At 70.3% G+C, this 53717-nt stretch carries 61 protein-coding genes (2 of these 61 cut by a window edge); 39 read left to right on the top strand and 22 right to left on the bottom strand.

What is annotated here, in order from left to right; translation table 11 throughout:
* The 4 genes in view from CRP56_RS19840 to CRP56_RS19825 are tightly spaced (at most 37 nt apart) and all read left to right on the top strand, a layout consistent with a single transcriptional unit that may run on beyond the window.
* Positions 1 to 397, top strand: partial view of a hypothetical protein gene (locus CRP56_RS19840; RefSeq protein ID WP_097265855.1) — the end only. The gene continues 422 nt to the left of window position 1, outside the view; 397 of the gene's 819 nt are visible here — the last part of the coding sequence; its start codon lies off the left edge, out of view; it ends in the stop codon at positions 395 to 397.
* Positions 394 to 1257: an ABC transporter ATP-binding protein gene (locus CRP56_RS19835; RefSeq protein WP_097265853.1), complete on the top strand. Its 864-nt coding sequence runs from the start codon at positions 394 to 396 to the stop codon at positions 1255 to 1257. The genes CRP56_RS19840 and CRP56_RS19835 overlap by 4 nt, the downstream gene beginning before the upstream one ends.
* The gene (locus CRP56_RS19830) at positions 1254 to 2774 is read left to right on the top strand and encodes an ABC transporter permease (RefSeq protein ID WP_097265851.1); all 1521 of its coding nucleotides are present in this window, start codon (positions 1254 to 1256) and stop codon (positions 2772 to 2774) included. Before CRP56_RS19835 ends, CRP56_RS19830 begins: the two co-directional genes overlap by 4 nt.
* Before the next feature lie 37 nt (positions 2775 to 2811).
* A complete protein-coding gene (locus CRP56_RS19825) occupies positions 2812 to 3456 on the top strand; it encodes an ABC transporter (RefSeq protein WP_097265849.1) in 645 nt (214 codons plus the stop codon).
* A gap of 139 nt (positions 3457 to 3595) precedes the next feature.
* Here the strand turns inward: CRP56_RS19825 and mshD are convergent, their stop codons facing one another.
* Positions 3596 to 4522: a mycothiol synthase gene (mshD, locus tag CRP56_RS19820; RefSeq protein ID WP_097265847.1), complete on the bottom strand. Its 927-nt coding sequence runs from the start codon at positions 4520 to 4522 to the stop codon at positions 3596 to 3598.
* 182 nt (positions 4523 to 4704) lie between these two features.
* Between mshD and CRP56_RS19815 the strand changes: the two genes are divergently transcribed.
* The gene (locus tag CRP56_RS19815; RefSeq protein WP_097265845.1) at positions 4705 to 6507 is read left to right on the top strand and encodes a bifunctional metallophosphatase/5'-nucleotidase; all 1803 of its coding nucleotides are present in this window, start codon (positions 4705 to 4707) and stop codon (positions 6505 to 6507) included.
* Positions 6508 to 6694: 187 nt separating this feature from the next.
* Here CRP56_RS19815 and CRP56_RS19810 read toward each other — a convergent pair whose 3' ends face one another.
* The 7 genes from CRP56_RS19810 to CRP56_RS19785 all read right to left on the bottom strand — a co-directional run bounded on the left by CRP56_RS19810 (position 6695) and on the right by CRP56_RS19785 (position 13376).
* Entirely contained in the window at positions 6695 to 7678 is a 984-nt protein-coding gene (locus CRP56_RS19810) for an immunity 49 family protein (RefSeq protein WP_097265843.1), read from the bottom strand.
* Between the two features lie 45 nt (positions 7679 to 7723).
* A complete protein-coding gene (locus tag CRP56_RS19805; RefSeq protein ID WP_097265841.1) occupies positions 7724 to 9160 on the bottom strand; it encodes a HAMP domain-containing sensor histidine kinase in 1437 nt (478 codons plus the stop codon).
* Positions 9157 to 9894 (bottom strand): response regulator transcription factor, encoded by a 738-nt coding sequence (locus CRP56_RS19800; protein WP_097265839.1) that lies wholly within the window; start codon positions 9892 to 9894, stop codon positions 9157 to 9159. The genes CRP56_RS19805 and CRP56_RS19800 overlap by 4 nt, the downstream gene beginning before the upstream one ends.
* A gap of 88 nt (positions 9895 to 9982) precedes the next feature.
* Complete coding sequence (locus CRP56_RS47610; protein WP_179851067.1) at positions 9983 to 10153, bottom strand: hypothetical protein; 171 nt, start codon at positions 10151 to 10153, stop codon at positions 9983 to 9985.
* Between the two features lie 62 nt (positions 10154 to 10215).
* Positions 10216 to 11337, bottom strand: coding sequence for a S1C family serine protease (locus tag CRP56_RS19795; RefSeq protein WP_097265837.1), 1122 nt, complete (start codon positions 11335 to 11337; stop codon positions 10216 to 10218).
* Between the two features lie 142 nt (positions 11338 to 11479).
* Positions 11480 to 12502, bottom strand: a complete 1023-nt coding sequence (locus tag CRP56_RS19790; protein WP_097265835.1) for a LacI family DNA-binding transcriptional regulator — start codon at positions 12500 to 12502, stop codon at positions 11480 to 11482.
* Positions 12503 to 12596: 94 nt separating this feature from the next.
* Positions 12597 to 13376 carry a response regulator transcription factor gene (locus CRP56_RS19785; protein ID WP_097265833.1) on the bottom strand — a complete coding sequence of 260 codons (780 nt, stop codon included), beginning with the start codon at positions 13374 to 13376 and terminating at the stop codon, positions 12597 to 12599.
* A gap of 126 nt (positions 13377 to 13502) precedes the next feature.
* Here CRP56_RS19785 and CRP56_RS19780 point away from each other — a divergent pair, with 126 nt between their 5' ends.
* The 9 genes from CRP56_RS19780 (at position 13503) to CRP56_RS19745 (ending at position 18954) form a co-directional block, all read left to right on the top strand.
* Positions 13503 to 14375: an alpha/beta hydrolase gene (locus CRP56_RS19780; protein ID WP_097265831.1), complete on the top strand. Its 873-nt coding sequence runs from the start codon at positions 13503 to 13505 to the stop codon at positions 14373 to 14375.
* Positions 14376 to 14420: 45 nt separating this feature from the next.
* Complete coding sequence (locus CRP56_RS19775) at positions 14421 to 14675, top strand: MoaD/ThiS family protein (RefSeq protein WP_059196243.1); 255 nt, start codon at positions 14421 to 14423, stop codon at positions 14673 to 14675.
* Positions 14676 to 14678: 3 nt separating this feature from the next.
* The gene (locus CRP56_RS19770; protein WP_097265829.1) at positions 14679 to 15791 is read left to right on the top strand and encodes a hypothetical protein; all 1113 of its coding nucleotides are present in this window, start codon (positions 14679 to 14681) and stop codon (positions 15789 to 15791) included.
* A gap of 109 nt (positions 15792 to 15900) precedes the next feature.
* Positions 15901 to 16629: an LmeA family phospholipid-binding protein gene (locus tag CRP56_RS19765; RefSeq protein ID WP_097265827.1), complete on the top strand. Its 729-nt coding sequence runs from the start codon at positions 15901 to 15903 to the stop codon at positions 16627 to 16629.
* Between the two features lie 197 nt (positions 16630 to 16826).
* On the top strand, positions 16827 to 16907 hold the full coding sequence (locus CRP56_RS49295) for a putative leader peptide (protein WP_350310325.1): 81 nt from the start codon (positions 16827 to 16829) through the stop codon (positions 16905 to 16907).
* Positions 16908 to 17035: 128 nt separating this feature from the next.
* A complete protein-coding gene (locus tag CRP56_RS19760) occupies positions 17036 to 17875 on the top strand; it encodes a sulfurtransferase (RefSeq protein WP_097265825.1) in 840 nt (279 codons plus the stop codon).
* 65 nt (positions 17876 to 17940) lie between these two features.
* Complete coding sequence (locus CRP56_RS19755) at positions 17941 to 18228, top strand: DUF1416 domain-containing protein (protein ID WP_007382995.1); 288 nt, start codon at positions 17941 to 17943, stop codon at positions 18226 to 18228.
* Positions 18229 to 18302: 74 nt separating this feature from the next.
* Positions 18303 to 18563 (top strand): DUF3099 domain-containing protein, encoded by a 261-nt coding sequence (locus CRP56_RS19750; RefSeq protein ID WP_059195775.1) that lies wholly within the window; start codon positions 18303 to 18305, stop codon positions 18561 to 18563.
* A gap of 19 nt (positions 18564 to 18582) precedes the next feature.
* Entirely contained in the window at positions 18583 to 18954 is a 372-nt protein-coding gene (locus tag CRP56_RS19745; RefSeq protein WP_257040841.1) for a VOC family protein, read from the top strand.
* Between the two features lie 12 nt (positions 18955 to 18966).
* On the opposite strand, the gene CRP56_RS19740 is transcribed toward CRP56_RS19745, so the two are convergent.
* The gene (locus tag CRP56_RS19740; protein WP_079309019.1) at positions 18967 to 19329 is read right to left on the bottom strand and encodes a DsrE family protein; all 363 of its coding nucleotides are present in this window, start codon (positions 19327 to 19329) and stop codon (positions 18967 to 18969) included.
* Between the two features lie 142 nt (positions 19330 to 19471).
* On the opposite strand from CRP56_RS19740, the gene CRP56_RS19735 reads away from it, so the two are divergent.
* The 6 genes from CRP56_RS19735 (at position 19472) to ygfZ (ending at position 24199) form a co-directional block, all read left to right on the top strand.
* Positions 19472 to 20233 carry a hypothetical protein gene (locus CRP56_RS19735; RefSeq protein ID WP_257040840.1) on the top strand — a complete coding sequence of 254 codons (762 nt, stop codon included), beginning with the start codon at positions 19472 to 19474 and terminating at the stop codon, positions 20231 to 20233.
* Positions 20230 to 21060: a hypothetical protein gene (locus CRP56_RS19730; protein ID WP_257040839.1), complete on the top strand. Its 831-nt coding sequence runs from the start codon at positions 20230 to 20232 to the stop codon at positions 21058 to 21060. Before CRP56_RS19735 ends, CRP56_RS19730 begins: the two co-directional genes overlap by 4 nt.
* The gene (locus tag CRP56_RS19725) at positions 21057 to 21947 is read left to right on the top strand and encodes a hypothetical protein (RefSeq protein ID WP_257040838.1); all 891 of its coding nucleotides are present in this window, start codon (positions 21057 to 21059) and stop codon (positions 21945 to 21947) included. Before CRP56_RS19730 ends, CRP56_RS19725 begins: the two co-directional genes overlap by 4 nt.
* 218 nt (positions 21948 to 22165) lie before the next feature.
* A complete protein-coding gene (locus CRP56_RS19715) occupies positions 22166 to 22741 on the top strand; it encodes an FABP family protein (protein WP_097265821.1) in 576 nt (191 codons plus the stop codon).
* A gap of 32 nt (positions 22742 to 22773) precedes the next feature.
* Positions 22774 to 23220: a Fur family transcriptional regulator gene (locus CRP56_RS19710; protein WP_097265819.1), complete on the top strand. Its 447-nt coding sequence runs from the start codon at positions 22774 to 22776 to the stop codon at positions 23218 to 23220.
* A gap of 10 nt (positions 23221 to 23230) precedes the next feature.
* Entirely contained in the window at positions 23231 to 24199 is a 969-nt protein-coding gene (gene ygfZ, locus CRP56_RS19705) for a CAF17-like 4Fe-4S cluster assembly/insertion protein YgfZ (protein WP_097265817.1), read from the top strand.
* 30 nt (positions 24200 to 24229) lie between these two features.
* Here the strand turns inward: ygfZ and CRP56_RS19700 are convergent, their stop codons facing one another.
* A complete protein-coding gene (locus CRP56_RS19700) occupies positions 24230 to 24457 on the bottom strand; it encodes a hypothetical protein (protein ID WP_097265814.1) in 228 nt (75 codons plus the stop codon).
* Between the two features lie 477 nt (positions 24458 to 24934).
* On the bottom strand, positions 24935 to 25360 hold the full coding sequence (dtd, locus tag CRP56_RS19695; RefSeq protein ID WP_097265812.1) for a D-aminoacyl-tRNA deacylase: 426 nt from the start codon (positions 25358 to 25360) through the stop codon (positions 24935 to 24937).
* A gap of 169 nt (positions 25361 to 25529) precedes the next feature.
* Here dtd and CRP56_RS19690 point away from each other — a divergent pair, with 169 nt between their 5' ends.
* Together CRP56_RS19690 and CRP56_RS19685 are read left to right on the top strand one after the other, a co-directional pair.
* The gene (locus tag CRP56_RS19690; protein ID WP_097265810.1) at positions 25530 to 26135 is read left to right on the top strand and encodes an RsiG family protein; all 606 of its coding nucleotides are present in this window, start codon (positions 25530 to 25532) and stop codon (positions 26133 to 26135) included.
* Positions 26136 to 26212: 77 nt separating this feature from the next.
* Entirely contained in the window at positions 26213 to 27469 is a 1257-nt protein-coding gene (locus CRP56_RS19685) for a GNAT family N-acetyltransferase (RefSeq protein ID WP_097265808.1), read from the top strand.
* A 192-nt stretch (positions 27470 to 27661) separates the two neighbouring features.
* Here the strand turns inward: CRP56_RS19685 and CRP56_RS19680 are convergent, their stop codons facing one another.
* Positions 27662 to 27844 (bottom strand): hypothetical protein, encoded by a 183-nt coding sequence (locus CRP56_RS19680; RefSeq protein WP_079309009.1) that lies wholly within the window; start codon positions 27842 to 27844, stop codon positions 27662 to 27664.
* 176 nt (positions 27845 to 28020) lie between these two features.
* Between CRP56_RS19680 and CRP56_RS19675 the strand changes: the two genes are divergently transcribed.
* Entirely contained in the window at positions 28021 to 28929 is a 909-nt protein-coding gene (locus CRP56_RS19675) for a winged helix-turn-helix domain-containing protein (protein ID WP_097265806.1), read from the top strand.
* Positions 28930 to 28964: 35 nt separating this feature from the next.
* Here the strand turns inward: CRP56_RS19675 and CRP56_RS19670 are convergent, their stop codons facing one another.
* Positions 28965 to 29153: a hypothetical protein gene (locus tag CRP56_RS19670; protein ID WP_097265804.1), complete on the bottom strand. Its 189-nt coding sequence runs from the start codon at positions 29151 to 29153 to the stop codon at positions 28965 to 28967.
* Between the two features lie 203 nt (positions 29154 to 29356).
* On the opposite strand from CRP56_RS19670, the gene CRP56_RS19665 reads away from it, so the two are divergent.
* From CRP56_RS19665 to CRP56_RS19640, 6 genes are all read left to right on the top strand, one after another.
* On the top strand, positions 29357 to 30235 hold the full coding sequence (locus CRP56_RS19665) for a GntR family transcriptional regulator (protein ID WP_097265802.1): 879 nt from the start codon (positions 29357 to 29359) through the stop codon (positions 30233 to 30235).
* Between the two features lie 29 nt (positions 30236 to 30264).
* Positions 30265 to 30993, top strand: a complete 729-nt coding sequence (locus CRP56_RS19660) for an HAD family hydrolase (protein ID WP_257040837.1) — start codon at positions 30265 to 30267, stop codon at positions 30991 to 30993.
* Between the two features lie 202 nt (positions 30994 to 31195).
* Positions 31196 to 32068: a GntR family transcriptional regulator gene (locus CRP56_RS19655; protein WP_097274265.1), complete on the top strand. Its 873-nt coding sequence runs from the start codon at positions 31196 to 31198 to the stop codon at positions 32066 to 32068.
* A gap of 297 nt (positions 32069 to 32365) precedes the next feature.
* Positions 32366 to 34498: a phosphotransferase family protein gene (locus CRP56_RS19650; RefSeq protein WP_306459446.1), complete on the top strand. Its 2133-nt coding sequence runs from the start codon at positions 32366 to 32368 to the stop codon at positions 34496 to 34498.
* Positions 34495 to 35103 carry a TetR/AcrR family transcriptional regulator gene (locus CRP56_RS19645; RefSeq protein ID WP_097265796.1) on the top strand — a complete coding sequence of 203 codons (609 nt, stop codon included), beginning with the start codon at positions 34495 to 34497 and terminating at the stop codon, positions 35101 to 35103. The genes CRP56_RS19650 and CRP56_RS19645 overlap by 4 nt, the downstream gene beginning before the upstream one ends.
* A 57-nt stretch (positions 35104 to 35160) precedes the next feature.
* On the top strand, positions 35161 to 37191 hold the full coding sequence (locus CRP56_RS19640; protein ID WP_097265794.1) for a HelD family protein: 2031 nt from the start codon (positions 35161 to 35163) through the stop codon (positions 37189 to 37191).
* Positions 37192 to 37215: 24 nt separating this feature from the next.
* Here the strand turns inward: CRP56_RS19640 and CRP56_RS19635 are convergent, their stop codons facing one another.
* Positions 37216 to 38058 carry a nitroreductase/quinone reductase family protein gene (locus CRP56_RS19635; protein WP_097265792.1) on the bottom strand — a complete coding sequence of 281 codons (843 nt, stop codon included), beginning with the start codon at positions 38056 to 38058 and terminating at the stop codon, positions 37216 to 37218.
* A 282-nt stretch (positions 38059 to 38340) separates the two neighbouring features.
* On the opposite strand from CRP56_RS19635, the gene CRP56_RS19630 reads away from it, so the two are divergent.
* The 4 genes from CRP56_RS19630 to CRP56_RS19615 all read left to right on the top strand — a co-directional run bounded on the left by CRP56_RS19630 (position 38341) and on the right by CRP56_RS19615 (position 40892).
* Positions 38341 to 39069 carry a class I SAM-dependent methyltransferase gene (locus CRP56_RS19630; RefSeq protein WP_097265790.1) on the top strand — a complete coding sequence of 243 codons (729 nt, stop codon included), beginning with the start codon at positions 38341 to 38343 and terminating at the stop codon, positions 39067 to 39069.
* Between the two features lie 91 nt (positions 39070 to 39160).
* Complete coding sequence (locus CRP56_RS19625) at positions 39161 to 39706, top strand: helix-turn-helix domain-containing protein (RefSeq protein WP_097265788.1); 546 nt, start codon at positions 39161 to 39163, stop codon at positions 39704 to 39706.
* Between the two features lie 83 nt (positions 39707 to 39789).
* Positions 39790 to 40437, top strand: a complete 648-nt coding sequence (locus CRP56_RS19620) for a hypothetical protein (protein ID WP_097265786.1) — start codon at positions 39790 to 39792, stop codon at positions 40435 to 40437.
* Positions 40438 to 40556: 119 nt separating this feature from the next.
* On the top strand, positions 40557 to 40892 hold the full coding sequence (locus CRP56_RS19615; protein WP_373559653.1) for a DUF2516 family protein: 336 nt from the start codon (positions 40557 to 40559) through the stop codon (positions 40890 to 40892).
* Between the two features lie 114 nt (positions 40893 to 41006).
* Here CRP56_RS19615 and CRP56_RS19610 read toward each other — a convergent pair whose 3' ends face one another.
* The 3 genes from CRP56_RS19610 to CRP56_RS19600 all read right to left on the bottom strand — a co-directional run bounded on the left by CRP56_RS19610 (position 41007) and on the right by CRP56_RS19600 (position 44661).
* Complete coding sequence (locus CRP56_RS19610; RefSeq protein ID WP_179851066.1) at positions 41007 to 42323, bottom strand: PP2C family protein-serine/threonine phosphatase; 1317 nt, start codon at positions 42321 to 42323, stop codon at positions 41007 to 41009.
* Positions 42324 to 42593: 270 nt separating this feature from the next.
* Positions 42594 to 43673, bottom strand: coding sequence for a C40 family peptidase (locus CRP56_RS19605; protein ID WP_097265782.1), 1080 nt, complete (start codon positions 43671 to 43673; stop codon positions 42594 to 42596).
* Positions 43674 to 43863: 190 nt separating this feature from the next.
* Positions 43864 to 44661, bottom strand: coding sequence for a class I SAM-dependent methyltransferase (locus tag CRP56_RS19600; RefSeq protein ID WP_097265781.1), 798 nt, complete (start codon positions 44659 to 44661; stop codon positions 43864 to 43866).
* Positions 44662 to 44861: 200 nt separating this feature from the next.
* Between CRP56_RS19600 and mshA the strand changes: the two genes are divergently transcribed.
* Together mshA and CRP56_RS19590 are read left to right on the top strand one after the other, a co-directional pair.
* Positions 44862 to 46199, top strand: coding sequence for a D-inositol-3-phosphate glycosyltransferase (gene mshA, locus CRP56_RS19595; protein ID WP_097265779.1), 1338 nt, complete (start codon positions 44862 to 44864; stop codon positions 46197 to 46199).
* Entirely contained in the window at positions 46192 to 46695 is a 504-nt protein-coding gene (locus CRP56_RS19590) for a YbjN domain-containing protein (RefSeq protein WP_097265777.1), read from the top strand. The genes mshA and CRP56_RS19590 overlap by 8 nt, the downstream gene beginning before the upstream one ends.
* Here CRP56_RS19590 and CRP56_RS19585 read toward each other — a convergent pair.
* The gene (locus CRP56_RS19585) at positions 46687 to 47481 is read right to left on the bottom strand and encodes an AraC family transcriptional regulator (RefSeq protein ID WP_097265776.1); all 795 of its coding nucleotides are present in this window, start codon (positions 47479 to 47481) and stop codon (positions 46687 to 46689) included. The genes CRP56_RS19590 and CRP56_RS19585 overlap by 9 nt on opposite strands.
* 49 nt (positions 47482 to 47530) lie before the next feature.
* Between CRP56_RS19585 and CRP56_RS19580 the strand changes: the two genes are divergently transcribed.
* Together CRP56_RS19580 and CRP56_RS19575 are read left to right on the top strand one after the other, a co-directional pair.
* Positions 47531 to 47956 carry a DUF2000 domain-containing protein gene (locus CRP56_RS19580; protein WP_097265774.1) on the top strand — a complete coding sequence of 142 codons (426 nt, stop codon included), beginning with the start codon at positions 47531 to 47533 and terminating at the stop codon, positions 47954 to 47956.
* 307 nt (positions 47957 to 48263) lie between these two features.
* Complete coding sequence (locus CRP56_RS19575; RefSeq protein WP_097265772.1) at positions 48264 to 48488, top strand: hypothetical protein; 225 nt, start codon at positions 48264 to 48266, stop codon at positions 48486 to 48488.
* 87 nt (positions 48489 to 48575) lie between these two features.
* On the opposite strand, the gene CRP56_RS19570 is transcribed toward CRP56_RS19575, so the two are convergent.
* Positions 48576 to 49835 carry an MDR family MFS transporter gene (locus CRP56_RS19570; protein ID WP_097265771.1) on the bottom strand — a complete coding sequence of 420 codons (1260 nt, stop codon included), beginning with the start codon at positions 49833 to 49835 and terminating at the stop codon, positions 48576 to 48578.
* A gap of 152 nt (positions 49836 to 49987) precedes the next feature.
* Here CRP56_RS19570 and CRP56_RS19565 point away from each other — a divergent pair, with 152 nt between their 5' ends.
* Entirely contained in the window at positions 49988 to 50749 is a 762-nt protein-coding gene (locus CRP56_RS19565) for a phosphoglyceromutase (RefSeq protein WP_097265769.1), read from the top strand.
* 67 nt (positions 50750 to 50816) lie between these two features.
* Here CRP56_RS19565 and CRP56_RS19560 read toward each other — a convergent pair whose 3' ends face one another.
* From CRP56_RS19560 to phoU, 3 genes are all read right to left on the bottom strand, one after another.
* A complete protein-coding gene (locus tag CRP56_RS19560; RefSeq protein ID WP_097265768.1) occupies positions 50817 to 51065 on the bottom strand; it encodes an SCO4226 family nickel-binding protein in 249 nt (82 codons plus the stop codon).
* Positions 51066 to 51202: 137 nt separating this feature from the next.
* Positions 51203 to 51358: a hypothetical protein gene (locus CRP56_RS47605; RefSeq protein ID WP_179851065.1), complete on the bottom strand. Its 156-nt coding sequence runs from the start codon at positions 51356 to 51358 to the stop codon at positions 51203 to 51205.
* Positions 51359 to 51580: 222 nt separating this feature from the next.
* Positions 51581 to 52270, bottom strand: a complete 690-nt coding sequence (gene phoU / locus CRP56_RS19555) for a phosphate signaling complex protein PhoU (protein ID WP_097265766.1) — start codon at positions 52268 to 52270, stop codon at positions 51581 to 51583.
* Positions 52271 to 52516: 246 nt separating this feature from the next.
* On the opposite strand from phoU, the gene CRP56_RS19550 reads away from it, so the two are divergent.
* Positions 52517 to 53717, top strand: partial view of a sensor histidine kinase gene (locus CRP56_RS19550; protein ID WP_097265765.1) — the 5' portion only. It continues 53 nt past the right edge of the window; the window shows 1201 of its 1254 coding nt (coding positions 1-1201); it begins with the start codon at positions 52517 to 52519; the stop codon falls past the right edge of the window.

The raw sequence follows: 53717 nt of genomic DNA, 5'->3' as shown, positions 1-53717 counted from the left end.
GACCTACGAGATGGCGGTCGTCAGCCCGGTGCACGGCTTCCGGCTGCTGATGATCCGCACGGTGGCGGTGCTCGCCGCGGGCCTGGGCCTCAACGGCCTGGCGACCCTCGCGCTGCCCTCGTACGGCCTGCGGGCGCTGGCCTGGCTGCTGCCCGCGCTGGCCCTGACCGCGACCGGGCTCGCGCTCACCCCCCGGCTGGGGCCGGTGCTCGCTCCGTCGCTGGTCGGCGGGGCGTGGGTCGCGCTGCTCGTCGCCGCCGAACGGGCCGGGGACGGCCCGCTCTCGCCGTTCACCGCGGCCGGCCAGGGCGCCGCCGCGGTGGTCGCCGCCCTCGCGGTCGGCCTGCTCTTCCTCGTACGTGACCGATTCGACGTCTTCCACAGGAGTGCCGTATGACACCCACCGTCTCCGCCGAGGGGCTCAGCCTCCATTACGGCGGCACCCGCGCCCTCGACGACGTGTCGCTGCGGCTGACCCGAGGCGTCACCGGGCTGCTCGGCCCCAACGGGGCCGGAAAGACCACCCTGTTGCGAGTGCTGGCCACGGCCGTCCCCGCCGACCGCGGCGCCTTCACGGTCCTCGGGAACGACCCGGGCACCGCGCGCGGACGTCAGGAGGTGCGGCGCCGGCTCGGCTATCTGCCGCAGACCCCCGGCTTCCACCCGGACTTCACGGCCTTCGAGTTCGTCGACTACGTGGCGATCCTGAAGGAGCTCACCGACCGCGGCGCCCGCCATCGCGAAGTCCGGCGGGTGCTGGACGAGGTCGACCTGGGCGACGTCCGCGGCAAGCGCATCAAGAAGCTGTCCGGCGGCATGCGCCAGCGAGTGGCGCTCGCGGCGGCGCTCGTCGGCGACCCCGGCTTCCTCGTCCTCGACGAGCCGACGGTCGGCCTCGACCCCGAACAGCGCATGCGCTTCAGGGAGTTGATCGCCCGGGCGGGCGAGGGCCGGACCGTGCTCCTGTCCACCCACCAGACCGAGGACGTGGCGATGCTCTGCCACCGGGTCGTGGTGATGGCCGGCGGCCGGATCCGCTTCGACGGCACCCCGGCCGAGCTGACCGCGGTGGCCGCGGGACGCGTGTGGAACAGCGCGGACCGCGACCCGGGCGCGAAGGCGGGCTGGCGCACCGGCACCGGCACCTTCCGCAACGTGGGCAACCCGCCCGCCGGCGCGGACCTCACCGACCCCACCCTGGAGGACGGCTACCTGCTCACCCTGGACGACGCGGGCGTGGAGGTGGCGGCGGCATGAGCACGCTCATTCAGGCGGCCCCGACCGCCACGCAGACACCGTCACAGAACTCCTGGGCGGCCGTGTTCGCCCTGGCCCGCTTCGAGGCGCGCAGGCTCCTCACGACCATCCCGGTGCTGCTCGGCTTCCTGGTCTACGCGGCCTGGATCGTATGGCAGGCCCAGGACTACGCGGACGGCTACCCCGCCCTCCAGGACGCCGACCGCGCCACCCAGGGCGGTCCGCTCCTCATCGGCCTCGCGGTCCTGCTGGCCGTGAACCAGGCCGTGCTGAGATCCCTCCGCCGCGACACCGAACGGCACTTCACGGTGCTGGTGATGAGCAGGGCACACCGGACGGCCGCGCATCTGCTGTCCGTGGTCCCGGCCGCCCTGCTCACCGCGGTGTGCGTGGCCGGGCAGTTCGGATGGCAGGCGCTCAGGCCGGGCGCGCTCGGGCACGGTTCGCCGGGCGAGCTGCTGGTCGGACCGCTGACGGTGCTGGCGTTCGGGGCGGCCGGCGTGCTGATCGCCCGCGTGATCAGGACGGCCTTCACGGCACCGCTGGTCGTGGTCTTCTTCCTGTTCCTCTTCCTGCTCGGCACCGGCGCCGGCGTCGACGAGGGCTGGACCCGCTGGCTGACCCCGGTCATAGGCGTCAGCAGCAGCAACACTCTGCCCTCCGACCTGATCGGCCGCCCCGCCGCCTGGCACGCGCTCTATCTCGCCGCGCTCGGTCTGACGGTGGCGCTGCTCGCGGTGCTGGTCGGCGGTGGGCTGCGCGCGCGGTCCGTGCAGGCCGGGTTCGTCGGGGCGCTGGCGCTGACGGTCCTCGGCGCGGTCGCGCAGGGCCAGGGAGTCTCCTCCGAGGTGACGGCGGCGCGGGAGCGGGCCACGCTCCACCCCGAGCAGGTGCAGACGTGCGTGGAGCGGGACGGGTCGCGCTACTGCGCCTTCCCCGAGTGGCGGGGCCGGACCGCGGACTGGGCGCGGACCGTGGCCGAGGTCCAGTCCCTCGCCGGCGGCACCGCCCACGACCAGAGCCTCCTCGTCCGCCAGCGGCTCGACGCGCGCTACGGCCTCGACGGCGACGCCGCCCTCGACCCCGCGACGACCCCGCACCAGGTGACGGTGGGCACGGCCTGGGGCGGCAACCGCGTCCCGGAGTTCTCGGCCGCCGTCGCGGGAGTGCTGGTCACCGGCGACGAGAAGACGACCGGTGAGCTGTGCGACGGCCGCATGGTCACGGTCATGTGGCTGGCCCTGGCCGGGCGGTCCGACCCGATCGGCAGCCTCAAGAACGTCCGCCTCGACGACAGCGCGAGCGGCTCGGCGATCGTGCTGTCCCAGACCAACCCGCTGTCGATGACGGCCGGTCAGACGACGGTCGTCCGCACGCTGCTGGAGCAGCCGCGGGACGAGGTGGCGGCGAAGGTGAAGCAGCACTGGGTCGAGCTGGTGTCCCCGAAGGTGACGACGGCTCGGGTGGCGGAGCTGCTGGGGGTCAAGGCGAAGGTGGGGGCGGACAAGTGCGACTGAGGGGCGGGCCGATGTCGCTGGCTCTGGGGGTGGGCAAGTGCGGCTGATCGGAGCGTTGTTGGTCCCCGTTCTGCGCACCCTGCCCTGGCGGGCGCTCGGTGCCTCGGGTGCCGTGGGGCTGCTGATCGTCTCGATGGCGCGGCTGTCGGACACGGCCGACGAGCCGCTGGCGCTGAACCTGCTGCGGGCCGCCGTCCTCGCCTTCGCCCTGGGCCTGGCGTTCGTGCTGGACGACCCGGCCCGGCACACCACGACCCCGGTGCCGACCCGTCGGCCTGTCCGTCACGCCCTGCGGGTGGCGCTCGTCGCGCCGGTCGCCGCGGCGTGGTGGACGGCGACGGTGCTGCTCGTGCCGGACGGGATACGTCCGCCCGTGGGCGACGTGACCCTGGAGGCGGGCGCGGCGTTCACGCTGGCGCTCGCGGCGTCGGCGGCGGCGATCCGCTTCACCCAGGCGGCGGAGCCGGGGCAGGCGGTGGCCGGCGCGGTGCTGACGACGGCCGTGCTGGGGCTGCTGCTGTGGCCGGGGCGGTGGGCGCTGTTCGTGGGGCCGCAGGACCCGAGGTGGGCGCAGGCGCATGACCGGTGGGGGTTGGTGCTGGTCGGCGCGGTGGTGGTGTGGGGGGTGTGCGGGCCGGAGCCGTTGAGACGGCGGGTGGTCTTGAAGGCGACCAGGGCCTGACGTCCCGGGACCCTCAGGGCCGGGTGGTTTTTGAGCCCGTCAGGGCCTGAGGGCCCCGGACTCTCAGGGCCGGGTGGTCTTGAAGCCCGCCAGGGCCTGAGGTCCCCGGACCCCGAGGCGCTGAGGCCCCGGTGTCACCTCACGTCTCCGTGCGGTACATCAGGTCCGTCTCATAGGTGACGAACCCGAGGCGCTCGTACACCGACACCGCCGCCTTGTTGTCCGCGTCGACATAGAGCATCGCGGTCGGCAGCCTCTGCGCGGCGAGGTGCCGCAGCCCGATGGTCGTGAGGGACTTGCCGAGCCCCCCGCCCTGGACGCCCGGCTTCACGCCGAGGACGTACACCTCGCCCAGCCCCTCCGCCGCATGGACCTTGGTCCAGTGGAAGCCGACGAGTTCGTCGCCGCGGAAGGCGAGGAAGAACCCGGCGGGGTCGAACCAGGGCTCGGCCATCCGGTCGTCGAGGTCGCGCTGGACGAGGGAGCCCTGCTCGGGATGGTGGGCGAACGCGGCGGCGTTCACGGCGAGCCAGGCGGCGTCGTCGGTGCCGGGGACGAAGGACCGTACGGTCACACCGTCCGGCAGGACCGGGTCGGGCAGGTCGAGGTCGGTCAACGGCCGCCGCATCTGCCGTAGCTCACGGAACAGGGTCAGGCCGAGGACCTGGGCGAGATGGCGGGCGGCGGCGTGCCCGCCGTGGGCCCACACCCGCAGCCGTTTGCCGGAGGCGGCGAGGAGGGCCGAGCCGAGGGCCCGGCCGTGGCCGCGACCGCGGTGCGCGGGGTGGACGACCAGCTCGGCGGCCGGGGCCTCCACGGGGTCGGTGTCCTCCAGCTGGGCGTAGCCGACGAGTTCGTCGTCGACGGTCAGCAGCAGATGGGCCACTCCCTCGCGGGTGCCGCCGCGCAGTTGCAACCGGCCCTGTTCCGAGACGGCTTGCTGGCCGTCGCTGCGGGCGGCCGCCGCGAGGAGCGCGAGGACGGCGTCCGTCTGGTCCGGGGAGAGTGCCGAGCAGGTCTGGATGGAGCGAGTGCTGCCGGGCCGCACGGTGTCGTCGCTGGTCATGCGTACGAGGGTACGGGGGAGAACCCGCAAACCGGCGGCACTGTAAACCCTGCAAAGCGTCAGCAAAGGTGAGGGCAAAGGGAAACCAGGATGTAACCAAGAAACCCCTGTCGCGCTACGCGCGTTGACTTTAGGCTGCGCCGGACGGGGCCCACTTGCTCAGACGACCCACAGGGGGGCGTATGCCAGCCATATCCCAGCCGCACCGCCGCAGACGGACCGTCCGGCTGCTCGCCGCAGCCGCCGGTCTCGCGACCGCCGGCGCCCTCGCCGCCGCGCTGCCCTCGTCGGCCGCCCCGGTCGAGTCAGGCAAACCGGGCAAGCTGCCCAGCCGTTACCAGGACGTGCAGCTGCTGTCCTTCAACGACCTGCACGGCAATCTGGAGCCCCCGTCCGGTTCCTCCGGGCGCGTCACCGAGCTCCAGGCGGACGGCACCAGCAAGACGATCGACGCCGGTGGTGTCGAGTACCTCGCCACGCATCTGCGCGACGCGCGCGCGGGCCACAAGTACTCCATCACCGCGGCCGGTGGCGACATGGTCGGCGCCTCGCCCCTGATCTCGGGTCTCTTCCACGACGAGCCCACCATCGAGGCGCTCAACAAGCTGGACCTGGACGTCACCTCCGTCGGCAACCACGAGTTCGACGAGGGAGCCAGGGAACTGGCCCGCCTCCAGCACGGCGGCTGCCACCCGACGGCCGGCTGCTACACGGACGAGGGGTTCGAGGGCGCGAACTTCCCGTACCTGGCCGCCAACGTCCTGAACGAGAAGACCGGCAAGCCGATCCTCAAGCCCTACTGGGTGTGGAAGAAGGACGGCATCAAGGTCGGCTTCATCGGCGTCACCCTGGAGGACACCCCCGGTGTCGTCTCCGCCGAGGGCGTCAAGGGCCTGAAGTTCAAGGACGAGGTCGAGACGATCAACAAGTACGCGCGGGTGCTCCAGGCCCAGGGCGTGAAGTCGATCGTGGCCCTCATCCACGAGGGCGGCGCCCCGGCGTCGGGCGCGTACAACTACAACTGCGACTCCCCGGGCGCGGGCGACGGCATCTCCGGCCCGATCGTGGACATCGCCAAGAACATCACCCCGCAGGTCGACGCGCTGGTGACGGGTCACACCCACGCCGCCTACGCCTGCACCATCAACGACCCGGCGGGCAACCCGCGCACGGTCACCTCGGCGGCCTCCTTCGGCCGCCTCTACACGGACACGACGCTGACGTACGACCGGTGGACGGGTGACATCGCCCGTACGTCGGTGAAGTCGGCGAACCACGTGGTCACCCGGACCGTCGCGAAGGCGCCGGACATGACCGAGCTGATCGGCAAGTGGAACACCCTCGCGGCGCCCGTCGGCAACCGCGCGATCGGCTACATCTCCGCCGACATCGCGAACACCGGCACCGAGTCCCCGATGGGCGACCTGATCGCGGACGCGCAACTGGCGTACGGCAAGCAGCTCGACCCGGAGACCGACCTCGCGCTGATGAACCCGGGCGGTGTGCGGGCGGGTCTGACGTACGCGCAGAAGGGCACGGAAGGCGACGGAGTCGTCACCTACGCCGAGGGCTTCACGGTCCAGCCGTTCTCCAACACCGTGAACCTCCAGGACTACACCGGCGCCCAGCTGATCCAGGTCCTCAAGGAGCAGGTCAGCGGCGGCAACGCGGCCTCCCCGAAGATCCTCCAGCCGTCCTCGGGCCTCACCTACACCCTGGACCTGACGAAGACCGGCGCCGACCGGATCGTCGTCGACTCGATCAAGCTCAACGGCACGACCCTCGACCCGACGGCCACCTACCGCGTCGCCACCAACAGCTTCCTCGCGGGCGGCGGCGACGGCTTCACCACGCTCGGCCAGGGCACCAACGACCTCGTCGGCACGGACGACCTGGCCGCGCTGGAGCAGTACCTCACGGCCAACTCCTCGGCCACCAACCCGATCGCGCCCCCGGCGACGAACCGGATCACGATCGTGAAGTAACCCTGCGTGAAGTAACCCTGCGGGGCAGGCAGAAAGAGGCGGCCGCGTCATCGACGCGGCCGCCTCCTGGCGTATCGCTCAGGAAGGCCGCAGGGCGAGGTCCCACCCCGGTACGTCATTGATGACGACCTCCAGCACCCCGCACGCCACCCGCAAGGTCACGTTCCTGCCGCCCACTCCTTGACGGCTACTTGGCAGCCCACAGGCCCAAGGTGTTCCGGTTGCCCTCGGCCGCCCGGCGCAGCGCGTCCGTCGATCCCAGCAGTCCGTACGGCAGATACCCGGACCGGACGCCGAGCTCCCACCCGTGCACCTGCACCGCGAGGCAGGCCAGGGTGAGGGCGCCGAGGGGGAGGAGGGTGCGCGGTGCGGGATCATCCTCGACGACACTCTCCCGGTACCCGACGAGGTGGGCGACGAGGGCGTCCTCGAAGGCTTCTTGGTCGTCGTCCAGGAGTACGCGCAGCAGCCGCTGGTCCGCGGTCAGGGCACCGGCCCCATCGAGCCCCCTCGCGGCCCCGGCCAGCTCCCCGGCGTCGGGCTTGCGCAGCGGAACGGTCGGCCAGTCGCGCGGGAGATGCCCGGCCGCCTCGGTGAGATAGAGGCACAGCGCGTCCATGGCGGCGAGGTCGGCGGGGGCGGAGACGGAGGTGTACGAGTTGTACGGCACGCCGTCGCGGATGGCGGGCGCGTAGTCGCCCCGCAGCAGCAGCCCGGTGACCCGCTCCCAGTCCCACACGTGCCCGCTGACGACGCATACCTCGAACATGTCGAGCCAGGTCCGCGCGGTGGGCGCCTCCCGGACGACGTCCCGGAAGGTGATCGGCCCGTCCCCGAACTCGTCGTCGTCGGGGTCCGTGCTGATCACCTCCCCGACCAGCGGGAACCGGATTTCCTGGTCGCCGCCCGGGAAGCACATGACGCTCAGCACTCCGTGCACACACTCCGCGGCGGTGACGGCGACCGTGGCGGCCGCGGCGTCGAGCCCCGGCTCGGCGACCGCACGCGCGGCGACATGGTCGAGGAGCTCGTCCGCCATCGCCCGTATCAGGGCCGGCGAGATGCTGCCGTACCGCAGCGAGTGCCAGCGTGCGTAGGCCCGCCCATGGATGTCGTCGAGCGCCTCGGCCAACCGCTGCTCACCGACCTGATGGCATGTCACTTCCCGCACGCGCCCCGTCCCTTCATGCAGGTGATCACTGGACGAGGCACGTTATCAACGAGCACCGACAGTGTCGGGGGGAGGCGTAGGCGCCCCCGGCAGCCGTACGGTCGCGATCGTGCCGCCGCCGTCCGCGTGGCCGAGGGTGACCTCGCCGCCGGCCTGTTCCACGGTGCGGGCGACGATGGACAGGCCGAGGCCGGAGCCGGGGAGGGCGCGGGCGCTGGGGGAGCGCCAGAAGCGGTCGAAGACGTGCGGGAGTTCGTCGGCGGGGATGCCGGGGCCGTGGTCGCGGACGGTGATGACGCCGCGCTCCAGCCGTACGTCGATCGTGCCGCCGTCGGGGCTGAACTTCACCGCGTTGTCGAGGATGTTGACGACGGCACGCTCCAGCGCGGCGGGCTCCGCGCGCGAGAACCACGGCTCCAGGTGCGCGTTGATCGTCAACTCCGGCCCGCGGAGCCGGGCCCGGCGGAGCGCCGACTCGACGGTGTCCTCCAGGGACACGACCTGCACGCGCTCGCCTCGCTGCCCCTCGGACCGGGACAGCTCCTGCAAGTCGCCGATGAGCGCCGCCAGTTCGGTCATCTGCGCCTTCACCGAGGCGAGCAGCGCCTTGCGGTCGGCCTCGGGGATGGGCCGGCCTGTCTCCTCACTCCGGGTGAGGAGCTCGATGTTGGTCCGCAATGAGGTCAGGGGAGTGCGGAGCTCGTGACCGGCGTCCGCGATCAACTGCTGCTGGAGGTCGCGGGAGCTGGCGAGGGAGGACGTCATCGAGTTGAAGGAACGGGAGAGCCGGGCCACTTCGTCCTCGGCGTCGTCCTCGACCGGGATGCGGACGCTCAGGTCCTCGGTACGGGCCACGTGTTCGACGGCCTCGGTGAGCTTGTCGACGGGACGAAGCCCTGCGCGGGCCACGGCGAGCCCGGCGGCACCGGCGCCGAGGACACCGATGCCGGAGACGAGGAGGAGGATGAGGGAAAGTTCGTTGAGGGTGGACTGCGTGCCCTTGAGCGAGGTCGCGACCATAAGGGCAGCCGGTTGCGAGGTGACCTGGTCAATGCCCTTGTAGACGGTCAGCACACGGACTGCGCTGCCGTCCTCGTCGGTGCCGTTGCGATAGATGCCCTTGTTCAGCTCGGCCTTCTTGATCACGTTCTTGTCGGAGTCGGTGACCTTGACCGTGCCTTCGGAGTACCGGGGAACGCAGGTCGTGCCGTCTTCCCTGACGAGCTGCACATAGCCGTTCTTGGGCTGGAACTCGTCCTTGTCATCCTGCGAGGTGGCGCACACGATCACACCGTCAGGGCCCACTCCACGCCCCAGCATCTTGTCAAGATCCTTGTTCACCTGGTCGTACAACTTCCCCTGCACGATGAACCAGCACGTCACCGAAACCGCCGCCACCGCAAACGCCACCGCCGCAGCCACCAGCAACGACAGCCGTGCCCGAATGGGCAGCGTCTGGAAGCGGCGCAGAAGCTTCCTCACTCCGCGCCGCCCTGTCGCAGCACATACCCCACGCCCCGCACGGTGTGCACGAGCCGAGGCTCACCACCGGCCTCCGTCTTGCGGCGCAGGTACATCACGTACACGTCCAGCGAATTCGACGACGGCTCGAAGTCGAAGCCCCACACCGCCTTCAGGATCTGTTCCCGCGTCAGCACCTGCCGCGGATGCGCCATGAACATCTCCAGCAGCGTGAACTCGGTGCGCGTCAGCTCCACCGGCCGCCCGGCCCGGGTGACTTCCCGCGTCGCCAGGTCCATGCGGAGGTCGGCGAAGGTCAGCGCCTCGTCCTCCACCACGCCCGCATCGGCCGCGGCCGCCGCGTAGGAGCTGCGCCGCAGCAGCGCGCGGACGCGCGCGAACAGCTCGTCCAGTTCGAACGGCTTGACCAGGTAGTCGTCGGCGCCCGCGTCGAGGCCGGTCACCCGGTCGCCCACGGTGTCCCGGGCCGTCAGCATCAGGATCGGCGTCGTCGTGCCCGCGCCCCGCATCCGGCGGGCGGCGGTGAGGCCGTCCATGCGGGGCATCTGGATGTCGAGAACCACCAGGTCGGGCCGGTACGCGGTCGCCTTCTCCAGCGCGTCCGCGCCGTCGACCGCGACCTCCGTGTCGTAGCCCTCGAACGCGAGGCTGCGCTGGAGCGCTTCGCGCACCGCCGGCTCGTCGTCGACGATCAGGATGCGCTGGGGGTCACGGTCGCCATCGGCGGGGCTCATCGCTCGCGGTTCCTCGGGGTGCGGTGGGACGTGGGCGCCTTCAGCCTCGCATGTTCGCGGGCTTCGGGGTCAAGCACAGGGAGGACGGTCAGGCACGCACCTTGCGGCGCCGGGCGGTGCGGCGGGCGGCCACCGTGGAGATCTCCGGGGCCCGGACGGCCACCGCCGTCGGCGCGTGCAGCTCGTACGCCACCTCAAGGACCAGCGCGAGGCCGGCCGGGTCGGTGCCGGCCACGGTGTGGGAAACCTGCTTGATCACGACGCACTCCTTACGCACAGAACAGGACACGGAACAGGACAGAACAGGCACGGTTCCGAGGGTCAGTTGTCGCTGCCGCCGGCCCGCAGCGTCGCGAGGTCGGCCTTGACGGTGTTGATCGGGATGGCGAAGCCGAGGCCGACGCTGCCGGCGCTGGAGGAGGACGTGGAGTCCGCCGCCGAGTACATCGCCGAGTTGATGCCGATGATGTTGCCGTTCATGTCGATCAGCGCGCCGCCGGAGTTGCCGGGGTTCAGCGAGGCGTCCGTCTGGAGCGCCTTGTACGTCGTCGTCGACGACCCCGTGTCGCCGTTGAACTGCTGGCCGCCGAACTCGAACGGCCACCCGCCGCCCTGCTGTTGCTGCTGGCCCTGGCTCTCGTCCGTCGAGACGGTCACGTCACGGTTCAGGGCGGAGACGATGCCGCTGGTCACCGTGCCGGTCAGGCCCTCGGGGGAGCCGATCGCCACGACCTGGTCGCCGACCTGGACGCCGTCGGAGTTGCCGAGGGTCGCGGGGGTGAGGCCGGAGGCGTTCTCCAGCTTGATCAGGGCGAGGTCCTTCTTGCTGTCGGTCCCGACGACCTTCGCCGTGTACTCCTTGCCGTCGCTCGTCGAGACCTTGATCGAGGAGGCGCCGGCGATGACGTGGTTGTTGGTGATGATCTCGCCGTCGCTGGTGATGATCACGCCGGAGCCGGTGGAGGAGCCGTTGCTGAGCGTCGCGTTGATCTCGACGATGCTCGGGCTGACCGCCTTGGCGACCCCGGAGACCGTGCCCCTGGCGGAGGACGGCACCACATTGGTGCTGGTGCTGCTGGAGGCGACGGTGTCGTTGCCGGTCAGCTCCTGGATGCCGTACGCCGTGCCGCCACCGATCGCCGCGGCGACGATCGCGACGGCGGCGAGAAGGGCGAAGGGACCGCGGGCGCGCTTCTTCGGAGCGGGCGCGGGGCCGGCCGGGACCGCCGTCATCACGGCCGTACCGCCGTCACTGCCGCCGTTGCCGTCTCCGCCGGCGACCTGAGTCTGCGCCGGCCACACCGTGGTCCCCGGCTCCACCGGCACCGGCTGCGGCGCGGGCGGCTGCGCCGGCGGGGGCGGCCACTCCGGGTTCACCGGGGCGCCCTGATACGGGTTCGTGTACTGCTCGTACTCGCCGTCGCGGCGGAAGCTCTCGGTCATGGAACTGAGCTTGTCGCCCGACCATGAGAGCTTCCTGAGTGCTCCCTGAGAACGCCGCCAAAACCTCGTTTGCCCGATATAAAGCCGGTACTGGGGCCGGGCCGGGCTCTCTCAGACAAGCCTCATAAAGGCCCGCGGAGCCTCATGCACAGCCGCAGGACCGGCGTACGACCAGCTTCGATGGGAACACCTTCAACCGCTCGCGACGCGACCCGGCCACCCGCAGCCCGTCGTCGAGCACGAGGTCCACCGCGGCCCGCGCCATCGCCGAGCGGTCCGATGCGATCGTTGTCATCGGCGGATCGGCGAGCGCCGCTTCCTTGATGTCGTCGAAGCCGATGACGGCCAGCTCGCCCGGCACGTCGATGCGCAGCTCGCGAGCCGCCCGCAGCAGGCCGATGGCCTGGTCGTCGGTGGAACAGAAGATCGCCGGGGGCCGGTCCGGGCCCGACAGCAGCTGGAGCGCCACCTGGTAGGCGTCGTAGCGGTTGTACGGCGCCTCGAAGAGCCGTCCCTCGGTGGGGATGCCGGCCTCCTCCATCGCACGCCGCCAGCCCTCGACGTGGTCGGAGACCGGGTCGCCGACGGCGGGGGTGTCCGCCGTACCGCCCATACAGGCGACGTAGGGGTGGCCGTGGCCCAGCAGGTGTTCCACGGCGGTCTTCGCGCCGGCGAGGTCGTCGAGGACGACGGCGACGTCGTCGATCGCCTCCGGACGCTCGTGCAGCAGCACCACGCGCGCGTCCCAGGCCTCGATCTCGGCGGCGGCCAGGTCGCTCAGCGCGTGGCTGACGAGGATCAGGCCGGAGACCCGCATCCCGAGGAAGGCGCGCAGATAGTGGGTCTCGCGCTCGGCGACGTAGTCGGTGTTGCCGACCAGGACCATTTTTCCGCGCTCGGCCGCGGCCTGTTCCACCGCGTGCGCCATCTCGCCGAAGAAGGGCTGACGGGCGTCCGGGATGATCAGGCCTATGAGGTCCGTGCGCCGGGACGCCATCGCCTGGGCGACCCGGTCGGGCCGGTACCCCAGCTCCTTGATCGCGGCGAGAACGCGCTCGCGCGTGGCCGGGGCGACCGGCCGGGGTCCGTTGTTGATGACGTAGCTGACGACGGCAGTGGACGTCCCTGCCAGCCGCGCCACGTCATCTCGAGTCACCTTGGCCACGCGCGGAGTCTACGCGGATGGACCCGCTCTGGGCAGGGCGTAAGCCGTCTTCGCTGTGCTCCGCCCGAGCGACCCCCGCGCCCGCCGGACTCCGTCAGACCTCGGCGTTGACCTCGGCGGCGTCCAGAGCGACCGTCTCGTCCGTCTCCTCCGCCTTTGGCAGGTCGCTCCTGCCCTTGGCGTCGTCCGTCGCGCGCTCGCCCTTCTCCGGAGTAACGAATCGATAACCGACGTTCCGGACGGTTCCGATCAGCGACTCGTGCTCGGGGCCGAGCTTGGCGCGCAGCCGTCGTACGTGCACGTCCACGGTCCGGGTGCCACCGAAGTAGTCGTAGCCCCAGACCTCCTGGAGCAGCTGGGCGCGCGTGAAGACGCGGCCCGGGTGCTGGGCCAGGTATTTGAGGAGCTCGAACTCCTTGAAGGTCAGGTCCAGGACCCGGCCCTTGAGCTTGGCGGAGTACGTCGCCTCGTCGACCGACAGGTCGCCGTTGCGGATCTCCATCGGGGAGTCGTCGTTGACGATCTGCTGGCGGCCCATCGCGAGCCGGAGGCGGGCCTCGACCTCGGCCGGTCCCGCGGTGTCCAGAAGGACGTCGTCGATGCCCCAGTCGGCGGTGACGGCGGCGAGGCCGCCCTCGGTGACGACGAGGATGAGCGGACAGCCCGGCCCCGTGGAGCGCAGGAGCTGGCACAGGCTGCGGACCTGCGGCAGGTCGCGGCGCCCGTCGATCAGGATGATGTCGGCACCCGGGGTGTCGACGAGGGCGGGGCCCTCCGCCGGAGCCACTCGCACGTTGTGCAGGAGCAGGCCGAGAGCGGGGAGCACCTCCGTCGACGGCTGGAGGGCGTTGGTCAGGAGCAGCAGAGAACTCATACGGCTGGTTCCTCCTCGGTCCCGCGAGGTCATAGCTCTCGGATCTTTCGTATACAGACGATCCGAAAGCACAAAAGGACCCGGGGGCTGCATTGCCCGAGTCCTCTGTTCAGGAGAATAGCCCACATGCACATTGATCCGGCAGGTCGTGTGGTGCGATCCACGGCTATTCCGCACTCTGAGACGAACAGAGGCACACCTATACGGACGTTTCTGCACACTGTCGACGGGGTGACGATCGATTCCGTATACGATCCGCCGACCTTCGTATACGACGCCTCCCCGTCACCTTCCCGTGTTCCCGTGTTCGTCATCGCGCACGGCTTCACCGGCGACGCGGATCGTCCTCATGTTCGCCGGGTGGCGGAGACGTTCGCGCAGTACGGCGGCGTGGTCACGTTCTCCTTCCGCGGCCACGGGGCCTCCGGCGGGGCCTCGACCGTGGGGGACCGCGAGGTGCTCGATCTGGCCGCCGCGGTGGAGTGGGCGCGCTCGCTCGGGCATACGCGCGTGGTGACGGTGGGGTTCTCGATGGGCGGTTCCGTCGTGCTGCGGCACGCGGCGCTGTACCGGGAGGACGAGCCGGGGCGTGAGGGGCGCACGGATGCGCACTCGGACGCGGTGGTTTCGGTGAGTGCACCGGCTCGGTGGTACTACCGGGGTACGGCGCCTATGCGGAAGCTCCACTGGCTGGTAACGCGCCCCGAGGGGCGGCTGGTGGGCCGCTACGGATTCCGTACCCGCATCCACCACGAGGAGTGGGACCCGGTCCCGCTGTCCCCGGTGGAGGCCGTCCCGAGGATCGCCCCCACCCCCCTCCTCATCGTGCACGGCGACCGCGACGGCTACTTCCCCCTCGACCACCCCCGCATGCTCGCCGACGCCGCTCCCGGCCACGCCGAACTCTGGCTGGAGCACGGCATGGGCCATGCCGAGAACGCGGCCCCGGACGAGCTCCTGCGGCGCATCGGGGACTGGGCCGTCTCCCAGGAGAGCTAGCCTGACGGTGTTCAACACGGTCGAGTGAGGAAGCAGCGGAAGCAGATGCCAAAGGTCACGGTGCGCTACTGGGCCGCCGCGAAGGCCGCGGCCGGGGTCGCCGAGGAGGCGTACGACGCCGACACCCTCGCCGAGGCGCTGGACGCGGTGCGCGAGCGACACCCCGGTGAACTCACGCGCGTGCTGCAGCGATGCTCGTTCCTCATCGACGGTGACCCCGTGGGCACCCGCGGACATGAGACGGTACGGCTGGCCGACGGCGGCACGGTCGAGGTGCTCCCGCCGTTCGCAGGAGGGTGAGCGATGACGAACCAGCCGTATGAGCCGTACGAGCCGTACGAGGGCCGGCAAGGGCAGCAGGGCCGGCACGCGCAGCAGGGGCAGCAGGGCCAGCAGGGGTACGACCCCTACTGGCAGCAGGCTTACGACGATCCGCACGCCGCTCAGCAGTACACCCAGCAGTGGCAGGGGCAGACCTGGGAGACGCAGATGCAGGCGCCGGTCGCCCCCGCGGCGCCGGCCGCCGCGGACACGGCGTATCTGCCGCCGCAGGGGTATGAGCCGCCGGTGTATCAGCAGCCCGTGTATCAGGAGCCTGCTCCGGCTCCCGAACCGGTCGCCGCTTCTTCCGACTACGGGCCCGCCACCCTCGGCGGCAACGCCCGTGTCACCGACGCCCAGCGGGCCCGGCTCGAAGGGCGTTCGCCCATCATCGAGCCCGGGATGCAGCCCGCCGCCCTCACGGCGGTGCTGGGACTGCTGCTGGCGGGTGCGGCGGCCGTCGGGTCGTACGCGTTGCTCGTGCCGCTCGTTCTTCTCCAGGCCGTCACCGCCGCCGGCTGGTTCCGGCTGAACGGCATGTGGCCCGCCCGGCAGGGCATCGCGCTGGCGTTCCTCGGGGCGGTCGTCGCGGACGTGGCGCTGCTGGCCGCGGACCGGTCGCCCTCGGCGATCCTCGGCACGCTGGGGGTGTGGGTCCTGCTGTGCCTGGTGCTGCAGCTGCGCTCGCACGCCGACCCCGACGAGCGGATGTACGGCCTGATGGCGACCGTCACCTCGTCGGCGCTGGCGATCGTCGCGGCGGGGTACCTCGCGGCGTCGGCGGACGCGGTGTCGGTGGGCGCGGCGTCGGTCGCGGTGGCGGTGCTGGCGCGGGCGTTGCCGTTGCCGACGCCCGCGTCGGTGGTCGTGTCGCTGCTGGCCGCCGCGGGTGCCGGTATCGCGGTGGGCGGGATGACCGGGCTGGGTGCGGAGGGTGCGCTGCTCGGGGCTGGTGCGGGGGTGTGCGCCCTCATCGGTCATCGGGTGGCCGGCTACGACTATCCCTCGCGGTTCGTGCACTTCACGGCGGGCGTCGCGCTGCCGCTGGCCGCCGCTGCACCGGCTGTCTATGTGCTGGGGCGGGCGATCGGGTAGTCCGCCGAGGGGCCCGCTGTCACAGGTGATCAACAATTCCTCGGGGTGCCTTCGCCGCGGCGCTACGGTGGCGGAGACGTAGACCGCCTAGGTGGGGGAACACCAAAGAATGCGCGCACTGCGAATACTGCTGATTGTTGTTGTCGTGCTGGGCGGGCTCTTCGTCATCGCCGACCGGATTGCCGTGCACTTCGCCGAGGGCGAGGTCGCCGACAAGCTGAAGAGCAGCGAGAACCTCGCCAGCACTCCCGATGTGTCGATCAAGGGCTTTCCGTTCCTGACCCAGGTCGCGTCCGGGGAGCTGGACGACGCCGAGGTGGGGATCAAGGACTACGAGGCCGCCGCGGGGACCGCGGGCGAGAAGATCCGTATCGACGACATCACGGCCAACTTCAAGGGCGTCTCGTTCTCCGGGGACTACAGCTCCGCCACCGCCGCCACGGCCAGTGGTACGGCGTCCATCTCCTACGACGAGCTGCTCAAGGCCGCCCGGTCGGAGCCCACGGAGATCTTCCCCGGCGTGACCGCCGAGGTCGTCGGACTGTCCGACGGGGGCAACGGGAAGATCAAGGTGAACGTCAAGGTCACCGCCCTGGGCCGGTCGCAGACCTACCCCGTGCTCAGCACGGTCACCGTCGACGGCGACACCGTGAAGGTGCACGCCGACAACCTGCCGAACCTGGTCGTCGAGGTCGCCGAGGGCAAGGTGCGGTCGATCACCGACTTCGAGCAGAAGATCGACGATCTGCCCGGCGGCATCAAGCTCGACAAGGTCGAGGCCGCGCAGGACGGTGTGGAGGTCACGGTGAAGGGTTCGAACGTCGAGCTGGCCGGGTAGGACCGCGTTCGGCGGGCCGGAAGTGTCCGAGGGGCGAGACAGGCTGTCCGTGGATATGGTGCGATGACGGCCGCCGGCGTCCGGAACCCGTGCGAACACGGCCCGGACGCTGATCCGATCCCACATCGCGGACGATCGCGTCTCAAAATACGACACACCGGTGACATGGCCGGTAGTCCGTCCCTACGATCGACGGCATGAAGCGACAGGCGGATCTCACAAAGCGGCGGGCAGTCGACCTGTGCCGCGTTGCCGCCATGCTCTGTCGCACTTTCTGAGCGGAAGCGCCGAGCGCCGTCCGCATCCCCCGCGCCCTGACCTTGGGCACCCGTGCGCCGCGGCCCCGTCGGCCCGCGCACCCTCACAGTCGTATGCCCCGCCGTAACTGCCCCGGAGGAGAAAGAGCATGAGCCGCAGCGACGTCCTGGTCGACGCCGACTGGGTCGAGGCCAACCTCGACAACCCGAACATCGCGATCGTGGAGGTGGACGAAGACACGTCCGCCTACGAGAAGAACCACATCCGCAACGCGATCCGCATCGACTGGACGAAGGACCTGCAGGACCCGGTCCGCCGTGACTTCGTCGACCAGGAGGGCTTCGAGAAGCTCCTCTCGGCGAAGGGCATCGCCAACGACACGCTGGTGATCCTCTACGGCGGCAACAACAACTGGTTCGCCTCCTACGCCTACTGGTACTTCAAGCTCTACGGCCACGAGAACGTCAAGCTCCTCGACGGTGGCCGCAAGAAGTGGGAGCTCGACGCCCGCGAGCTGGTCGAAGAGGTGCCCGAGCGCCCGACGACCGAGTACAAGGCCAAGGCCCAGGACACCTCCATCCGCGCCTTCCGCGACGACGTGGTGGCGGCCATCGGTTCGCAGAACCTGGTCGACGTGCGCTCGCCCGACGAGTTCTCCGGCAAGCTGCTCGCCCCGGCCCACCTGCCGCAGGAGCAGTCGCAGCGTCCGGGCCACGTCCCGTCCGCCCGCAACATCCCGTGGTCCAAGAACGCCAACGACGACGGCACCTTCAAGTCGGACGAGGAGCTCAAGGAGCTCTACGCCGAGGAGCAGGTCGACCTCGCCAAGGACACCATCGCCTACTGCCGTATCGGTGAGCGCTCCGCGCTGACCTGGTTCGTCCTGCACGAGCTGCTCGGTGTCGAGAACGTCAAGAACTACGACGGCTCCTGGACCGAGTACGGCAGCCTCGTCGGCGTCCCGATCGAGCTCGGCGCCAACAAGTAAGCAGACCCCAGTCCCACCCCGACCGGCCTTCCTTCCGGTCAGACCCTCTGAATCTGGAGAAAGACATGTGTGGAGCGAAGGCCGGCGGCCCGGACGCCTCGACGATCAAGCCCGGTGAGACCACCATCCAGGGCCAGGTGACGCGTGACGGCGAGCCTGTGGTGGGCTACGTCCGCCTCCTGGACTCGACCGGCGAGTTCACCGCCGAGGTCCCGACCTCCGCGACGGGCCAGTTCCGCTTCTACGCGGCCGAGGGCACCTGGACCGTTCGCGCGCTGGTGCCGGGCGGCACCGCCGACCGCACCGTCGTCGCCCAGCAGGGCGGCCTCGCCGAGGTCGCGATCGCCGTCTGACGGACCTGTGTCCGACGAAGGGCCGTACCCCTCCGGGTACGGCCCTTCGCCGTGTCCGGGCCTACCCTGGACACATGCTGGCGCGTCGACGGCACGTCTATTTCGCCATGATGGGGACCTGCGTCGGGCTCTTCGTCCTGGCGTGGGGTGTCGTGCGGCTGTGGTCGATCCCGGTCGCGGTCGGGATGTGCGTGGTCGCCATGCTGATCCCGCCCGTCGCCGCCATGGTGGCCAACCGGCGCGGGCCCGACGACCGGTGGTGGGACGACCCCTCCGGCGACCCCAAGTCCGACGAGTGGTGGGACGAGCTGGACGGGAAGAAGCGGCGGCAGTAGGAAGGGGCCCATGTCGCCCATGAGGTTGTCGACCGTCGTACTCGACGCACCGGACGCCCGTCAGCTCGCCGACTTCTATCAGCGCCTGCTCGGATTCGTGGTGCGCGAGGAGGAACCCGACTGGGTGCTCATCGGGCCGCCCGGGGGAGGCGTGGGGCTCGCCTTCCAGACCGAGCCCGCGTACGTGCCGCCGCTCTGGCCCGACCGCGTGCCCGGCGAGCAGCAGATGATGCTGCACCTCGACATCGAGGTCGACGACCTGGGCGCTGAGACGGCGAGGGCGGTGGCCGAGGGGGCGACGCTCGCCGAGTACCAGCCCCAGGACGACGTACGGGTGCTCTTCGACCCGGCGGGGCATCCGTTCTGCCTGTGGATGCCCGACGGCCAGTAGAACGCCCGAGGGTCAGTAGACGAGCGCCTGCGTCCCGTCCGCGAGCGCCTCCTGCACGAACACCTGCGCGCCGGCGATCCGTACGCCCTCGATGACGTCCTTCTCCGTGATCTCCCGGCGGGCCGCGCACTGTGTGCACAGGGTCAGCGTGCCGCCGGCCAGGATCGACTCGATCAGGTCGGGGAGAGGGGCCGCGTGCGGCAGCTCGAACTCGGCGGCCCGGCCCGGCAGCGCGAACCACGCCGACTCGCCGGTCAGCCACAGGGAGACCTCGACACCACTGGCCACGGCCACCGCCGCCACCGTGAACGCCTGCGAGCAGCGTTCGGGGGCATCGGCCCCCGCCGTCACCTTGATCACGAGCTTCTTCGCCATGGCTGAATCGTAATCAACGCGGCTACAACCCAGGTCGTAGGCCATGAGTCTCCTGTGCGCGCATATGGAATGTGCACTTCACGTTCTGTGGGGGGACGTCTTGGAAGTACCCGAAGTTCAGGAAAACCCGGTACCTGACGAGGTGCCGGAAGCGCCAGAAGCGCCGGAAGCGCGAGAAACGCCGGAACTGGCCCGTCCGGCGCGGCGGCGTGGCCGGACCACGCTGCTCGTCGCCGTGGCCGCCGTGCTCGGTGTCGTCGCCGGCACCTGCACCGGGTTCGTCGTACAGGCGAACCGCGAGCCCACCGCGCTGCCGCCGCTGTCGCAGCCGGTCGTCAAGCAGGCCAAGGGCGAGGTCGCGCCGCTGTCGGCCGCGCAGGACCGGCACGTCAAGGTGAACGGCGACCTGCGCAAGCTGCTGCTGAAGCGGCCCAAGGGGGCGCGGGACGCGGAGATCCCGGTCGGCGACGACGGCTGGCTCGACATGGCCGAGTACGCCGACCTCTACAAGAAGCCGGCGGGGGCCTTCAGCGACCTCGCCACGGACCACTTCCGCCGCGCCGCCGTCACCAACTGGCGGCAGGGCAGCACGTACTTCGTCGAGATCCACCTCGTGCAGTTCCGCCAGGACGGGTCGCTGTCGGCCGCCGACTGGACCTCGGACGCGCAGTACTACGCGAGCGACGAGCCCGACACCGACAGGTGGGAGATCGCGGGGACCGGCGACGGCTGGGCCTACGTCCACAACGCACCCGACCGCAAGCCGGGCTACCTGCCGCTGTACGAGGCCGAGGCGCATGCCACGCGCGGCGACATCGCGATGACGATCTGGGTCTACGACAGCAGCCCCATCGGCAAGAAGAAGATCATGGACCTGGCCAACCGGCAGATGGGGCGGCTGTGAACGACACGGAGAACCCCGAGGTGCTGGAGAGCCCTGTCCCGGACGAGGCTGCTCCGGAACCCGCGCCCGCCAAGAAGCGCCTGCCCCGTCGCCGTATCGCCGCCGTGGCGGGTTCGGTCCTGCTGCTCGGTGCCGTCGTCGCCGGCTCCGGCTACACCGTGATGACCGTGCAGGACGCCGACCGCGATCCGGGCCGGCCGACCTGGCAGTTCCCGAAGGCCGCGAAGGCCGAGGACACGGGCACCGCAGAGGACGCGAAGGGGCTGCGCGGGCTGCTCATGCCCTACGAGGCGCATGGCTTCGACCGCGGTCCCGACCTCGCCGAGTTCGGCGCGGACGCCGAGCTCAGCGGCAAGCAGGCCACCGCGCTGCGCAAGGAGTCGATCAAGGGTCTGCCGCCCGCCCAGCGGCGGCAGCTGGAGAAGCAGATCGACCGGCAGCGCATCAAGGGCGTCGTCATGCGCAGCTACGTCAACGCCAACGGCTACGCGATCTACGACGACAAGGCCTCCGTGGTCGGCGTCGTCCTCACCCAGATGGAGAGCCGCGCCGCCGTGCGGGGCATCGCGACGGCGCAGAGCGAGTTCTTCTCCTCCGTCGACCTCTTCCGCAAGGGGCCGAAGATCGAGGGCTACAAGGACGCCAAGTGCTTCCTGACGCCCAAGGACAAGGACATCAAGCTCGACCGGATGTTCTGCTCCGCCTCCGTGGGCGAGGTGCTGGTCGAGGTCACCGCGTCCGGGCCCGCCCCCATGGACAAGCGTGCCGTCGCCACGTTCCTCGCCGCCCAGCTCGACCGCATCGACGACCCGGGGAAGGCCGTATGACCACCGAACAGCAGCCGCAGCCGATCGGGGAGATCACGGAGATCACGGAGGTCACCGAGGTCACCGAGGTCACGGAAGGCGCCCCGCCCGTACCGCCCGCCCCGCCCGCCCCGCCCGTCAAGAAGGACCGCCGCGTGCTGCGCGCCGTCCTGCGCTGGACCGCCGCCGTCGTGGTGTTCGCCGCGGCCGGGGCCGGGACGGCGTACGGGATCACGCGGATGGAGCGGACGGACGTACCGGGACTCGCGAGCGAGTCGGACGGGCGCTGGGAGTACCCGGCGATCGTCAAGCCGCCGCTGCCCTCCGGCAGCCCGGCACCCTTCGACAAGGCGAACGCGGCCAACTCCCACTACGCCGACCTGCGCGAGCTGCTCCTGCCCGCGCCCAAGGGCGCCAAGGCCGACCAGGCGCTGGAGGGCAAGGCCGGCTGGCTGGCGAAGAAGGACTTCCTCGCGGTCTACGAGGACAAGGACGACCGGGACGCCATCGACCAGCTCCTGACCGACCAGGGGCTGCGGCACGTCGCCGCCCGTGGCTGGACCGCGGCGGACGGCACGCACACCCGGATCTACCTGCTGCAGTTCGAGACGGCCCGGGTCGTCGACTCCCTCCAGGAGAACACCTTCACCGGCTACGACGCCCCGCAGTACGCCCTGAAGGGCGCCTCCGAGGTGCACATCGACGAGAAGTTCCCGGAGAAGGCCGAGGTGGAGAACGTACGGCACTACGTGTACGGCGAGGCCGAGCCGTACGGGGCGGAGCATGTGCGGGAGGCGTATCTGGTCTCCGGCGACGTCCTCGGGCTGGTCGTGCAGTCGAAGAAGGGCGGGGCGGCGGCGGTCCCCTTCCAGCAGACGGTCGTGCTCCAGAGCCAGCTGCTCGGCTGAGGCGGACCTCGCAGAGAAGGGCGGGCCCCGGCCGACTAAGCTGGGGCCCGGCTCTAGTACCGCCCATAACCGCTCAGCAAGGAGCACCCCGTGCTTGAGGCATTCTTCGAAGCCCTGCTCGTCCTGGTCTGCGTCGGCGTCCTCGCCTTCGCCGGGCTGACGGTGAAGAAGCTGTACCAGGGCCAGCGCTGACCCGACGCTAGGAACTGAAGAAGCTCATGATCGAGATTCCGTCCGACCTGCACAAGGACCTCGTCCCCCTCGTCTTCCTGCTCGGCAACTGGGCGGGCGCGGGTGTGCACGACTTCCCCGGCTCCGAGAAGTGCAACTTCGGGCAGGAGGTCACTTTCAGCCACGACGGCCGTGACTTCCTGGAGTACCAGTCCCGCACCTGGGTCCTGGACAACGACGGGAACAAGGTCCGTCCGCTGGAGTCCGAGCACGGCTTCTGGCGCGTCGACGCCGACCGCAAGGTCGAGGTGACGATGGTCCGCGACGACGGTGTCGTCGAGATCTGGTACGGCGAGCTGGCCAAGCAGAAGCCGCAGATCGACCTGGTCACGGACGCGGTCGCGCGGACGGCGGCCTCCGGCCCGTACACCGGCGGCAAGCGCCTGTACGGCTATGTCAACAGCGACCTGATGTGGGTCGGCGAGAAGCAGACCCCCGAGGTCGAGCTGCGCCCCTACATGTCGGCGCACCTGAAGAAGGTCGTCACCCCGGAGGACGTCGAGCGCTGGGCGAAGGCCCTGCCGGACGATATGCCGGACGACGGAATCGCGTTCTTCAAGTAGGACTTTTGCCGAGTGGTCATAGACTTTCCGGTGTGGTGAGCACCGACTGGAAGAGCGACCTCAGGCAGCGCGGTTACCGACTGACGCCGCAGCGCCAGCTTGTCCTCGAAGCCGTGGACACCCTGGAGCACGCGACCCCCGACGACATCCTCACGGAAGTGAAGAAGACGGCGTCGGGGGTCAACATTTCCACCGTGTACCGCACGCTGGAGCTCCTGGAGGAGCTGGGCCTGGTCAGCCATGCCCACCTCGGGCACGGCGCGCCGACGTACCACCTGGCCGACCGCCATCACCACATCCACCTGGTCTGCCGTGACTGCCAGAACGTCATCGAGGCGGACATCAAGGTGGCGGAGGAGTTCACCGCGAAGCTGCGCTCGACCTTCGGGTTCGAGACGGACATGAAGCACTTCGCGATCTTCGGCCGCTGCAAGGACTGCTCCGCAAAGGCCCTCAAGGCTTCAACTACCGAGTCGTAGGCTTGTGCATATGAAGAGCCCTCTGCTGTCCCTGCCCGGCGCCGTCCCCGGCGAAGGCGTGGACGAAGACGTCGCCGCCCACTACGGCGACCTGTTCCGCGAGCAGCGTGCCCTCGCCGAGGGCACCGGATTCGTCGACCTCTCGCACCGCGGGGTCATCGCGGTCACCGGCGACGACCGCCTGAGCTGGCTGCACCTGCTGCTCACCCAGCACGTCAGTGACCTCCCGACCGGGCAGGCCACCGAGGCGCTGATCCTCTCCGCGAACGGCCACATCGAGCACGCCCTGTACCTGGTCGACGACGGCACCACGGTCTGGGCCCACATCGAGCCCGGCACCCAGGAGGCGCTGCTGGCGTACCTGGAGTCGATGAAGTTCTTCTACCGCGTCGAGGTCACGGACCGCACCGCGGACATCGCGGTCGTCCACCTCCCGGCCGGCTCGATCGCCGAGGTCCCCGAGGGCGTGGTGGTCCGCGAGACGGCGTACGGCCGCGACCTGTTCCTCCCCCGGGAGGACCTGGAGTCGTACGCCGAGAAAACCGGCCCCCCGGCCGGCCTCCTCGCCTACGAGGCCCTGCGCGTCGAACAGCACCGCCCCCGCCTCGGCTTCGAGACCGACCACCGCACCATCCCGCACGAGCTGGGCTGGATCGGCACCGCGGTCCACCTCCAGAAGGGCTGCTACCGAGGCCAGGAGACGGTCGCCCGCGTCCAGAACCTCGGCAAGCCCCCGCGCCGCCTGGTCTTCCTGCACCTGGACGGCAGCGAGGTCCACCTCCCACCGCCGGGCACGGACCTCCGCATCGCCTCCGACGGCCCGGACGGCCGCAAGATCGGCTTCATCACGACCTCGGTACGCCACCACGAACTGGGCCCGGTGGCCCTGGCCCTGGTGAAGCGCAACGTGTCGGTGGACGCGCCCTTGGTGGCGGGGGAGAAGACGGCGGCGGCGCAGGAGGTCGTGGTCGAGCCGTAGGCGGGGCCGCGTCGAGCCGGAGGCGCGGGGTCAGCGCGGCACGGCGATCTTCGCCGCGAGCGTGAAGCCGCCGCCGGTGATCGTCACGGCGCTGCCCAGGCCCTCCAGCACTCCCGGCGTCAGCATCAGCACCGTGATGCCGGCGGCCAGCGCCGCGATCGCGATGATCGCCGCCGTGATCGCGTTCGACGTCGGAATCCGTGTGATGCCGGAGCCGGTGCCGCCCGGGTCCTGTCCTGTGGGTGGGTGGTGTTCCATGCCGCTTCCCCCTTCGTCGAGCACGTCAGCCCAGGTGATTGGCGGACCACGGACGACGCGGTGACAGCCGCATATTCCGTGATGTTCCGTGCTCCGAGAGATTCCCAGCGGCCGGGCTGGCCAACACACCCCGGATATACGGGATTTGGGGCAGGAAGGCGCAGGAGGCGCGGCTGCTGCGTCTGCGGTAGGGAAAGTACGACGGGGACCCCGCCGAGGTCTTCGCCCGGCGGGGTCCACCGCTGTCGAGGGGGCCCGCTGTCACGAGCCCCGCGAGTCGCTGTCCGCTGCCCCGAGAACCAGGCTCACCTGGGCTGACAGGGAGAAGGGCGTTCGGGTGGTTGAGCGGTCACACAGACCAATTGGACTGCCAACTCTCCCAAGTTGTGCCCACTTGGTCCCGGCCCGTAAACAACGAACGGACACTTGCCCTCAACCCGCCAGCGGCAGTCAGGCGGTGCTGGACTGGTTGGCGGCTCACATCTCCAGCAGGACCGTGAACGGGCCGTCGTTCGTCAGGGACACGCGCATCTGCGCCCCGAACCGGCCCGTCGCCACCGTCGCGCCCAGCGCCCGGAGTTGGGCGACGACCTCCTCCACCAGCGGCTCGGCGATGTCGCCGGGGGCGGCGGCGTTCCAGGTGGGGCGGCGGCCCTTGCGGGCGTCCCCGTACAGGGTGAACTGGCTGATGACCAGCAGGGGGGCGTCGATGTCGCTGCACGACCGCTCGTCGTGCAGCATGCGGATCGACCAGAGTTTGCGGGCGAGTTGGGCCGCCTTCTCCTTGGTGTCCTCGTGCGTCACCCCGACCAGGACGCAGAGCCCTTCGCCGTTGATCTCCCCGACCGTCTCGCCGTCGACCACGACGCTCGCGCCGTCGACCCGCTGTACCACTGCACGCATGGCCCCCATGATGCCGTGCGCGGACAGGGCGCCGGGACGAGGGCCTACCGGGGGCTTCTTAATGATCCTTAACCCCCCATCTGGGCCGTTCGGGGGCACTCGGTCACATAGCGGCCACTTGGGGTGGCACGATGCTCACACACGCCGGTCGAGGGGACGGTAGAGGCACATGAGCACACCGAGTACCGAGCAGCCACCCGGGTCCGCGTTCCGGCCGCCCACGCAGCGGACGGAAGGGCCGGCACCGGCACCGTCACGGGTGTCGGCCCCCGCGTGGCTGCCCGCGGACCCGCCCGAGCCCGACCTGGCCGTCCTGAGCCTGCCCGAGCTGCGCACGGCGCGCCGGGACGCCCAGCGCGACGAGGCGGACCTCAGTTACGTACGGCGCCTGCTGCAGGGCCGGATCGACATCCTGCGCGCGGAGCTGGCCCGCAGGTCACCCGCGGGGGAGGGCTCCGTGGTCGAGCGCCTCCCGGAGATCCTGACCGACGCCCCGGCCCGCCAGCGCTCCTCCGCCCGCCACGTCACGCTGGGCACCCCGCACAACGAGGAGTACCGCCGACTGGCCGCCGACATGCTCGCCGAGGTCGAACTGTCGGACCTCGCGGCCCGCACGGACGCCGAGCTGACCGCCGCGATGGGCCGCCTCGTCCGCTACGAACAGCAGGTCTCCCGCCGCCGCCAACGCCTCCAGCACACGACGGACGAGTGCAGCGGGGAGATCGCGCGCCGGTACCGGGAGGGCGAGGCCCAGGTCGACGACCTGCTGATGTGAGGGGCGGTGGGGGAGGTGTGGGCGGTGGGGCAGAAAAACGTTGGGGCTTGCACCCATCACCCCCCTACCGTGACCCCATGACCACCCGCCCCGCCATCGACGTCCGCCCCGTCACCGAGGCCGACATCCCCGAATGGATCCGCGCCCTCCACACCGGCTTCCTCCGCAGCCCGGCCCCCACCCAGGAGGAGATCGACTCCCGCACCGGCTACCTCCTCGCCCACCGCACCCAGGGCGCCTTCGACGCGGGCCGCTGCGTGGCGACGTACCGCTCCTTCGACCAGGAGCTCACCGTCCCCGGCGGCCGCCAGGTCCCCGCCGACGCCATCTCGAACGTCGCCGTCACCGCCACCCACCGCCGCCGCGGCCTGCTGACCCGCATGATGACCCAGGACCTCACCGCCGCGAAGGACCGCGGAGACGTCGCCGCCACCCTCATCGCCGCCGAGTACCAGATCTACGGCCGCTACGGCTTCGGCCCCGCCACCTCGATGACCGAGTGGACGGTCGACGTCCTCCGCACCGGCCTCGACCCCCGATGGTCCGCCCCGGACGACGGCGGCCGTATCGACCTCGTCGACGGCGAGGACGTCCGCAAGCTCGGCCCCGACCTGCACGACCGCCTGCGCCGCGCCCAGCCCGGCGCGGTCAGCCGCGACGACCGCTGGTGGCAGGTCAACACGGGCGTCGTCCACCTGGAGCGCACCCCCTGGGCCGAGCCCTTCTACGCCCTGTACCGCTCCCCGTCCGGCGAACCCGAGGGCCTGGTGTCGTACGTCTGCGACGACACCTGGCACGACAAGCAGCCGAACGACACGGCCCAGGTGAAGTGGCTGATCGCGACGACCCCCGCCGCCGAGCGCGCCCTGTGGCACTACCTCTGCTCCATCGACTGGGTCACCCAGGTGAAGACCGGCTGGCGCGCCCCCGACGACCTGCTCCCCCTCCACCTCCCCAACCCGCGGGCCGCGAAGGCCACCACCGCACAGGCGGACTGGTTGTGGGTACGGCTGCTGGACGTCGTACGGGCTCTGGAGGCGCGTGCGTACGACGGGGAGGGCGCCCTCGTCCTGGAGGTGGCCGACGCGGCCGGGCTGGCCGGCGGGCGTTACCGGCTGGAGGCGGCACCGGACGGCGCGTCCTGCACGCCGACCGGCGCGAGCCCCGAACTCACCCTGGACATCGCTGACTTGGCGACCCTGTGGCTGGGTGACGAGTCCGCCGTGCGGCTCGCGGCGCTCGGCCGGGTCCGGGAAGACAGAGCGGGCGCCGCCCAAGTGGCCGACGCCCTGCTGCGTACGTCCAGGCGACCGTGGTGCCCGGACATGTTCTGAGTGCTCCTTCCGATGGACGACGAGGACGAATCCGTAGCTGTGCCTATTGAGTTGTGGCTGTGCGATCCATCCGTGTTCGGTTGTCGGTGTTCAGTTGTGGCTGTGCTGTCTTCTGCTGACCGATCAGGCTCCCGGCTCCCCTCCGGAAGGGAGCCCGATCGGCCGGACTGACCTCGGACGTGGGCGGTCCGGTCAGCCGGACTGGGCGAGCAGCATCACGAGGATCGCCGCTCCTAGGCCGCCGACCATGGTGTTCTTGGCCTTGACGCCGACCGTGAGCAGGAGGAAGGCGATGATGCCCATCGGCCCCCACTTCCACTGGACGAGCTGCTCGAATCCGAGGGCGATGGCGGCGACGGCGATGGCGAACGGCATGACGATCCCCCCTGGGCGAAGCATGGTGTGGTGCTCGGCCTGCTGGCGCCAACCCCCTTGAAGCTTGACCATGTTCTGAAAGTTGGCGACCAACTTCACTGTAGTTATCTCCGCTTGGATGCGGCTCATAACCACCTTTCTTCGAACTGCCCAAAGATGGCGGGAAGTTGTAGTGTTTGGTCGTGGACCCGAAACCCGCCTCCGTCAATGGGCTGGAGAAGGCGCAGCGGTCACAGAAGTCTCCTCGTGAGGTGGCGGACGAGCTGCGTTCCCGTATCCGATCCGGTGAGCTGCGGCCGGGTCAGCGCATGCCCACCCAGGCCCGGCTGGCGGACGAGTTCGGCGTGGAGCGCGGCGCCGTACGGCAGGCCCTGCGCATCCTGCAGTCGGAGCGGCTGCTCACCAACGTGTCCAAGGGCAGCCCCGCGACGGTCGCCCCCGACCTCGGCAGGGCGCTGACCGGGCCCGGAGCCCCGCCGCTGCCGACTATGGTCGCCCTCGCGCCGCGCATCGCCGCCGCCTTCGCCGCCCCGCACGTGGAGATCGACGCCCTGTGTCTGACGTCGGTCTCCTTCAACCTCGCCCTCGGCGAACCGCTGCGCCAGATCCACGCCGGACGACTGAAACCGGCCAAGGTCGACGTCCGCGTCCTGCTGCCGAGCCGGGACATCGACCTCGCCTTCCCGATCCCCGTGGACCCCTCGACGGACGGCAGGGTGCAGCGCCGCTGGCTGTCCCAGCGCAACGCCCAGGGCCAGGTGCTCCAGCACAATCTCCTCGCCCTGCGCGCCACCCACGGCATCGACGTCAAGGTCACCTTCCGCGCCCTGCCCTTCACCCCGCCGGTGAAGCTGTACCTGCTCAACAACACGGAAGCGCTCTTCGCCTACTACACGCTCAGCAAGCGCGAGGAGGAGATCGACCACGAGCACCTGTTGATGTACGACGCGGAGGGCACCCAGTCGATGCTGTTCGCCTTCGAGCAGGGGGCCGGGCTGCGGGACACCACCTTCGTCGAGCAGTCCCACCTGTGGTTCAACGCACTGTGGGAGACGATCAGTTCGGAGCTGACGCTCACGAGCTGAGGTCTCCCACAGAGGTGGATCCGGGCTGTTCCTCTTCATAGAGCCTGCCCCGAGACGAGGAGCGCGAGCACCACGGCACCGACGGAGCTCAGGGCCGGGCTCTTGGCCTTGAGGCCGACGCTGAGCAGCAGCAGTCCGAGGATGCCGGCAGCGCCGTATCTCCACTGGATGGTCTGCTCGATGCCGACGACGAAGATGGCGGAGAGAAGATAGATGGCAGGCACGGTGATTCCCCCTTAGGGCGTGAGGCGGGCATCCGGGGCGAGCGGATGTGGGGGGGTTGCACGGGATGGTGGCGAACAAGGAAGCAAAACTTCCGCCAACTTGGAGAAGTTGGCAACCATCTCTGCTCTAGTTGTCCCCACTTGGTACCTACTTTGAAACAACTCCCGAGCAACTCCCCAAAGATGGGCGTGAGTTGTAGCGTTTGGTCGTGACCCAGGAGAACGTGGCAGTGAACGGCAGCAGAAAGCTCTCGCCCCAGGAGATCGCCGACATCCTCCGGGACCGAATCCGCTCCGGCGACCTCAAGGCGGGCGACCGCCTGCCCACTCAGGCCGAACTGGCCGAGGAGTTCAACGTCGAACGCGGCACCGTCCGCCAGGCCCTGCGCGCGCTCCAGGAGGACGGCCTGCTCAGCAACGTGAGCAAGGGCAGCCCACCGAGGATCGCCGAGCCGGCCCCGGTGCGCGGGGCGCCGCAGCCCACGATGGTCGGCCTGGCCCCGCGACTGTCGGAGGCGTTCGCGTCGCCGCATGTGCGCGTGGACGTGGTCAGCCACACCTCCGAAACGCTGATGCTGGCGCTCGGCGACTCCCTCCGCCGCATCCACGAGGGCGCGATCCGCCCCGAGTCCATAGAGTTCCGAGTCCTGCTCCCGTCCCGGGACATCAACCTCGCCTTCCCGGTGTCGGTCGAACGCGACGGCGAGGAGGACCTGGTCCACCAGCGCTGGTTGCAGATGCGCAACGCCCAGGCCCACGTCCTGAAGTACAACCTCAACGCCGTACGCTCCACCCACGGCATCGACGTCAGCATCACCTTCCGCGCCCTGCCCTTCACCCCGCCGGTGAAGCTGTACCTGCTCAACGGCGACGAAGTGCTGCTCGGCTACTACATGCTCGAAAAGCGCGAGGAGGAGTACGAGAGCCAGACCCTGGAGATGTACGACGCCCTGGGCTCCCAGTCCGTCCTGTTCTCCTTCGTCAAGGCGGCGAGCCAGCGGGACGCGGCGTTCGTAGCGGAATCCCAGAAGTGGTTCGACGCCCTCTGGGAAACCATCACGACGGACCTGACACTCTCCTAGTGACTTCTGATACGGCGCAGACTGATTCGGTGACAGCAGAGACAGAGAACGATCCTGAAGCACTGGAAGACCTCCGGGAGCTGATCAGGCACGCCCGAGTCGTGCTGTGGGACTTCGACGGCCCGATCTGCCGCCTGTTCGCCGGGCACTCGGCGGAACGGGTGGCGGCGGAACTGGTCGAGTGGCTGGAGAGCCGCGGACTGCACGGCCTGGTGACGGAGGAGGAACGGAAGTCCCTCGACCCTCACGTCGTCCTGCGCGCCGTCGACCTCCGCCACCCCGGCAGCGACCTGGTCGCGGAGCTGGAGGAACGTCTCACCCAGGAAGAACTGCACGCCGCGACGTCGGCGATGCCGACGATGTACGCCGACCCGCTGATCCGGACGTGGGCCGCGGTGGGCTCACGGCTGGCGATAGCGACGAACAACTCCCCGAGGGTGGTGCGCAAGTACTTGGCCGGACGGGGTCTGACTGCGTGCTTCCATCCCCACATCTACGGCCGCACCCAGAACCTCCACCACCTCAAACCCCACCCGCACTGCCTCAACCACGCCCTGAACGCGATGGGCGCGGCGCCGTCCGCTGCGCTGATGATCGGCGATACTCCGTCCGACTACGAGGCCGCGCGAAGCGCCGGTGTTCCGTTCCTGGGCTACGCGCGTAACGGGCGCAAGGAGCGGTTGTTGCGGGATGCGGGGGCTTTGGTGGTGGTCAACTCGCTGGATGTGGTGCGGGATGTGTTGTTGGGGCGGGTCTGACCCGGTGATGCCGCAACAGGGGCATGCTGGCCCACCTCCCTTCCATTTTTGCCGCCAACGCCACAACTCATCGTCCAATTGGACTGGTTGACTTGTAAGTGGTCTGCCCTGGCTGGCTGATCCCTTAACCAACAGTCCAGTCCACTAAGGGGAATTGACTGAGATTGGTTTGCCGGTGGACGGCAAGCGGTACGGTCGATTCGTGGACGCACGGGAGAACGGCGACAGCGGAGTCAAGGAGTTCCAGCGGGTCGCCGAGGTGCTGCGCACTCGGATGACTGACGGGGTGTATCCCGTGGGGAGCTTCCTTCCGCCGCAACGGGAGCTCACCAAGGAGTTCGACGTGTCGCGTGACACCATCCAGCGAGCGTTGCGGGAACTGTCGGACGAGGGCTGGATCCGCTCGCGCCAGGGAAGCGGGTCCACGGTGATCAAGACCCAGCGAATCCAGTCATCGGCGCCCAAGGCGGTCAAGTCCCGGCACGGTGCGACGCTGAGCTTCATCATCAGCTCGGCGTTCGAGGAGCCTGAAGTCCACCTGGATGTCTACACGTTGACGGCAGAGTCGCTGGACGCGCACATACGCGTGCAGGCCGAACGCATCCACGCCGGCGAGATCGCCCCCGAGCGCATCGCCCTGCGGCTGCTGCTGCCGGACACCACGCAATCGCTACCGTATCCGCGGGTGAAGGGTGACAAGACGGACCTGCGGCTGCAAGAGCGGCTGCGGGCCATCAGCCATCGTCACACCGAGTCGCTGCGGGGATCGCTGAAGGACCTGCGGATGGAGGGACTGGTGCCGTCTGTCGGCTTCGAGATCCACCACACCCCACTGGTCCCGCCATTCAAGCTGTATCTCATCAACCGCGCCGAAGCTCTCCACGGCATGTATGACGTGATTGAGCGTCAGATCGAGCTCGACGACGGTGACGTGGTCACCGCACTGGACGTACTGGGGTTGGGCGCGACGCTCACCCATCAGGTGAAGGACGACGACGAGAACTCGCCGGCGTCTGTCTTCGTGGACAACATGCAGGCCTGGTTTGACTCGGTCTGGCACCGGCTCTCCGAATAGCGGCCAAACGGTGACCGGGGGACATGGTTCGGTGCGCTAACATTCCCGCACCGCTGAGCAATCGCTCTGTTCCGCCCGTATGGACGTGGCAAAGAGCAATCTCGCACGGCCTGACGAACGAAGAGTGGCAAAACCACTCGTTATGGCTACTCAAGCCGGGCTCTGGTCGTGCTTGCTACAAACGGCACCTAGTGTTGCCGTGCCTCCCGTCTGTCGCGCGAACGATCCGGAGTGTGGCCTGTGGGCGCACCGCCTCTTCCAGAGACCCCGCCCGGGGCACGCGCGGTCGAGGCGTTCGTGAGTCTGGCCGAGCAACTGGGGCAGGCCACCAGCGGGCATCACAACAAGAACTACGTCCTGCCTCTCACGGAACCGGCGGCTCGGTTGGCCGGGCGGGACGCCGGGACGACGGTGACCGTGCGTATCCGGCGCGAAGAGGCGCTCCCGGTCGTCATCAGAACCTGGGCGGACGAGGCGGAGATCCTGGATGCCATCCAGGGCGTGCTGCCCCACGTTCCGCAGTGTCTCTACAAGGGCGGCACCTTCGCGATCCACAGCTATGTGGAGGGCGTGCCGCTGTCCAAGGTGTGCAGCAACGGCAAGCCGGTCGACACCATGATCATCCGCGCCCTGGCGGGCCTGCTTGCCCAGATGACCCAGGTGCGCAGTGGGGCCTTGCCCGATCTGCCGTCCGACTGGCCCGGTAACCACACGGACAGCCAAGCGTTCTTGCGGGCGTTGGCATTGATGGCGGACCGGCAGATTCGGCAGCCCAATTGGGCTGGCTTCGGCGGCCTGTTCGCGGCCCTGGGCATCCCCGAGGACGCCATGCTGCGTTTCGCGGAGCGGGTGCCGATCATGGCCCGTCGACCCTTCAGCCTGCTCCACGCCGATCTTCACCGCGACAACCTGATCATGTCGTACGCCGGTGACCCGCCCCTCATCTGCGTCGACTGGGAGCTGGCGACCTACGGGGATCCCCTGCATGATCTCGCCACCCACCTGGTGCGCATGCAGTACCCGGCGTACCAGTGGGACGAGGTCATCGACGCCTGGGCGGCCGCAATGCGCCGGGTCCGGCCTGCGGCGGTGAAGGGGCTGACGAGAGACCTGCAGTACTACCTCGCCTTCGAGCGAGCGCAGTCGGTCTACCCGGATGTGATGCGGGCGGCGCAGTCCCTGCAGAACTCACCCGACCAGAAGACCCTGGACGAGGCCAAGGCGGAGGTGGCACGTGCGCTGGCGGCGGCTGCCGGCCCACTGAGACTCGGCAGCGTTCCGGACGAGCGGGAGATCGAGCGCATCCTCTTCAGATGGCTGGCCGCGCGGAACAACGGTCGTGGCCCGATTGCCAAGATCGATAAGTGGTCATGGGACCCACGCTTCCCCGAGCACCCCGACTTTCCTCATACGGCCGTGGAGGAGGCGCTGCGTGCAGAAGGCGCGGCGCCTGCCAGCCGGGTACTCAAAGGCACCGGGCACCTAAACACGATCGTGCATGTGCCTGGCATCCACTTCCCTGTGGTGGTGCGGCGCAAGGTGCCGAATGTCGACCGGCGCGAGCGGGGTTTTCTCAGCGAACACGCCGTACTGCGCACCATCGAGGAATCGAAGGCCATGGTGGCGGCGCCGAGGTTCCTGGCCCTGGGCACGAGCTACCAGGGGGAGCCATTCGCCATTCATACCTACGAGGGGCCGCTCGATCCGGACCAGCCGGTAAGCCATCCCGCGCAGGGCTTGCTGCCGCATGAAGCCGACGCGCTGGTCGACCAGCTGAGTGCCCTGACGCAGGTGGAATACGCGCAGCTGGACCCGGCGGCAGGGAAGGAGTCCTTCTATGCCGTGCTGAGTGAGCGGCTTGTTTTGCTGGTCGAAGAGCTGCCGAAGGAGTCCAAGCAGCTGGCCCGTATTCTCGGGCTGCCTGACGCCGGTCGGCTCCGGCAGATTCTCGCCCGGCACCAGGTCCGTGACCGCAGGCCGGCCCTGTTGCACGGCGACCTCAATCCGTGGAATCTCGTGCGCCGCTCCGACAGCCGGGCCCTGACCATCATCGACTGGGAAATGGCCGTCGTAGGGGACCCCCTCTACGACCTGGTCCGGCACATGCACCTCACCCCCACAAAGCCAGAGATCCGGGACCGTATGTTCAACCGCTGGGCTCTCCGGCTGGCCCCCGAATACACCGAGGGCTGGCGCCGTGACTGGGGTGTGTACCGCTGGATCGAGATCGTACGCTCGGCATACATCGACCTCGACCGCCTGGTGACCGGTGCCAGCCTGGACGCCCCGAACGTCCGCCGCGCGCTCGACTCCTACTCGATGACCCTGACGGCGGCGACAGCCTCCCTCGGCATGCCCTTGCGCCGGATGCACAACCCCTATCTAGCCCGCACGCTCGTCAAACGAGGCCCACGTACCCTCACCCCATGACCACCCCCGGCCTGCGCGCCCGCAAAAAACAGCGGATGTACGAGACCGTCTCCGAGATCGCGATCCGCCTCTTCCTCGAAAAGGGCTACGACGCAGTCTCCGTAGCCGAGATCGCCGCAGCAGCCGACATCTCCAAGCCCACCCTCTTCCGCTACTTCCCCGCGAAAGAGGACCTCGTCTTCCATCGCATCGCCGACCACGAGGACGAGGCCGCGCGGGTGGTGAGGGAAGGGCGGGGGGCGCCGCTGGAGTCGTTGCGGCGGAACTTCCTGGACGGGGTCGAGCAGGGGGATCCCATCACCGGCGTCAGTGATCATCCCGCCGTCCGCGCCTTCTGCGACCTCCTCTACGGCACGCCCGCCCTCGTCGCCCGTCTGCATCTCCATCTCGAACGTTCCGAGGAGGCCCTCGCCGCAGCCCTCGGCGGTGACCTGGACGCGCGGCTGGCCGCCGGCCAGATCATCGCCGTGCGGCGCATCCTCGCTCAGGAGAACTGGCGGCGGATCGGAGCCGGGGAGCCCGTCGCCGAGGTGAGGGCCACAGCTCTCGGTGATGCCGAGCGGGCCTTCGATCTGCTGGAGGCTGCTCTGCCGCGGTATTCATGACCGCTGAGGCTCGGTAAAAAATTTAACTCGGTTACGTTATGTCGGTACGCTCAGCCCATGACGTCACCCGACCCCACCACCCCCCTCACCCACGCCCTCCACCTCGAACGCGCCCACCACGACACCTGCCGCGCCGCCCTCGCCGCCATGGTCGACGGCGCCCAGGAGCAGGTCGTCGTCGGTGAAGACGTCTCCGCCTCCGGGGCCGACGCCGAAGTCCTCGGCTATCAGCTGCGCAGCAAGGCCAAGGAGATGCGGGAGCTGCCCGAGGGGCCGTTGTTCTTCGGGCGTCTGGACTTCGACGGCGGTGAACACGCCGGGCAGAGCTACCACGTCGGGCGGCTCCGGATCAGCGAGCACCCCGCTGCCCCACCCCTCGTCGTCGACTGGCGCGCCCCCGTCTCCCGCGCCTTCTATCAGGCGAGCGCCCACGACCCGCAGGGCGTCGCCGTTCGGAGGCGGTTCGGGTGGGCGCCGGGGAGCAGGGGGGTCTCTGGCGACCTCAGCAGCTTCGAAGACGAGCATCTGAGCCGAGGTGAGGACCGCGCCAGCGACATTCTCGTCCGCGAGATCGAACGGCCCCGCGTCGGCCCCATGCGCGACATCGCCGCGACCATCCAGCCCGAGCAGGACGATCTCGTACGAGGTGATCTCGGCGTCTCCGTGTGTGTGCAGGGTGCTCCGGGGACGGGCAAGACCGCCGTCGGGCTGCACCGGGCCGCCTATCTTCTCTACACCCACCCCCAGCGCATCCAACGCGGCGGCATGCTGATCCTCGGCCCCAACCGCACCTTCCTCTCCTACATCGCGCAGGTCCTGCCCGCCCTCGGCGAGACCGGCGTACGGCAGTCCACGCTGTCGGAGGAGATCGGCGGCCGGCATGCGGTCACCGGTCGCGACGATCCCCCCACCGCCGTGCTCAAGCACGACGTGCGCATGGCCGAGGTGCTGCGGCGGGCGCTGTACGCGCGCGTGTCGGCCGAGCGGGCCGAGGAGATCGCGATTCCCGAGGGGGCTTATCGGTGGCGGGTGCAGAGGGAGGCGTTCGCGCGGATCGTGGACGGGGTGCGGGCGGAGGAGCCGCCGTACGCCGTCGGGCGCGAGCGGGTGCGGACGCGGGTCGTCGCCTACATCCAGGCGCTCGCCGAGCGGCGGGCGGGGCCGCCGCCGAACGCGTGGGTGCGGAAGATGGCGTCGGCGGTCCGGCCGTACGTCGATGCCGTGTGGCCACGGGTGCGGGCGGAGGAGGTCGTCGCTGAACTGCTGGCGGATGGTGGGGTGTTGGAGGCGGCGGGTCGAGGGCTGCTCGACGGGGACGAGCAGAAGGCGTTGCTGTGGAGCAGGCCGCCGCGGTCGTGGAAGTCGGCGCGCTGGTCGGCCGCCGACCTGGTGCTGCTCGACGAGGTCGGCGGGCTGATCGAGCATCCCGAGGGCTACGGCCATGTCGTCGTCGACGAGGCGCAGGACCTCTCGCCGATGGAGTGCCGGGCCATCGCGCGGCGGGCCGTGTTCGGTTCGCTGACCGTGCTCGGGGATCTGGCGCAGGGGACGACGCCGTGGGCGGCCCGGACGTGGGGCGGGCTGCTCGCCCACCTCGGTCGGCCGGACGCGGCCGTCGTGCCGCTGACCACCGGGTTCCGGGTGCCGGAGGCCGTCGTGGGGCTCGCCAACCGGCTGCTGCGGCGTCTGGACGTCGACGTACCGGAGGCCCGGTCCCTGCGCCGGGACGGGGAGTTGAGGGTGCGGGAGGCCGGGGACGATCTGCTCGGCGCGGTCGTGGCCGCGGTGCGTGACGCCCTCGGGCGGGAGGGGTCGGTGGGGGTGATCGCGGCCGACGGGGACGTACCCCGGGTGCGGGCCGCCCTCGACGCGGCCGGTGTCCCGGTCGCCGGGCCGGACGACCTGGCCGCCCGCGTGACCCTCGTCCCGGCCTCGCTGGTCAAGGGGCTCGAGTACGACCATGTCGTCGCCGTCGAGCCCGCGGCGATCGCGGAGGCGGAGGAACGGGGGCTGCACCGGCTGTACGTGGTGCTCACGCGGGCGGTGTCGGGGCTTGAGGTGGTGCACGGGAGGCCGTTGCCGTTCTAGCCGACGGACCAGTGCCGTATCGCGTCAGCCTCCCAGCAAGGGGATCAACTGCTCCTCCTCATAGGTCAGATGGGCCTCCAGCTCGGTGGCGAGCCGCTCGAACTCGGCCAACGCCGTGCCCGGTTCGCCGGCCGTCCACACCACCTGCCGTATCTCCAGCACGAGTTCGGCGATCCGCTCGTGCTCCTCGCGCAGCCGGGCCAGCGCGGGGGCGGCGGCGGGATGCCGGTCGGCGACGAACGGGAACAGGGCCTTGTCCTCGCCGGTGTGGTGGTTGTGCAGGCCCTGGCAGAAGGTGAGGCAGTTGACGCGGAGCTGGGCGCCGAGCGGGGCACCGGCGTCGCTCTTCCTCATCTCGGCGCGGATCCGGTCGAGTTCGTGGCGGAAGTTGTCGTGGACGAGCTTGATCGCCTCGCCCGCGGAGCCGGCCCGGATGTTCGGCGGGCCGGGTGCGGCGACCTCGTACAGGGCGACCACGGGGAGGACCCGGTCCCCGGCCTTCTCCTGGTACTCAGCCCAGCCCCGGTCGGCCTCCACGGCCCGCGCGAACGACCGGTCGCGTTCCTCGCCCTCCAGCACGACGGCCTGCGCCTCGTACGTGAACGCGCCTGCCTCCACCGTCACTTGGGGATGCGCGAGGATATTGCGGTACCAGTCCGGATGCCGGGTCGAGCCGCCGGCCGAGGCGATGACCAGGACGCGGTCGCCGCCGTCGGGGAGGTAGCCGAGGGGAGTGGTGTGACGGGCGCCGGTGCGGGCGCCGGTCGTGGTCAGCAGGAGCAGCCGGCCACCCTCGAACCAGCCGCCGACGCGGCCGTTGTGGGCACGGAACTCGTCGATGACCTGTTGATTGAAGTCGTTGGGCATGCGTGTCTTTCTCTTCGTCGTCGATCTCGTCGGTCTCTGGGAGGGGGAGTCGATGGCGAAGAGAAGCGGCGGGCTTCTGGCCCGCACGGGCCTCACGCGGAGGCCGGGTACCCAACTGTCGCGCGGCGCGTGGCCGCAAACCCGGCAGTCATGGGAGGGACGGTAGTCGCGGCGCGGGGAAGGCCGCCACCGATTTTCCGCGGCGGGCAGACGGGCAGGCGGGCGGACGGACAGACGGGCAAACCACTGGCCCGCCCCGCCCCGCCTCCCTACCTTGACCCCATGGCTGACGAGTCCTACGGGCATCCACGACTGGCCGCGCTCTACGACCCCCTGGATCCCGACCGCGGTGACCTCGACGCCTACGTCCGCATCGCGTCGGAGTTCGGGGCACGCCGGGTGCTGGACATCGGCTGCGGCACCGGCGTCCTCGCGCTGCGGCTGGCGGCCCGCGGCATCGAGGTCGTGGCCGTCGATCCCGCCGGTGCGTCGGTGGACGTGGCCCGTGCCAAGCCCGGTGCCGACCGCGTCCGTTGGGTCTGCGGCGACGCGACGGACCTCCCGCCGCTCGCCGTGGACCTCGCCACCATGACGGCGAACGTCGCCCAGGAAGTCGTAGACCCGAAGGCCTGGCGCGAGACCCTGCGCGGGGCGTATGCGGCACTGCGTCCCGGCGGCCGTCTGGTCTTCGAGACCAGGGACCCGGCGCGGCGCGCGTGGGAGGAGTGGAACCGGGAGGCGTCGTACGCCGTGACGGACGTACCCGGCACCGGGGCGGTCGAGAGCTGGGTCGAGGTGCTGGACGTGAGCGGCCCGTTGGTGACGTTTCGGTGGACGTACGTGTTCGCCGCGGACGGGGAGGCGCTGACGTCGGATTCGACGCTGCGGTTCCGGGAACGGGAGGAAGTGGAAGACGAGTTGGCTGCCGAGGGCTATGTCCTGGACGCCGTGCGCGACGCCCCCGACCGCCCGGGCCGGGAGTTCGTCTTCGTGGCGCGGCGTCTGCGGTGACTCACCCGTCCGGGCCTACCCGTACGTGGTGTGGCGCACTTTTGCAAGCGGGTGCTTGCAATAGTTAGCGAGGGTGGGGCACAGTGGGGGCATGGCATCGCTCAACGTCGGCAATCTCGGTGAGTACCTGCGCGAGCAGCGGCGAAACGCCCAGCTCTCGCTCAGGCAGCTCGCCGACGCCGCCGGGGTGTCCAATCCGTATCTGAGCCAGATCGAGCGCGGGCTGCGCAAGCCGAGCGCGGAGGTGCTCCAGCAGGTCGCCAAGGCCCTGCGGATCTCGGCCGAGACGCTGTACGTCCGGGCCGGCATCCTCGACGCGGACCGGGACCGGGACGAAGTGGAGACGCGCGCCGTCATCCTCGCCGACCCGTCGTTGAACGAGCAGCAGAAGCAGGTGCTGCTTCAGATCTACGAGTCCTTCCGCAAGGAGAACGGATTCGGGACCGACGCCGCGGAGCGGACGACGGACGGCTCCGAGGAGCCCGAGGCTTCCATAGCCGAGGACGCGCAGAGCGCGCCGAGCGGCCAGAACAGCACCACCCCGCGCCGTACCCGCAAGAAGAGCACGGCACCCGAGACCACGGCCCCCCGCACGGCCGACGGCAGCGACGCCGACCCGCAGCAGACGGCCAGTTGACGCCCATGCACCACAGGCGTCAGGGCCGACCGACCGCGGGACCCAAAACCCTCACCTGAAAGCGACCCGGGAGGACCATCACCATGGCCATCACCGACGACATCCGCAAGGCCGTCACCGACCCGACCCCGCTCTACTTCCTCGCCGGCGCCGGCGACCTGGCCTTCCAGGAGGCCAAGAAGGTGCCCGGCATCGTCGAGCAGCTGCGCGCCGAGGCCCCGGCCCGGATCGAGGCCGTCCGCGGCACCGACCCCAAGGCCGTGCAGGAGAAGGCCGCCGCCCGCGCCAAGGAGGCCAGTGCCCGGGCCAAGGAGGCCCAGGAGAGCATCCAGGCCAAGGTCGGCGAGTTCATCGCGACCCTCGACGGCGACATCAAGAAGCTCGGCAGCACGATCGACGCCGACCTGAAGAAGTTCGGCGAGAGCGCCCAGGACTTCGCCCTGCGCAGCGTCGGCGTCGCCGCCGAGTACGCCGTGAAGGCGCGTGAGACCTACGAGAAGGTCGCCGAGCACGGCGAGCAGGCCGTCAAGACCTGGCGTGGCGAGGCCGCCGAGGAGATCGAGGAGCTGGCCATCGCCGTCGAGCCGAAGGCCGAGCCCGTCGAGGTCAAGGAGGAGCCGAAGCCGGCCGCTGCCGCCGTTCCGGCCCCCGCCAAGAAGACCGCCGCGAAGAAGGCCCCGGCGAAGAAGACCACCACCACCGCCAAGAAGACGACGCCGCCCGCGAAGTAGAAGTAATCGACGGACAGCTGAACAGACAGTGGGCCGGGCACCTCGGGGGTGCCCGGCCCGTTGTACGGGTACGGTGACCGCGTAATGACGAGCCGAGTCTGGTGGTGGACGTTGTGCTGATGCAGGGTTTCGCGGGATTGATGTGGCTGCTCTACCTCGCGATGCTGGCCTTCGCGGTGGTGGCCTTCGTGATGGCCGCCTTCTTCCGCGAGGACGCGTACCGCGCGGCCGACAAGCAGGGCAAGGGCTTCTGGCTGATCATCCTCGGTATCGCGGTGGCCGTGAACCTTCTGGTCCCGATGCTGTTCCTGCAGCTCGCGGGCCTGGTCGCGTCGATCGTCTTCTTCGTCGACGTCCGCCCGGCCCTGCGCCAGGTGTCCGGCGGCGGCAGGGGGCGTAGGGGCGGCGGCTCAAGCAGCGACGGCCCGTACGGCCCTTGGAACGGCGGCAGGTAGGAGACTCCCTGGGGGCAGCGCCCCCAGGGGCGCGGGGAACTGCGCGACCAGCCACAACGTGCCCGCACTCGCGTACGACAGGACCTGAACAGGACCTGAAACGGCGAGACGCCCTCAGGCCGCCCGATCCAACAGCACAACCGCCACGTCATCCGCCAACTCGCCCCCATTGAGCTCCCGCACCTCATTGACGGCAGCCCGCAACAACGCCTCCCCCCGCAGCCCCTCACCCAGCTGCCGCCGGACCATCTCCACCATGCCGTCCTGCCCGAGCCGCTCCCGCCCCGCACCGACGCGCCCCTCGATGAGCCCGTCGGTGTAGAGCATCAGGCTCCACTCCCGCCCCAGCTCCACCTGCATCCGCGGCCACCGGGCCCCGGGCAGCAGCCCGAGGGCGGGCCCGTTGTTGTCGTACGGCAGCAGCCGCGCCGGCCGCCCCGGGCGGGCCACCAGCGGCGCCGGATGCCCGGCGAGGCACAGCCCCGCGCGGCGCCCGTCCGGCGCGATGTCGACCGTGCACAGGGTCGCGAAGATCTCGTCGTCGGCCCGCTCGTGCTCCAGGACCTGCTGGAGCGTCCCCAGCAGTTCGTCCCCGCACAGCCCGGCAAGCGTCAGCGCCCGCCAGGCGATCCGCAGCTCCACGCCGAGCGCCGCCTCGTCGGGCCCGTGCCCGCAGACGTCGCCGATCATGGCGTGCACGGTGCCGTCGGAGGTCCGTACGACGTCGTAGAAGTCACCGCCGAGCAGCGCGCGCGAGCGCCCCGGCCGGTAGCGGGCGGCGAAACGCAGCGCCGATCCCTCCAGCAGCGGCGTGGGCAGCAGGCCACGCTCCAGGCGCCGGTTCTCCTGCGCCCGTACGCGGCCCTCCGCGAGCCGCCGCTCGGCGGTGTCGGAACGTTTCCGCTCCACGGCGTAACGGATCGCGCGGCTCAGCAGCCGGCTGTCCAGCTCGTCCCGGAAGAGATAGTCCTGGGCGCCCACGCGCACGGCCTCGGCACCGCGCTCGGCGTCGCCGGAGGCGGTGAGGGCGAGCACGGCGTGCCGCGGGGCGAGCTCCAGCACGTGCTTGAGCACGGCGAGCTCGTCGTCGTCACCGGCGCGCACCGGCGCGGGCAGCGCCAGGTCGAGCAGGATGCAGTGGACGTCGTCGGTGAGCAGGCGCTCGGCCTCGGTGAGGTTGCGGGCCGTGCGGACGCGGATGGGGTTGCCGGCGGAGTCCAGGAGCTCGGGCACGATCGTGGAGCCGCCGGGATCGTCCTCGATCACCAGCAGCGTCATGTGGGTGCCGTGGTGCTTCTCGACCGTGCCGTCCTTACGCGGGGTCTCCTCCTTCGGAGGGCCGCCGACCGGGCCGCCGAGTGCTGTCGCGGCCTGCGCCTGACCACCTTCCACGGCCGGGATCGCTCTCTGCCGCGGTACGGGTACGGGCATCGTCTTGGGTTCCTTCCCTCCCCCCGAGGGCATGGTGGGGCGAGGGACCTCGACCCACCGACGGGGACCATAGCGGTAGTCGGCGTCGCAACGGAATGGCGCACGGCACGCGGTTCGGCGGGCGGCCGCTGTCATATGCCGCGTTCCCTACCGCAGTTGGACACCCCGCCCGAGGTGCGGGAATGACGAACGTCACGTCCGCACCAGGTTTGTACGGCGCCCGGGGTGCCGTGCGTCACGTGACCCCGGTCTCAACGGCCCGCGGCGGTCTTAGGCGTCGGGCCGTACCACCGCCAGGATCGGCATCGACCCGGCCCCCGCGATCGTCACCGTCCGCCCCGGGCGTGGGGCGTGCACGATCGCGCCGTCGCCTATGTACATCGCGACATGGCTGGCATCGGAGTTGTAGATGATGAGGTCGCCGGGCCGCATGTCCTTGATGTCGATCTTCTTCAGCTGCTTCCACTGCTCCTGCGAGGTCCGCGGAATGGGCTGTCCGGCGCTGGCCCAGGCCTGTGAGGTGAGCCCCGAGCAGTCGTAGGACCCCGGTCCCTCGGCGCCCCACTCGTACGGCTTGCCGATCTGCGAGGTCGCGTACTCCACGGCCTTCTTGCCCTGCGCGGACGCCTTGCCGTTGATCTCGTCGAGGATGCCGGAGTCGAGCCAGGTGCTCTGCGCCTTGTAGGCGGCCTCCTGCTCCAGCCGCGCCAGCCGCTCCTTCTCCTTCTTCTCGAGCTTGGACTCGAGTTCCTCGGCGGCGGCGATCTGCTGCTTGACCTTCTTCTTGGCGGCGGCCTTGGCCTTCCGGTTGGCCTCCAGCTTCTCCCACTGTGCGGAGGCGTCGTCGGCGTACTGCTCCAAGTCCTCCTGGGTGCGGGTCAGTTCCTCCAGCAGCCCCTTGGTGGCGCGCTGCCCCTGGAGCACCCGCCCGGCCCCGTTGAGGAAGTCCTCCGGGTCGTCGCTGAGCATCAGCTGCGCCTCGTCGGGCAGTCCGCCGCTGCGGTACTGGGCGGCGGCCGCCGCACCCGCCCGCTTCTTCAGCTCGGCGAGCCGCTCCTGCCCCTTGACGATCTTCTTCGCCAACGCCACGATCGCGGCCGACTGCTGATCGGCGGCCTCCTCGGCGGCGTTGTACTGGTCCGTGGCCACGGCGGCGGCGTGATAGAGGCCGTCCAGCTTCTCGCGTACGGCCTCAAGGTCCTTGTCGGGCGCGACGGAGGGCGAAGCGCTGGGTGTCGGTGCAGGGGTGGGGGTCGGTGCCGCGAACGCCGTACCCGGAGCCGCCAGCACGGTGACCGCACAGACCACGGTCACGGCCGCCGCCAACAGCCCGCGCTTGCCCGCACCCATACCTCTGCCCCCAAAACCTGATTTACCGTCAGTAACTTACGGACGCTTGGGGGATCGTGCCATGTGCCACCGGAAAGCGACAGAGGTCGTGCGTCAGCGGTACTTCGCTCCTCCTGCCCCCCGTTCCCGCCCCCGACGACGATCTCCCCGCCTTTGTGACGAACGACTCACGGAGATCGTTCCCCGCAGCTCAGCGCCCCCGAGGTGCCAACGCCTCCCACGCCACGGTCACTTCACCCTGCCGCCATCGCGCAGGCCCGTCGGTCACGGGCCAGTCCGCGGTCAGGTCGCGCACGGCCCGCATCCAGCGCTGCCGGGCCCCGTACGAGGCGTAAGGCGCGGCGGCGGCCCACGCCCGGTCGAAGTCCCGCAGGAAGGCGTGCACCGGCTCGCCCGGCACATTGCGGTGGATAAGAGCTTTCGGCAGCCGCTCGGCCAGATCGGACGGCCGTTCCAGCGACCCCAGCCGGGTGGCGAACGTGACCGTCCGCGCCCCCTCGCCCCCGAGCGCGACCCACACATGCCGCCGACCGATCTCGTCGCAGGTCCCCTCGACCAGCAGCCCCCCGGGCGCGAGCCGCGCGCGGATCCGCGCCCAGACCTCCGCGACCTCACCCTCGTCGTACTGCCGCAGCACGTTCGCCGCCCGCACCAGCACGGGCCGCTGCGTCACCGGGATCTCGAACCCCCCGTGCCGGAAGACGAGCCCCTCCCGCTCGTACGGCTGGGCGGCGGCAACCCGGGCGGGTTCGATCTCCACCCCGACCACCCGCACCCGGGGCGCGACGGTCCGCAGCCGGGCGAGCAGCTCGACGGCGGTCCAGGGGGCGGCCCCGTACCCGAGGTCGACGGCGACGGGGTCCTCGGCGCGACGCAGCGCGGCCCCATGGGTGGCAGCGATCCAGCGATCCATGCGCCGCAGCCGATTGGGATTGGTGGTCCCGCGCGTGACAGTGCCCACGGGACGGGTACTGGCGCGAGATGTCATACGTACGAGGGTATGTGCCGGTCGGACCCCGCTCCTGTCCCCGGACGCACCCCATCCCCGAACAGTTGAGCGACGCCTGGTAATGCCCAGGCAAAAACCCCCACCGTCGGAATGGGAACCAGCCCCTCCGACGTTGCACCCCCTTGGAGGGCGCCCCACACCCTCCGTCCGGCATGCCCGCAGCAAGGAGGAAACGCCACGTGAGCCAGTACGTCAGCAGGCTCGGGCGTCGTTCCCCGGCCACATCCCCGAGGCTGAGGCTGCACCGTCGCCCCCGCCGGGTGGCGATGCTCTCCGTGCACACCTCCCCCCTCCACCAGCCCGGCACCGGCGACGCGGGCGGCATGAACGTCTACATCGTCGAGCTCGCGCAGCGCCTCGCCGCGATCAACATCGAGGTCGAGATCTTCACGCGCGCGACCACCGCCTCCCTCCCGCCCACGGTCGAGCTGTCCCCCGGCGTCCTGGTCCGCCACGTCGACGCCGGCCCCTACGAGGGCCTCGCCAAGGAGGACCTCCCCGCCCAGTTGTGCGCCTTCACGCACGGCGTGATGCAGGCGTGGGCCGGCCACCGCCCCGGCTACTACGACCTCGTCCACACCCACTACTGGCTCTCCGGCCACGTCGGCTGGCTCGCCGCCCAGCGCTGGGGCGTCCCCCTGGTGCACGCCATGCACACCATGGCCAAGGTCAAGAACGCCAACCTCGCCGACGGCGACACCCCCGAGCCCGCCGCCCGTGTCATCGGCGAGACCCAGATCGTCCAGGCGGCGGACCGGCTCATCGCGAACACCATCGAGGAACGCGACGAACTCGTCCACCACTACGACGCCGACCCCACCAAGGTCGCGGTCGTCCACCCCGGCGTGAACCTGGACCGCTTCTGTCCCGCCGACGGCCGCGCGGCCGCCCGCGCCCGCCTCGGCCTTCCGCAGGACGCGCTCATCCCCCTCTTCGCGGGCCGCATCCAGCCCCTGAAGGCCCCGGACATCCTCCTGCGCGCGGTCGCCGTCCTCCTCGACGAACGCCCGGAACTCCGCTCCCGCCTGGTCGTCCCCGTGGTCGGCGGCCCCAGCGGCAGCGGCCTCGCCAAGCCGGAGGGCCTGCAGAAGCTGGCCGCCCGCCTGGGCATCGCGGACGTCGTACGGTTCCGCCCGCCCGTCGGCCAGGACCAGCTCGCGGACTGGTTCCGCGCGGCATCGCTGCTGGTCATGCCGTCGTACAGCGAGTCCTTCGGCCTGGTGGCCATAGAGGCGCAGGCGACCGGTACCCCGGTCCTCGCGGCCGCGGTCGGCGGCCTGCCGGTGGCGGTCCGCGACGGCGAGACCGGCTTCCTCGTACGGGGCCACAACCCCGCCGACTACGCGCGCGTGCTCGAGCGTTTCGCCGACGACCCGCAGCTCGCCCCCCGCGCGGGCGCCGCGGCGGCCCGGCACGCGCAGTCCTTCGGCTGGGACACCGCGGCGGCGGCGACCGCCGACGTCTACACGGCCGCGCTGCAGGCCCACCGCCGTCGCGTACGCTCCCACCATGGCTGACGCGCAGAAGGTCATCGAGGCCGTCCTCAAGGACAACGAGCTCGACTGGGAGAGCCCCGCCCCCGGAAACTACGTCGTCCAGCTCCCCGGCACCTGCAAACTCAAGACGACGGTCTCCCTCCTCGTCGGCCGGCACTCCCTCTCCCTGAACGCGTTCGTCATCCGCCACCCCGACGAGAACGAGTCCGGCGTCCACCGCTGGCTCCTGGAGCGCAATCTCAAGCTGTACGGCGTGAGTTACGCCGTCGACCAGCTCGGCGACGTCTACGTCACCGCCAAGCTCCCGCTCGCCGCGGTCACCCCGGACGAGATCGACCGGCTCCTCGGCCAGACCCTGGAAGCGGCGGACGACAGCTTCAACACCCTCCTGGAACTGGGCTTCGCGACCGCGATCCGCAAGGAGTACGAGTGGCGCGTCTCGCGCGGCGAGTCCACCCGCAACCTGGACGCGTTCACCCACCTCACCCAGCGCCCGGCGGACGGCCCCTCACACTGACTTGGCGTACCGCCCCGGCGTGACCCCCACCAACTTCCGGAAGTGCCGGGTGAGATGGGACTGGTCGAAGAACCCGGTGGCGGTGGCGACCTCGCCGGGTCGCTGTCCCTCCAGGAGCAGCCGGCGGGCGCGGTCGACGCGGCGGGAGTTGAGGTACTGGTGCGGGGCGATGCCGTAGGCGGTGCTGAACGCCCGTACGAGATGGGCGGGATGGGCGTGCAGCAGCGCGGCGGCCTCCTCCAGGGCGACGCCCTCGACGATCCGTGCGTCCAGCAACTCCCTTAGTCGGCGGGCGAGTCCGGGGTCGGAGCGCGGGACGTCCGTGACCAGGCGCGGCCGTAGATGGGCCGTGAGCCGCTCCCCGATGAACGTCAGCCTGCTGGCCGCCTCCAGCTCGTCGCCGGGATGGTCGAGGGCGTGGTGCAGCTGCCCGACCCGCCGCCGCAGCACCGGGTCCCGCAGGTCGGGGGTGTCGACGGCGGACCCGACGAGATCCGCGCCGAGCAGCGAGGTGTCGAGATAGACGACCCGCTTGCGGAAGCCGCCCGGCGTGGCGGGGGAGCCGTTGTGCGGGACGTGCGGCGGCAGCAGCGACACGGTGTCGTGCGGGGTGCCGTGCTCGTGCCGGTCGAGGTCGTACCGTACGGCCCCGTCGTCCACGATCAGCAGCGTCCACGCCTCGTGGACGTGCATCGGATAGGCGTACCCCGTGAAGTGGGCGTGGAAGACCTCCACGACACCCGGGACGGCCGGGCGCCAGGCGGTGACTTCCTGCCGGGCGGCCATGCAAAGAACGTACAAGACGAAACCGTACGACCGCCCGCACGCTTCCTGCATGAGCACTGAACCGATCCGTTTCGACACCAAGATCGCCGTCCTGCTGCGCGAGGACCTGGAGTCCTGGCAGCGGCTGAACGTCACCGCGTTCCTCGTCAGCGGCCTCGGCACCGAGGTCCCCGAGGTGGTCGGGGAGCCGTACGAGGACGCGGACGGGGTGCGGTGTCTGCCGATGTTCCGGCAGCCGGTGCTGGTCTTCGAGGGCACCAAGGAGACGCTGAAGGCGGCCCACGCGCGCGTGCTGTCCCGTGCGCTGCCGCGCGCGGTGTTCACGAGCGACCTGTTCGCCACCGGCAACGACCGCGACAACCGGGCGGCGGTACGGGCCGTGCGGACGGCTGACCTCGACCTCGTCGGGATCGCCGTCTACGGCCCCCGCAATGCCGTCGACAAGGTCATGAAAGGCGCCCGGATGCATCCGTGACGGAATCTGCACAGCCCGTCCGCAACCGGGCCGTGGGCGGGCGCTGTTGAGGCGGAGATGCCCCGTTCGCGCGCCCGAGCGCGGCGCAGGCCGGCCGCCTGTGGGTGCCGGGTGTAGAGAACCTGCCCCCAATTCGTGGACGGGCCCTCATGGTTGGGTCACCGATGCCCTCAACTGCACGGCGACGAGCGCGGACGCGCTGGATGCCGGGCGCGCTCCGTGATTTGATCCTGCGCACCGCGCCCCGCCCGCTGTCCCCGCGGGGCGGTCCCCCCCCATGTGCACCCATGCGAAGGGCTGTTTCCTCATGAACTCCGCTCCCCAGGTTCAGACCGCCGAGCTCTCCGACGCCGACCTCGACACCGTCTCCGGCGGCCTGGCCCCCCAGGTCACCGTCTCCGTCGGCGACACCACCCTCAGCAGCGCGGACGTCCTCGCCCAGCTCGACTCGGTGAAGGCCACGGCGCTGGGCACCGTCGGCGGTGCGCTGGGCGCGCTGCCGCACGAGGTCGGCGTGACGGCGAGCCTCTGACCTCAGGTCCGGTCGTACGTCGTACGGCCACGAGCCCCCTGCCGTCCGGGCAGGGGGCTCGTCGCCGTTTCGCTGTCACTGCGCTTCTCAGGCGGCGCTGACCTCGGGCTTCGCGAGGGAGGGCGGTTCCGCGAGGACCGGCTCCTCGGCCGGCAGCCGCCGCATCACGGCCGCGTACCCGACCCCGGCCACCGTCCCGACGACCGCGCACAGCCCCCACAGCCACTCGGCGCCGTAGTGGTCGATGACGAGGCCGGACATCAGCGGGGCGATGAGGGAGGCGGCGGCCCAGGACAGGGTGTACATGCCCTGGTAGCGGCCGCGGCCGTGGACGGGGGAGAGGCGGACGACGAGGCTCGTCTGGGTCGGGGCGTTGACGATCTCGGCGAGCGTCCACACGCAGACGGTGAGGGCGAAGACGCCGATGGACCCGGCGAAGGCGGTCAGCCCGAAGCCGTACCCGGCGAGCAGGGACGAGATGACGAGCAGCCGGCGCGGGTCGCGGTGCTGGATGAACCGGGTGACGGGGATCTGGAGCGCGACGATCAGGACGCCGTTGACGGCGATGGCCATGCCGTAGTCGGCGGGCGTGAACCCGGCCTCGCCCATGGCCACCGGAAGTCCGACCGAGCCCTGCTGGAAGACGAGGGCGACGAGGAAGGACAGTCCGACGACACCCATGTAGCGCCCGTCGCGCAGTACGGTGCCGAGGCCGACCGCGGTGTCCGCCTTCTCCTCGCTGGGCGTGCGCTCGGGGCGTGACTCGGGCAGCTTCAGGAAGACGAGGATCGCGCAGACGGCGGTCATGGCGGCCTCGATGAGGAAGCCGGCGAGGTAGCTGAACTCGGCGATGAACCCGGCGCCCATGGAGGAGACGGCGAAGCCGAGGTTGATGGCCCAGTAGTTGAGCGAGAAGGCCCGCACCCGGTCCTCGGGCCGCACGATGTCGGCCATCATCGCCTGCACGGCCGGCCGTGAGGCGTTGGAGGTCAGGCCGACGAGGAAGGCGACGGCGGCGATGGCGGCGGGGTGGTGCATGAACCCGAGCAGGGCAACAGACAGGGCGGTCGAGCCCTGCGCGACGAGCAGCGTGGGCCGCCGCCCGAGCCGGTCGGTCATGACCCCCGCCCCGACGGAGGAGACGACGCCGCCCAGTCCGTGCAGGGAGGCGACGAGACCGGCGTAGGCCGCGCTGTAGCCGCGGTCCAGCGTCAGGTAGAGCGCCATGAAGGTGGCCACGAAGGCGCCGAGGCGGTTGACGAGGGTGCTGGTCCACAGCCACCAGAACTCGCGGGGGAGCCCGGAGACGGTCTCTCGGAGAGCGCGTCTCATGGTGACGAGTGGCATGGCGGATCCCCCGGTGATGTAAGTGTCCCAAGCGGCGATGAGAACTTACATAACAGGGTTCCGTCGGGGCCACTCAATTAACAGATCCCGTCAAGCGTCCGCCCATCGAGCGCGGGCGCGAGCGGCTGAGCCCTTGGATTACGCTCATACGCATGGCCGACGCACCGTACAAGCTGATCCTCCTCCGCCACGGCGAGAGCGAGTGGAACGCGAAGAACCTGTTCACCGGCTGGGTGGACGTCAACCTCAACGAGAAGGGCGAGAAGGAGGCGGTCCGCGGTGGCGAGCTCCTGAAGGACGCCGATCTCCTGCCCGACGTGGTCCACACGTCCCTCCAGAAGCGAGCGATCCGCACGGCGCAGCTGGCCCTGGAGGCCGCCGACCGCCACTGGATCCCGGTCCACCGCAGCTGGCGCCTGAACGAGCGCCACTACGGCGCCCTCCAGGGCAAGGACAAGGCGCAGACCCTCGCGGAGTTCGGCGAGGAGCAGTTCATGCTGTGGCGCCGCTCGTACGACACCCCGCCGCCCCCGCTCGAGGACGGCACGGAATTCTCCCAGTCCTCCGACGCCCGCTACTCCTCCATCCCCCCGGAGCTGCGCCCGCGCACGGAGTGCCTGAAGGACGTCGTCGTCCGCATGCTCCCCTACTGGTACGACGGCATCGTCCCCGACCTCCTGGCCGGCCGCACGGTCCTCGTCGCCGCCCACGGCAACAGCCTCCGCGCCTTGGTCAAGCACCTGGACGGCATCTCGGACGCCGACATCGCGGGCCTGAACATCCCGACGGGCATCCCCCTGTACTACGAACTCGACACCGACTTCAAGCCGGTCACCCCGGGCGGCCGCTACCTCGACCCGGAGGCGGCAGCGGCAGCGATCGAGGCGGTCAAGAACCAGGGCAAGAAGAAGTAGGGATAGCGATCATGCCTCCCACCTGCGCAAACGGCGCGGATGGGAGGCATTTTCACGCAGAAGCGGCTCAGACCGACAACGGCACCGGATGGATCTCGTCCGCCTTGTGCCCGGCGCGTTCGTGGATGCGCTGGACCGCTTCGGCCGACGGGGCCTCCGAGAGGCAGTAGACCGTGCCGGACTCGGGGTCCGCCCAGGCCTGCTCGAAGTGGACCTTCTCGTCCTTCTCTATGGCCAAATCGGCCTGGTGAGCCTCGCGCAGCTGGTCGGCGGTGATGCCTGCCATGCCGTGGTGTACGTCCATGAACCGGGCCATGTCCCCACACTCCCTCTCGTCGCTCGCTATCACTCCATGCTGCGCCCGCTCGCCCGCCCGTGCGACCGCACACCAAGGGCCCCGGCGCACCTTCGCACCGGGGCCCTTCACGTCGTACGAAACCGCGTCGGCCTACGTCAGCCGCACTGGCACGGATTGCCCGACTGGCAGCCGCAGCCGCAGCCCGAGCCGCAGCCGCACGCGGCGATCAGGAGCAGGTTCCTGACCTCGGGGGGCTGTTCGGTCTGGCGTTCCTGGGTGGGGTCGGGTGTCTTGCTCGGGGTGTCGGCCATGGGTCCTCCTCGAGGCAGGGGTCTGAACTCTCGGCCCTCGGATCAGACCCTGTGCCCATTGCATGCCCGCCCAGCAGGTCGCATCAACGGCGCACAGAGGCTTGCGCACGCCCCGAACAGGCCCCCGCGCGCCCGACGTCAGGTCCCCGACATGCCCCGAACAGGCACCCGCGCCCGACGTCAGGCCCCCGACACGCCCCGAAGAGGCACCCGCGCCCGACGTCAGGCCCCCTCCACCCCCGTCACCGGCTGGATGTCCGCCGTCAGCTCGTCCGCGTGCTCGCCCGTCACCAGGTACACCACCCGCTTCGCCACCGACACCGCGTGGTCGGCGAAGCGCTCGTAGTAGCGGCCCAGCAGGGTCACGTCGACGGCCGTCTCGATGCCGTGCTTCCACTTGTCGTCCAGCAGGTGCTGGAAGAGCGTGCGGTGCAGCAGGTCCATCTCGTCGTCGTCCTGCTCCAGCTGGAGCGCCAGGTCGACGTCCTTGGTGATGATGACCTCCGCCGCCTTCGCCATCAGGCGCTGCGCGAGCTGGCCCATCTCCAGGATCGTGGCGTGCAGGTCGTGGGGGATCGCACGCTCGGGGAAGCGCAGGCGGGCCAGCTTCGCGACGTGCTGGGCCAGGTCGCCCGAGCGCTCCAGGTCCGCCGACATGCGCAGTGACGTGACGACGATCCGGAGATCGGTCGCCACCGGCTGCTGCCTGGCCAGCAGGGCTATGGCCCGGGCCTCCAGGTCGTGCTGGAGGTCGTCGACCTTCTGGTCGGCCTCGATGACGCTCTCGGCCAGCTTCAGGTCGGAGTCGAGGATGGCCGTCGTGGCGCGCCCGATCGCCGACCCCACCAGCCGGGCCATCTCCACCAGACCGTCGCCGATCGAGTCCAGTTCCTCGTGGTACGCGTCCCGCATCAGGGGTCCCTCTCTTACGTCTGCCTCGGGGGTTCCGGGGGCCAGAACCAGCCTCCGGGAAGCCTGGGAAGGCTCCGGTCGACCGGCGCTGTGAACCCCACGCTCCCACGTTCGGCCCTGTACGCGTCGTTTTCCGCCACCCCAAATGAACCATCCCTGGCTCCAAGGTGAACTCTGGGCGACGAGTGTTCGAGCTCGCACCCCGATGGCTGTGGCCAGGACCGATCCCGTGCCTAACCTGGATGCATGGACGTGAACGCGGCGGTCGCCGCAGCGGCAGCGATCGCCGGAGTGCTCACCGGTGTGATCGCCATGCTGGCGTTCCGCTTCAGCGAGCGGGAGCAGAAACGCCCCACACGTACCTCCCTGCACACGGACCCGGTGCTTCCGCCGGGCGTGGACACCGTCCTGTCCGTCCTGCGCTCCTCCGCGGTCGTCCTCGACGAGGCCGACTCCGTCGTCAAGGCCAGCTCGGCCGCGTACGCGCTCGGCCTGGTCCGGGGCGGGAAGCTGGCCGTGGAGCCGATGCTCCTGATGGCCCGGGACACCAGACGGGACGGGGAGATACGACAGGTCGAACTGGACCTCCCCAGGCGCGGCACCGGGCGCGGGGAGGCCCTCGCGGTCTCGGCCCGCGTCGCGCCCCTGGGATCGCGTCTGGTGCTGCTCCTCGTCGAGGACCTCACAGAGGCCCGGCGCATCGAGGCGGTCAGGCGCGACTTCGTCGCGAACGTCAGCCATGAGCTCAAGACGCCGGTCGGCGCGCTCTCCCTGCTCTCCGAGGCCGTCATGGACGCGTCCGACGACCCGGAGGCCGTGACGCGCTTCGCCGGGCGGATGCAGATAGAGGCGACCCGGCTCACCAACCTGGTCCAGGAGCTCATCGATCTCTCGCGGGTCCAGAACGACGACCCGCTGGAGGACGCCGAGCCGGTGCGCGTCGACGAACTCGTCGCCGAGGCCATCGACCGCTGCCGCCACCAGGCCGGCACCAAGCAGATCACGATGGCCTCCGGCGGCACCGCCGACCTGAGGATCTGGGGCAACCGCGGCCAGCTCGCCGCGGCCCTCGGCAACCTCGTCGAGAACGCCGTGAACTACTCCCCGGCCCGCACCCGCGTCGGCATAGCCGCCCGCCGGGTCACCGCGCCCGGCGGAGAACTCATCGAGATCGCCGTGACCGACCAGGGCATCGGCATCTCCGACAAGGACAAGGAGCGCATCTTCGAGCGCTTCTACCGCGTCGACCCGGCCCGCTCCCGCCAGACGGGCGGCACGGGCCTCGGTCTCGCGATCGTCAAACACGTGGCCGCCTCGCACGGCGGGGAGGTCACGGTGTGGAGCTCCGAGGGTCAGGGCTCCACCTTCACCCTGCGACTGCCGGAGGCGGGGGCCGCCCGCGACCGCGCACCACACCAGTCCGGCCTCGAAGACGAGACCGGCGGGC

It is taken from the genome of Streptomyces sp. TLI_55, assembly GCF_900206255.1.
Taxonomy (GTDB): Bacteria; Actinomycetota; Actinomycetes; order Streptomycetales; family Streptomycetaceae; genus Streptomyces; species Streptomyces aquilus.
Note: the sequence above shows the minus strand (reverse complement) of the source record. Positions and strands in the feature narration are given on the sequence as shown.

What these genes read in the sequence shown, in the direction of transcription:
- CRP56_RS19835 (WP_097265853.1), top strand. Translation starts at nt 394, where the DNA reads ATGACACCCACCGTCTCCGCCGAGGGGCTCAGCCTCCATTACGGCGGC.
- CRP56_RS19830 (WP_097265851.1), top strand. Translation starts at nt 1,254, where the DNA reads ATGAGCACGCTCATTCAGGCGGCCCCGACCGCCACGCAGACACCGTCA.
- mshD (WP_097265847.1), bottom strand. Translation starts at nt 4,522, where the DNA reads ATGACCAGCGACGACACCGTGCGGCCCGGCAGCACTCGCTCCATCCAG.
- CRP56_RS19815 (WP_097265845.1), top strand. Translation starts at nt 4,705, where the DNA reads ATGCCAGCCATATCCCAGCCGCACCGCCGCAGACGGACCGTCCGGCTG.
- CRP56_RS19800 (WP_097265839.1), bottom strand. Translation starts at nt 9,894, where the DNA reads ATGAGCCCCGCCGATGGCGACCGTGACCCCCAGCGCATCCTGATCGTC.
- CRP56_RS19795 (WP_097265837.1), bottom strand. Translation starts at nt 11,337, where the DNA reads ATGACCGAGAGCTTCCGCCGCGACGGCGAGTACGAGCAGTACACGAAC.
- CRP56_RS19785 (WP_097265833.1), bottom strand. Translation starts at nt 13,376, where the DNA reads ATGAGTTCTCTGCTGCTCCTGACCAACGCCCTCCAGCCGTCGACGGAG.
- CRP56_RS19780 (WP_097265831.1), top strand. Translation starts at nt 13,503, where the DNA reads ATGCACATTGATCCGGCAGGTCGTGTGGTGCGATCCACGGCTATTCCG.
- CRP56_RS19775 (WP_059196243.1), top strand. Translation starts at nt 14,421, where the DNA reads ATGCCAAAGGTCACGGTGCGCTACTGGGCCGCCGCGAAGGCCGCGGCC.
- CRP56_RS19770 (WP_097265829.1), top strand. Translation starts at nt 14,679, where the DNA reads ATGACGAACCAGCCGTATGAGCCGTACGAGCCGTACGAGGGCCGGCAA.
- CRP56_RS19765 (WP_097265827.1), top strand. Translation starts at nt 15,901, where the DNA reads ATGCGCGCACTGCGAATACTGCTGATTGTTGTTGTCGTGCTGGGCGGG.
- CRP56_RS49295 (WP_350310325.1), top strand. Translation starts at nt 16,827, where the DNA reads ATGAAGCGACAGGCGGATCTCACAAAGCGGCGGGCAGTCGACCTGTGC.
- CRP56_RS19760 (WP_097265825.1), top strand. Translation starts at nt 17,036, where the DNA reads ATGAGCCGCAGCGACGTCCTGGTCGACGCCGACTGGGTCGAGGCCAAC.
- CRP56_RS19755 (WP_007382995.1), top strand. Translation starts at nt 17,941, where the DNA reads ATGTGTGGAGCGAAGGCCGGCGGCCCGGACGCCTCGACGATCAAGCCC.
- CRP56_RS19750 (WP_059195775.1), top strand. Translation starts at nt 18,303, where the DNA reads ATGCTGGCGCGTCGACGGCACGTCTATTTCGCCATGATGGGGACCTGC.
- CRP56_RS19745 (WP_257040841.1), top strand. Translation starts at nt 18,583, where the DNA reads ATGAGGTTGTCGACCGTCGTACTCGACGCACCGGACGCCCGTCAGCTC.
- CRP56_RS19740 (WP_079309019.1), bottom strand. Translation starts at nt 19,329, where the DNA reads ATGGCGAAGAAGCTCGTGATCAAGGTGACGGCGGGGGCCGATGCCCCC.
- CRP56_RS19725 (WP_257040838.1), top strand. Translation starts at nt 21,057, where the DNA reads ATGACCACCGAACAGCAGCCGCAGCCGATCGGGGAGATCACGGAGATC.
- CRP56_RS19715 (WP_097265821.1), top strand. Translation starts at nt 22,166, where the DNA reads ATGATCGAGATTCCGTCCGACCTGCACAAGGACCTCGTCCCCCTCGTC.
- ygfZ (WP_097265817.1), top strand. Translation starts at nt 23,231, where the DNA reads ATGAAGAGCCCTCTGCTGTCCCTGCCCGGCGCCGTCCCCGGCGAAGGC.
- CRP56_RS19700 (WP_097265814.1), bottom strand. Translation starts at nt 24,457, where the DNA reads ATGGAACACCACCCACCCACAGGACAGGACCCGGGCGGCACCGGCTCC.
- dtd (WP_097265812.1), bottom strand. Translation starts at nt 25,360, where the DNA reads ATGCGTGCAGTGGTACAGCGGGTCGACGGCGCGAGCGTCGTGGTCGAC.
- CRP56_RS19690 (WP_097265810.1), top strand. Translation starts at nt 25,530, where the DNA reads ATGAGCACACCGAGTACCGAGCAGCCACCCGGGTCCGCGTTCCGGCCG.
- CRP56_RS19685 (WP_097265808.1), top strand. Translation starts at nt 26,213, where the DNA reads ATGACCACCCGCCCCGCCATCGACGTCCGCCCCGTCACCGAGGCCGAC.
- CRP56_RS19680 (WP_079309009.1), bottom strand. Translation starts at nt 27,844, where the DNA reads ATGCCGTTCGCCATCGCCGTCGCCGCCATCGCCCTCGGATTCGAGCAG.
- CRP56_RS19645 (WP_097265796.1), top strand. Translation starts at nt 34,495, where the DNA reads ATGACCACCCCCGGCCTGCGCGCCCGCAAAAAACAGCGGATGTACGAG.
- CRP56_RS19640 (WP_097265794.1), top strand. Translation starts at nt 35,161, where the DNA reads ATGACGTCACCCGACCCCACCACCCCCCTCACCCACGCCCTCCACCTC.
- CRP56_RS19635 (WP_097265792.1), bottom strand. Translation starts at nt 38,058, where the DNA reads ATGCCCAACGACTTCAATCAACAGGTCATCGACGAGTTCCGTGCCCAC.
- CRP56_RS19630 (WP_097265790.1), top strand. Translation starts at nt 38,341, where the DNA reads ATGGCTGACGAGTCCTACGGGCATCCACGACTGGCCGCGCTCTACGAC.
- CRP56_RS19625 (WP_097265788.1), top strand. Translation starts at nt 39,161, where the DNA reads ATGGCATCGCTCAACGTCGGCAATCTCGGTGAGTACCTGCGCGAGCAG.
- CRP56_RS19620 (WP_097265786.1), top strand. Translation starts at nt 39,790, where the DNA reads ATGGCCATCACCGACGACATCCGCAAGGCCGTCACCGACCCGACCCCG.
- CRP56_RS19615 (WP_373559653.1), top strand. Translation starts at nt 40,557, where the DNA reads ATGCAGGGTTTCGCGGGATTGATGTGGCTGCTCTACCTCGCGATGCTG.
- CRP56_RS19610 (WP_179851066.1), bottom strand. Translation starts at nt 42,323, where the DNA reads ATGCCCGTACCCGTACCGCGGCAGAGAGCGATCCCGGCCGTGGAAGGT.
- CRP56_RS19605 (WP_097265782.1), bottom strand. Translation starts at nt 43,673, where the DNA reads ATGGGTGCGGGCAAGCGCGGGCTGTTGGCGGCGGCCGTGACCGTGGTC.
- CRP56_RS19600 (WP_097265781.1), bottom strand. Translation starts at nt 44,661, where the DNA reads ATGACATCTCGCGCCAGTACCCGTCCCGTGGGCACTGTCACGCGCGGG.
- CRP56_RS19590 (WP_097265777.1), top strand. Translation starts at nt 46,192, where the DNA reads ATGGCTGACGCGCAGAAGGTCATCGAGGCCGTCCTCAAGGACAACGAG.
- CRP56_RS19585 (WP_097265776.1), bottom strand. Translation starts at nt 47,481, where the DNA reads ATGGCCGCCCGGCAGGAAGTCACCGCCTGGCGCCCGGCCGTCCCGGGT.
- CRP56_RS19580 (WP_097265774.1), top strand. Translation starts at nt 47,531, where the DNA reads ATGAGCACTGAACCGATCCGTTTCGACACCAAGATCGCCGTCCTGCTG.
- CRP56_RS19575 (WP_097265772.1), top strand. Translation starts at nt 48,264, where the DNA reads ATGAACTCCGCTCCCCAGGTTCAGACCGCCGAGCTCTCCGACGCCGAC.
- CRP56_RS19570 (WP_097265771.1), bottom strand. Translation starts at nt 49,835, where the DNA reads ATGCCACTCGTCACCATGAGACGCGCTCTCCGAGAGACCGTCTCCGGG.
- CRP56_RS19565 (WP_097265769.1), top strand. Translation starts at nt 49,988, where the DNA reads ATGGCCGACGCACCGTACAAGCTGATCCTCCTCCGCCACGGCGAGAGC.
- CRP56_RS19560 (WP_097265768.1), bottom strand. Translation starts at nt 51,065, where the DNA reads ATGGCCCGGTTCATGGACGTACACCACGGCATGGCAGGCATCACCGCC.
- CRP56_RS47605 (WP_179851065.1), bottom strand. Translation starts at nt 51,358, where the DNA reads ATGGCCGACACCCCGAGCAAGACACCCGACCCCACCCAGGAACGCCAG.
- phoU (WP_097265766.1), bottom strand. Translation starts at nt 52,270, where the DNA reads ATGCGGGACGCGTACCACGAGGAACTGGACTCGATCGGCGACGGTCTG.